Raw genomic sequence first — 47,776 nt, 5'->3', positions numbered from 1 at the left:
GCATTGGTGGCCATCCATTCCGTGTCTGTCACACGCCCGGTCTTGCGTCGCAGCAGCACATGCAGATGGGCGGCAATGGCAATTTTTTCGGTGGTGGACATGGCTTCTCCTTGCCAATCAGGCAATCCGCTCGGCATGCTGGGAAATGTCCATCCCATCGGATTCCGATGCCTCGCTGACGCGCAGGCTGAACAGCAGCGAGGTAATCCAGAGCACCACCGCCGTCATGAGCAGGCTGTAGCAAAGCACGGCACCGACCCCGATGGCCTGGGTGAGAACGCTGCCCTCCACGCCGGAAATTGTTTTGCTGGCAAACACCCCGGTCAGCAGGGAGCCGACAATGCCGCCCACACCGTGCACACCGAACACATCGAGCGAGTCGTCCGCATTGAGCAGGCGTTTAAGCCCGGTAGCGCCCCAGTAGCAGGCCACGCCGGCAATCAGCCCGATAGCGAGTGCAGCGCGCGGTGAAACAAACCCTGCGGCCGGCGTGATGGCCACCAGGCCAGCCACCAGTCCGGAGCACAAACCCAGCAAGGTTGGGCGTCTGCGCACCACCCATTCGGCGAACATCCAGGACAGCGCGCCTGCCGCTGCTGCGATGTGTGTCACCGCCATCGCCAGGCCCGCGCGGCCGTCGGAAGCCACGGCTGAGCCGGCATTGAAGCCATACCACCCCACCCACAACATGCCGGCGCCGGCCATCGTCAATCCGAGGTTGAAGGGCGTAAAGGCTTCACGCCCGTAGGCAGTGCGTGGGCCGAGCGCATAGGCACACACCAGCCCGGCCACACCGGCATTGATGTGCACCACCGAACCACCGGCAAAGTCGAGCGCGCCGAGCTGGGCCAGCCAGCCGCCCGGCTCCCAGACCCAATGCGCAATCGGCGCGTACACCGCCAGCGTCCACAAGCTGATGAAACACAGCATGGCGGAAAACCGCATGCGTTCAACAAAAGCACCGACCACCAGCGCGGCTGTGATGATGGCGAACGTCAACTGGAACATCGAATACACCGATTCGGGGATATTCGGGGCAATATGGCTGACCGCTACCTTCTGCGTGTCCTTGACGTAGTCCAGTCCGGCAAACCAGAGGCGTTCAGTCCCGCCTATGAAAGGAGCCATCGCGCCGCTACCGGGCGTGAAGGCCAGCGAATACCCGGCGGCGAACCAGAGCAGGCTGACCACAGCGCAGATCGCCACCACGCTGGCCATGGTGTTAAGCACGTTTTTTTTGCGCACCATGCCGCCATAAAACAGCGCAATGCCCGGAAGTGTCATCAGCAAGACCAACGCTGTCGCGGTCATGAGCCAGGCGGTGTCGGCACCACTGAGGGTGTCCGCAGCCACCATGCCAGGATGGGTCAGGGGCGCCGCGGGGGCAGGGGTGGCCACCGCCGCTGCTGCGGGTGCAGCGATGGCCGCGGGCGCCTCGGGTGGTGCGGTTGGCAACGCGGGAGTCAGCGCCGCTGCAGGCGCCGCACTGGCCGGCTCGGAGGCCGGTGTTGCAGGCGCTTGTGCCCCCGCCTGCGAGGCGGCCAACGCCAGCCAGAAACACAAACTCAACCCAGCAACGCGCCTGTGGTACATGGTGATTTCCCGTTTTTGTGCGAATGATTTCAACAACTGGTAACAACAGGCATAAGTCATGCCAGTGCCCGGGGGAGGGGAAATCCCGATGCACTATGGGGGTGCGCGGCCTATATTGGTTGACCTGCAGACGGGCCACGGCGCTCGCAGAGGGGCCGAGGAGACAAACACATTTACTAGAACAATATGCGCATCCTCCGGGATGTTTTTTGCAAAGCGCCGGGCTTGCCCGGTGCTTTTTTTTCGTTCCGCGTACCGGATCGGTGCATCTGCAAGGCGCACCTCGCCATGCAGGGCCGATGAGACAATCACGCGATGGAATTGATGATCGTGACGGTTGCCTCGCTGGTGGCGGGTTTTGTGGACTCCATCGTCGGCGGCGGCGGGCTGATTTTGGTGCCCGCCCTGTTTGCCGTTTTTCCGACCACCCATCCGGCCACGTTGTTTGGAGTGAACAAGGGCGCGTCGGTCTGGGGCACTGCGGTCGCCACCGTGCAATACGCTCGCCGCGTAGACATGCGCTGGTCGGCCCTGCTACCGGCCGCTGCGGCGGGCTTTGCCGCATCGCTCGCCGGCGCCTGGCTGGTGACCGTGGTGTCGCCGGATTTTTTACGCAAAGCCCTGCCTTTTGTGCTGCTGGCCGTGCTGCTTTACACACTGGTTAAAAAAGAACTGGGCCGCCACCACGCGCCGCGCTTCAGCGGCCATGCCGAGACCGCCGCAGCCTGCTGCATCGGCCTGGTGCTGGGTTTTTATGACGGATTTTTCGGCCCGGGCACCGGCAGCTTTTTTGTGTTCCTGTTTGTACGCTGGCTGGGCTATGACTTTTTGAATGCCTCGGCCTCGGCCAAGTTGCTCAACACGTCCACCAATCTGGCAGCCCTGCTGCTGTTCGCCTGGAAAGGTCACGTCTGGTGGCATTTCGCGCTGACGATGGCCCTGGCCAATGTGGTGGGCAGCGTGCTGGGCACCCACATGGCGCTCAAGCATGGTGCGGGTTTTGTGCGTGTGGTGTTTATCGGCGTGGTCAGCACCCTGATCATGAAAACCGGGTACGACGCTTTTCTGAAATAAAGGGTACAGCGGCCCCCTCGGGGCTGGTGCCTGCGGCTCCGGACCTGCCTGGGCAGGTTGGGACAGGCACCAGAAGCGAACCCTCTGGCGAGCGGCGGCCTGCAAGGTACAGGAAGCTACACGCAGTGAGCGACCGTGGGGGCAATCTAGTCGGGATACACGTCAAGCGCAGGCACGCCAGGCGCCAGCTTGCTCAGGGCCTCGGCAATCACCGCCGCCCTGGCCGCGCTGGCAGCGGCCGATGCTGCGCCGCGCCCACCCCCCGCGCTGCTTGCTGCCAGCAGGTCCGCCACTTCAGCAGCCGGTCGCGGCTTGCCAATCGGCGCGCCGGCAAGGCCTTTCTGCACAGCCGCCATATCAACTTCATTGGGGTACTGGCCCAGCAACACATAGTCAAAAACGCGCCGGGCAATGGGCGCCGCGTGGGCGGCGCCGAAGCCGGCGTTTTCCACCACCACGGCGAGTGCAATTTTAGGGTTGTCGGCTGGAGCAAACGCCATGTACAGCGCGTGGTCGCGCTGGTGTTCTTCAAGCTTGCGTGCATCGTATTTGTCTTTTTGGCCGACCGACCTGGCCTGGGCCGTGCCGGTTTTGCCGCCGCTCAGGTAACCCGCGCCCGTGAACACCCGCGCCGACGTGCCGTCCTGGGTCACGCTGACCAGCGCCCTCCGAACAACGGCAATGTTGTCGGGCTTGTAGCCCAGGTCTTCGCCGGCAGCCCGTGCAATCGGCTCGGTGACACGCGTCACCGGATCCTGGGTGGCAATCACCAACTGAGGCTTGTGCTTGACGCCATTGTTGGCCAGGGTGGCTGTGGCCTGGGCCAGCTGAAGCATGGTGAAACTGTTATAGCCCTGGCCGATGCCCAGCGAAATGGTTTCGCCGGCGTACCACTTTTTTTGCTCCGGCTTTTTGTAGTAGTTGCGCTTCCAGGCCTGGCTGGGCAACACACCGCTCACTTCGCCATGGATGTCGATGCCGGTCATCTGCCCGAAGCCCAGCGGCTTCATGAAATCATGCATGGCATCGACGCCCAGGTCATTGGCCAGCGAGTAGTAATACACGTTGCTGGACTTGACGATGCTCTGGTGCATGTCCACCGGGCCCAGCCCGGCGCCATGGCTGCGAAACTGGTGGCCGCCGAACATCCAGGAGCCGGTGTCGTTGGTGATGCTGCCGGGCTGGCGTTTACCGCTTTCCAGTGCAGCCATCGCCATGAACGGTTTGTAGGTAGAGCCCGGGGGGTAGGTGCCGCGCAAGGCCCGGTTCAGCATGGGCTTGTCGATCGACTCATTGAGCGCCTGCCAGCTTTCGCTGTCGATGCCGTCCACAAACAAATTGGGGTCAAAGGTGGGCTTGCTGACAAAGGCCAACACCTCGCCGGTTTGAGGGTCCAGCGCGACCAGGGCGCCACGCCTGTCGCCAAACATGTCTTCCACGAGTTTTTGCAGCCGGATGTCAATCGACAGCGTGACCGTGTGGCCAGGCGTGGCCGGGCTGCTGGCAAGCTTGCGCACGGCGCGCCCGCCGGCCGAGGTTTCCACCTGCTCGACGCCGGTGTTGCCGTGCAACTGCTGCTCGAAGCTCTGCTCCACGCCTAGTTTGCCGATGTAGTCGGTGCCGCGGTAGTTGCCCTCGTCGTCGCTTTCCTCTATCCGTTCCTTTTCGGCCCGGTTGATGCGCCCGATATAGCCCACCACGTGGCTGGCCAGTTCGCCGTAAGGGTAGCTGCGGAACAGGCGCGCCTTGATGTCAACACCGGGAAACCGGAAGCGCTGCGCGGCAAAACGCGCCACTTCCTCGTCGCTAAGCCGCGTGCGTATGGGCAGGGACTCGAAATTTCTGGATTCGTCGCGCAGCTTCTTGAAACGCCGCTTGTCGCGCGCAGAAATCTCCACCAGAAGGCCGAGCGCTTCAATGGTGGCTTCGAGGTCGGGGACTTTCGACGGCGTGATTTCCAGCGTGTAGGCGGAATAATTGGTCGCCAGCACGACGCCGTTGCGGTCCAGAATCAAGCCGCGGTTGGGCACGATGGGGACCACCGCCGTGCGGTTGCTTTCGGCCTGCGCGTTGAGGTCGTCGTGCCGCACCACCTGCAGATAAACCAGCCGGGCCGCAACCAGCGTGAATGCCAGCAAAATCACCAGCGCCATCACCAGCACCCGTGCGCGAAAACGCGAGAGGTCGGCTTCGATGTCCCGGAGTTCAGTCATGGCTGTGCGACTCGCCCACTCTTGAAAAGTGCCCGCGCCCAAAACCACGATGCAAACCGAGCGATGGCGAGATATCCATCCCCTTCAAGCAGGGGCCGCGGGTCCGGCTCCGCCGGCCCGCAGGCGCAGCGGCCCCCTCGGGGGGCAGGGAGCTACACGCAGTGAGCGACCGTGGGGGCCTCATAGTGGTCGATTCTCGTCCGGGTTAGGCGCGCGGCGTTGCGGCGCCAGCAACATCACGCTGACCACCGGCCACAGCATGGACTCGGCCAGCGGCGCCAGCAACAGCGTCCAGCCGGGAAAAATGCCACCGCTGCTCATGCGGATGACAATTTCCACGCCATGGGCTGCGGCAAACATCGGCAGGACCTGCAAGGCCTGCGAGGGTACGGTAAACCAGAGCAGTCGGCGGTGAATCATGGTGGCGAAAAAGCTCAGCGCCGTGTAAGCCAGTGCATGTTGCCCCAGCAGGGCCGACTGGTGCACGTCCATGCCCAAACCGAACATGAAGGCCAGACCGATGCCCACGCGCTGCGGCTGGTGCACGTTCCAGAACACCAGCACCAGGGCCAGAAAATCCGGCATCCACGGCACACGCCCCAGCGGCAACATGTCCAGCAGCAGGGCAATAATCAGGCTGGTCCAGATAAAAAACGGGTTGGCCGGCAGCAGCAGCTGCTGACCCGAGGGCATGATCACTTGCTGCCTCCTTTTTTGGCCGGCGCGGTCGGCGCGACCGATTCATCGGCCGGGCGCGGCGGAATCTGCCCCGAGACCGGCTTGATCACCATCACATGGAGCGCTGCGCCCACCAAGGCCTGCGGCGTGCAGTAAATCCGGGCAAAGGCCGATTCGGCGCGGCGCTCTATGCGTTCGATTTTGGCGACCGGCAGGCCCGGCGGATACACCCCGTCCACGCCGCTGGTCGTGAGCAGGTCACCCTGCTGGACGTCCGAATTGCTGCCCATGAAACGCAGCTCCAAGCCACCGCCAGACGCCGTAGGCTCGCCGTAGGCCACGCTGCGCGCGCCGGTGCGCGCGTTGAGCACGGGGATGGCCAGTTCGCGGTCTGTCACCAGCGTCACTTCACTGACGAATGGGTGTACCCGGGTGACCTGGCCGAGCACACCGGACTCGTCCACCACGGGCGACGCCAGTTCAACACCATGGGCCAGCCCCTTGTCGATGATGACCTTGCGGGTGTACGGATCGGGCGCGTCGTACAGCACCTCGGCCGCCATGCCGGTGATGGCTTTTTTCTCGCGCAGGTCCAGCAGCTTGCGCAGCCGCGTGTTCTCCAGCGCCAGCTGCTCGACCTGGCCGGCCCGCAGCGACTGCACGGCAAGTTTCTGGCGAGCGGCTTCTTCGCTGCTTTTGGCCTGGCTAAGCGCGGTGAAATAGCCGCCGCCATATTGCGCCGCACGCACCGGCTGCAGGGCCAGCCACTGCACCGGGTACAGCGCGGTGGCAAACGCGGCACGGATCGGCTGGGTGACCTTGAAGCGCATGTCGGCCACCATCAAAAACAGGGCCAGCGCACTGAAAAACATCAGTTTGGACAGGGCTGACGGCCCCTGCCTGAAGAAAGGGGGTGGCGTTCTGTCGAGCGTTCCTAAGGGCATGGTCTGCGGTCCATCATGCGCCTTCGCGGCAGCATCGGGGAGATGCTTCCTGGCTTATTCGGACGTGAAGATGGAGCCCAGCCGGTCCATGCGCTCCAGCGCGATGCCGCAGCCACGCACCACGCAGGTCAGCGGATCTTCGGCCACCAGCACCGGCAGGCCGGTTTCCTCGGCCAGCAGGCGGTCCAGGTCTCGCAGCAGCGCGCCGCCACCGGTCAGCATCATGCCCCGGTCAGCAATGTCGGCGCCCAGCTCGGGCGGCGTGTGCTCCAGCGCGGTTTTCACGGCGCTGACGATGTTGTTGAGCGGGTCGGTCAGGGCTTCCAGGATCTCGTTGCTCGAGATGGTGAAAGATCGCGGCACACCTTCAGACAGGTTGCGGCCCTTGACTTCCATCTCCTTGACCTCGGAGCCGGGAAAGGCCGAGCCGATTTTTTTCTTGATAGCTTCTGCCGTCGGCTCGCCGATCAACAGGCCGTAGTTGCGGCGAATGTAGCTGATGATGGCTTCGTCAAAACGGTCGCCGCCGACCCGCACGCTCCCTTTATAAACCATGCCGCCCAGCGAGATGACGCCGACCTCGGTGGTGCCGCCGCCAATATCCACCACCATGGAGCCGCTGGCCTCGGACACCGGCAGGCCAGCGCCGATGGCGGCGGCCATGGGTTCTTCAATCAGGTAGACATCGCTGGCGCCGGCGCCCAGCGCGCTTTCACGAATGGCGCGGCGTTCGACCTGGGTGGAGCCGCAGGGCACGCAGATGATGATGCGCGGGCTCGGCCTGAAGAAGCTGCGCGGATGCACCATCTTGATGAACTGCTTGAGCATCTGCTCGGTCACGGTGAAGTCGGCGATCACGCCGTCTTTCATCGGCCGGATGGCCTCGATGTTGCCGGGCACCTTGCCGAGCATGGCCTTGGCTTCGTGGCCGACGGCTTGAATCGTTTTTTTACCTTGCGGCCCGCCTTCGTGGCGAATAGCGACGACCGACGGTTCGTCCAGGACAATGCCGCGGTCGCGCACAAAAATCAGCGTATTGGCGGTACCCAGATCAATCGCCAGGTCGGTAGAGAAGTACCGGCGGTAAGTTTCAAACATGTTGGGGGGTCCGGTTCTGGTTTGGGCATGGAGCAAACTTCGTTGCCCTATCGCCTTTTATGATTGATCAATGGGAGCGCTGAAATGGAAGGACGAAGTGGTCTAGCACCTTGACAAATAACGCCTAAAGCGTCCATCCAACCGTGATTTCACACCAAAGGCGGGATAATAACGCATCCCCTGTGATTCACCGACCGGAACACGGCCCATTATTTCACCTTTACACCCGGTTTCAGCTGCAGTTTTACCCCATGGCATTGACCTCCCAAGACATTGAACGCGTCGCCAATCTGGCGAGGCTTGAATTACGCTCCGACGAAACAGACCGCGTTCTCGGGCAACTCAACGGTTTTTTTGCCCTGGTGGCGCAAATGGATGCGGTCAATACCGAGGGCGTGGAGCCGCTGGCCCACCCGGCCGCTGCGCTGGGCCAGGTGGCCCTGCGCCTGCGGGACGACATTGCCAGCGAGCCCAACCAGCGTGAAGCCAGCCAGGTCAGCGCCCCTTCGGTGGAGCGCGGCCTCTTCCTCGTTCCCCGTGTGATCGAGTGAGCCATGAACACAGCTGATTTGCACGACCTGAGCGTCGCCGAACTCGCCGCCAAACTCGCTACCCGCGAAGTCTCCAGCGTCGAGGTGACGCAGCACTTCCTGAACCGCATCCAGCAACACCAGGGACTGGGCGCCTTCCTGGCCACCGATGCGGATGTCTCCCTGGCGCAGGCGCGTGCCGCAGATGCACGCCTGGCCACCGGGGAGCGCACGGCTTTGCTGGGCGTGCCGCTGGCGCACAAGGATATTTTTGTCACGCGCGACTTCCCGACAACAGCCGGCTCGAAGATGCTTGAGAACTACCGCAGCCCGTTTGACGCAACCGTCGTGCGCCAGCTTGGCGTCGCGGCTGGCGGTGCCGGCATGGTGAGCCTGGGCAAGCTCAACTGCGACGAGTTCGCCATGGGGTCGGGCAACGACAACAGCGCCTACCAGCCCGCACACAACCCCTGGGACAACACACGCGTACCGGGCGGCTCCTCAGGTGGCTCGGCCGCGGCTGTGGCCGCGCGCCTGGTGCCCGCCGCCACCGGCACCGACACCGGCGGCTCCATCCGCCAGCCTGCGTCGCTGACCGGCATCACCGGCATCAAGCCGACCTACGGCCGCTGCTCGCGTTACGGCATGGTGGCGTTTGCCTCCAGCCTGGACCAGGCTGGCCCCATGGCGCGCAGCGCACTGGACTGCGCCCTGCTGCTGTCGAGCATGGCCGGCCCCGACCTGGACCGCGACTCGACCTCGCTGGACCTGCCTGCGCTCAACTACGCTACTGATTTAATAGCTGCCAGCGCAGGCGGCGCAAGGGCTGCACCCCTGAAAAGCTTGAAAGGTTTACGTATCGGCCTGCCCACCCAGTTTTTCGGCATCGGCTGCTCGGCCGACGTGCTCCAGGCCGTACGCGGCGCGCTGGCCGAGTTTGAAAAGCTGGGCGCGACCCTGGTGGACGTGAGCCTGCCGCTGACCGAGCTGTCGATCCCGGTCTATTACGTGATTGCCCCCGCCGAAGCCAGCAGCAACTTGAGCCGCTTTGACGGTGTGCGATATGGCCACCGTGCGGAGAACTACGGCGACCTGACCGACATGTACAAGAAGTCGCGCAGCGAAGGGTTCGGCGACGAAGTCACGCGCCGCATCATGATAGGCACCTATGTGCTGTCACACGGCTACTATGACGCGTATTACCTGAAGGCGCAAAAAATCCGTCGGCTGATTGCCGAGGATTTCCAGAAAGCCTTTGCGCAGTGCGACATCATCGCCGGCCCGGTGTCGCCCACGGTTGCCTGGAAAATCGGCGAGAACTCGAACGATCCTGTCGCCAGTTACCTGGCCGACATCTACACCCTGTCGTCCAGCCTGGCCGGCCTGCCCGGCATGAGTGTGCCGGCCGGTTTTGGCGCACACGGCATGCCCGTCGGGCTGCAGCTGATCGGCAACTACTTCAAGGAAGCGCAGCTGCTGGGCACGGCGCACCAGTTCCAGCTGGCGACCGACTGGCACATGCACCGGCCCCCGGGATTTTGAGGCGATTTCGACATGAGCCAACAACCCTCCCCCGTCAATTCCTTTGCAGAAATGCAAGTCGGCCGGCCTACCGGTCCGCTGGTGCAGGGCTACGAAGTCATCATCGGTTTCGAGACCCACACCCAGCTCACCACGCAGTCGAAAATTTTCAGCCGCGCACCCACGAGTTTTGGTGCCGAGCCGAACACGCAGGCTTCCGCGGTCGATTTCGCCCTGCCCGGCGCGCTGCCGGTGATGAACAAGGGCGCTGTGCAACGCGCCATCGAGTTCGGCCTGGCCGTGAACGCCCACATCGCCGAAAGCAGCGTGTTCGCGCGCAAGAACTATTTCTACCCCGACCTGCCAAAGGGTTATCAGATCAGTCAGTTTGAAATTCCGGTGGTGCAGGGCGGCTTGGTGGAGTTTTTCCTTGGTGACGAGAAAAAGTCGGTGCGTCTGGTACGCGCTCACCTCGAGGAAGACGCGGGCAAGTCGCTACACGAAGATTTCATTGGCCAGAGCGGCATCGACTTGAACCGCGCTGGCACGCCGTTGCTCGAAATCGTGACCGAGCCCGACATGCGCTCGTCTCTTGAAGCCGTGGCCTATGCCAAAGAATTGCACAAGATCGTCACCTGGATAGGCATCTGCGACGGCAACATGCAGGAAGGCAGCTTTCGCTGCGACGCCAACGTCTCGGTGCGCAAACCCGGCGCCGATCTGGGCACCCGCCGCGAGATCAAGAACCTGAACAGTTTCAAGTTCATGCAGCAGGCGATTGACTACGAAGTGCGCTGGCAGATCGGGCAGCTTGAGGACGGCCATGCGATCCAGCAGGCCACCGTGTTGTTCGACCCGGACACCGGCGAAACGCGTTCCATGCGTACCAAGGAAGACGCGGCGGACTACCGCTACTTTCCTGATCCGGACCTGCCGCCCTTAATGATTTCGCGCGAATGGGTGGAGCGCACACGTTCGGAGATGAGCGAGCTACCGCGCGTGATGGCCGCGCGTTTTGTCAAGGATTACGGGCTGCCCGAGTACGACGCCGGCCAGCTCACACAAGGCAAGGCCACTGCGGCGTATTTTGAAGCCGTGGCGGCGGCAAGCAAACAGCCCAAGCTGGCCAGCAACTGGGTGATGGGAGAGCTCTCGCGCCGCCTCAATGCGGAAGAAAAACTGATTGAAACCTCCGCCGTTCGCGAGGACCAGCTTTCGAGCCTGATCATTCGTATCGCCGACGGCACGGTCTCCAACAACGCAGCCCGGCAGGTTTTCGACGCGCTGTGGACAGGTGAAGGCAGCGAGGTGGACGCCATCATTGAAGCCAAAGGCCTCAAACAAATGAGTGACACCGGCGAGCTCGACAAGATCATTGACGACGTCCTGGCCGCCAACGCCAAGAATGTCGAAGAAGTGAAAGCCGGCAATGCCAAAGCCATGAACGCGCTGGTCGGCCAGGCCATGAAGGCCACCAAGGGCAAGGCCAACCCGGCGCAAGTCAATGAGCTGCTGAGGAAAAAAACTGGGTTGACTTGACGCTTGTTGCGTGCCTGACAAGCTATAAAAATCATAGCTGCTTGCGCCCACCACATAAGGGCCAGAGGCGGTTTTTACTTGGTAAAAATCACTTCCTCGCGGCTGCGGGCGGTGGCAGCACCTTGGTCGACACCGGGGCGGCCTGCGGCCAGAACGGCTTGAGCTTGGCCAGCTCTTCGTCGAAACGCATGTTCACGCGTTTTTTCTCGGCCTCCTGCTCGGCAATAACCCGCTTTTGCTCGGTCACGCTGTTTTCGTTTTCTTCAAGCCGGCGTTTCAGGGAGGCCGGCGCCCGGCGCGGGTCATTTTTATAAAAATCCAGGTCGGCTTTCACGGCCTTGTTCTGCTCCGCCAGCTCCGCCGAGCGTTTGGCCGAAGCCTTGATGCTCTCCTCGACCTGACTCAAGGCCTCCATGCGTTCCTTGCCATGCTCGGCGCGGGTCGGGTAACGCGCCAGCAAGGCGTCATCAAGCTTTTTCTCTTCGGCCTCCCGCGCCTTCCTCTCAATAGCGACTCTTTCCTTTTCTTCGGCGGCTGCGCGCTCATCTTTGGTCAGCGAAGGCGCAATCTCGCGCTTGACCAGACCGGAGCTCGACAACTGCTTTTGCGTGCGGTCCATGCATTCAGCGATCGGCCGGTCTGCGGTGATCCGGCGGCCTTTGCCGTCAACGCAGGTGTAGATCCCCGACGATGTCGGTTGCGCCGCGGCCAGACTGCACAGGCAGGCGGCCACCAGGGCCAGGAGTCCGCGCGGCAGGAGGGTCGTCGGCTGCAAGGCGGCCGCGCCGACAGCGCTGTACGTGTACCGATTCAAATGAAGATGCATGAACAATCAGGTCCTAGTCAACGCCGTAGCGCTGCCGGTAATCCAGCACGCGCTGGTAATGGGTCTGAAGCGTATCGCCGCCATTTGGTTCCACGCCTTGCGGGGAAGCCGTGTCCGCCTCTGCCAGATAGTGCAGCAAGTCGGTCAAACGGGCAATCGCGAAAACGTGCAGTCCGTACTCCCTGGTGACAAATTGCACGGCGCTGTAGGGCACGTCCTGCCCGTCCTCAGTGGCTTTCTCCTGGCGGTCCAGCGCGATGGACACCGCATGTGGTGTGGCACCCGCCGCCCGGATGATCGCAATCGACTCGCGCGTGGCGGTGCCGGCCGAAATCACGTCGTCGATGATCAGCACCCGGCCCCTGACCGGCGCACCAACCAGCGTGCCGCCCTCGCCGTGGTCCTTGGTTTCCTTGCGGTTGTAGGCAAAGGGCACGTTGCGGCCCAGCCGCGCCAGCTCCACGGCCACCGCTGCGGCCAATGGAATACCCTTGTAGGCTGGGCCGAAAATCATGTCGTACTGCAGGCCGCTGGTTTTCTCCTCCAGCAGCAGGCCGCGCGCATAAAATTGCGCCAGCCGGCCCAGCTTGGCGCCGTCGTCGAACAAACCCGCATTGAAAAAGTAGGGGCTCATGCGCCCGGCCTTGGTCTTGAACTCGCCAAAACGCAGCACGCCTGACGCGATGGCAAACTCGATGAATTCCTGTGCCAGGGCCAGGCCCTCAGCGCCCTGAGGGTTGTTGTACCCGCCTTGTGCTGGCGCGCCCATTGTTACGCTCATTGGAAGTCCCATGTTTAAGTTAACCAGCCTGAACCTCAACGGCATCCGTTCCGCAGCCACCAAAGGCATGCCGGCGTGGGTGGCCCAGACTCAACCTGATTGTATTTGCGTGCAGGAGCTCAAGGCCCAGGCGGCCGATGTGGCCGGGCGGTTCGAGGAAATCGCCGGGCTCAAGGGGCATTTCCACTTTGCCGAGAAAAAGGGCTATTCCGGCGTGGCCGTGTACAGCCGACATGAGCCGAGTGATGTCATCACCGGCTACGGCTCGCATGAATTCGACGGCGAGGGTCGTTACGTCGAGTTGCGATTTGACAGCCCCAGCCGCAAGCAGGCGCCCAAACTGTCGATCATCAGCAGTTACTTTCCGAGCGGCTCATCGGGCGAAGAACGCCAGGCCGCCAAGTTCCGCTTTCTGGCCGAGTTTTACCCCTATCTCGCCAAGCTGAAGGAAACGCGCGACTTCGTGCTCTGCGGCGATATCAACATCGCGCACCAGGAGATCGACCTGAAAAACTTCAAGGGCAACCGCAAGAACAGCGGCTTCCTGCCCGAAGAACGCGCCTGGATGACTGAACTGCTGCGCGACGCGGAAGTGGCCGAAGAAGCGCTTGAAGAACTGACCGACGGTTCAGGCCAGCCCACGGCGAAGGCCACACGCGGCGGCGGCATGGTTGATGTCTACCGCAAGCTGCAGCCCACCAGCACCGACGCCGCCTACACCTGGTGGAGCAACCGCGGCCAGGCCTATGCCAAAAACGTCGGCTGGCGGCTGGACTATCACCTGGCGACGCCGGCCGTGGCGGCGCTGGCGCGCACCGAACACATCTACAAGACCCAGCGTTTTTCCGACCACGCTCCGATGACGATCGAATACGACATCACGTTATGAGAGGGATTGGACACACCTCCCCGGGATGCGCTGTGTATGGATGAATACCCGAAAGCTGGCTGTCGCGGATCCCTGGAACCAGGCGGCCGTAAAGTGCCCGGCGAGTAGAAATCGCGGCTCCGTCATACGCGCTGATGGATCGCTCGCCAAAAAAGCTGTCGCTGACCTGCATTGAGACGGCGAGTTCCTGTCACCGCTTCGTCCGCACCGCTGGCGCAGCGTTGGCGCGCTTCAGGTAGCGGTAGTAGTCACTCTCGGTCGTGAGAATCACCGTGGAATTCTTGTTCTGTCCCTCCTTGTAGGCTTCCAGGGTTCGTGAGAAGGCGTAGAACTCGGGGTCTGCGCCGTACGCTGCACCGTACACCCGTGTCGCCTCGGCATCGGCCTTTCCGCGCACTTCCTGAACCCGTCGGTAGGCGGTGGAACGGATCTGACGCAACTCCTTCTCCATGGTCCCGAGGATTTCGGCGCTCTGACCTTCGCCCTCAGACCTGAACCGTGCCGCAATTCGCTTTCGCTCCGAGATCATGCGGGCGTAGACCTTCTCGCGAACGCTCTCGACATAGTCAAGGCGCTTGATGCGCACATCCACCAGTTCGATCCCGTACTGTGGTACGACCTCCCGCGCCTTTGCGAGGATGGTCCGTGTCAGCTCCTCGCGTCCGCGCACCACCTCCTTCTTCAGTTCCGCTTGCGCCTCGGCGGGCACTTCCGCCAGAAGCTCGTCCTTGGGAATCACCCACGATGCGCTGCGCACCAGTTCCACCAGTTCACTGCCCGACACCTGATCGCGCACGACGGAGTCGATGATATCGTTCAGGCGCGATCGCGCGCCGGCCTCGGTGGCGACGCTCTCCAGGAACTTCTTGGCATCGGCAATGCGCCAGCGGGCCGTCGTGTCGACCCAGATGAACTCGCGTCCTTTGGTGGGAATCTGGTTCGGGTCGCCGTCCCAGACCAGGATGCGCTTCTCGAACCGCCTCACCTCCTGCACAAACGGCAACTTGCCATGCAGCCCAGCCTCAGTGACTGGTGCCCCCACGGGCCGGCCGAACTGCACAATCACCGCTTGTTCGCCTTCTTCCAGCGTATAGAAGGTGCCCATGAGCGTCACGCCAAGCGCCACCGCCGCAACACCGCCACCGATCTTCAGTACGTTCTTCATCATGGTTGCACTCCCGTGTTGGCGCCTTGTGCATTGCCACCTGCCGCAGCGGCCGCAGGCACCTGTCCCGACTCCAGGCGCAGCAAAGGCAGCAGGGTCTTCTGGTCAGCGTCCACGATGTACAGGGCCTTGGCCACAGGCAGGATGTCCGCCATGGCCTCCAGGTAAAGACGCCTTCGCGTGACCTCCGGCGCCCGCTGGTACTCCGCGAGGATCGCGGTGAAGCGCGTCGCCTCGCCGTTGGCGCGATTGATCCGTTCGACGGCATACCCTTCGGCTTCGGTCACCGTGCGCGTCGCTTCGCCACGCGCCTTGGGTATCTCGCGATTGGCCTGCTCCTGCGCCTGATTGATCGTGCGCTCACGATCCTGTCGCGCTTCGTTCACTTCGTTGAAGGCAGGTTTGACACTGTCCGGCGGCGTTACGTCCTGCAGCTCCACGGTCACCAGCCGAACGCCGGTCTTGTAGGCGCTGAGAATCTTCTGCATCTCCGTCTTGACCTCGGCGGAGACGGCTACGCGGCCGACGGTCAGTACATCACTGCCCAGACGGTTGCCGACCACCCGCCGCATGACGGCCTCCGAGACATCGCGGATCGTTTGCTGCGACTCGCGAATCTGAAAGAGGTAGGCCACCGGGTCCTCGATGCGGTACTGGACAATCCATTGCACATCGATCACGTTCAGATCGCCCGTCAGCATCAGAGAGACGTTCTGAAAGGACTTTTTGTCGGAAGCGTACTGGGTTCGCTCACCAGCTACGTTGACGACCGTGGCAAATCCGAATTCTTCCTTGAGGACGCGCTCGGTAGGCACCCGTCGAACACTCTCGATGCCGTCAGGGAACTTGAAGTGAAGGCCCGGACCCACCGTGCGGTCCACCGCCCCAAAGCGCTGGACGACACCCGTCTCCTCAGGCTGCACCGTGAACCAGCTTGACCAGAGGAAGACAAACAGTAGCGCTGCCGCGACAGCCACAGCAATCGGGCGTTTGCCGAGGGTGGCGACGCGTTTGCGCAACTCCTCAACGTAATATTCGGGGTCCTTGGTGGGCATGCTTCGGGTCTTTCTCGCTGGTGCGTCCCGTTCATCGGCAAAGTCGCGCTTGATTCCACATCAGCCAGGAACACGCCTCACGGGTATCGAGCGAGGGTTCCTGCGAGGCGAATTCTCCGATGACAACTGTGGGCTACCCTGCGGATAGCCCTGAAGGAGACATGTTGCGCTGTAGTCAACGAGCTGTCTGTGCGCTGGCGCACCACGTACCACGCACCACGTACCAAGTAAAACGGCCTCGGCGGGGACCTGTTTTGGCCGCTGACTGACCGCGGAGCCATCAGCACGTAGCGGACGCACTGAGCCGGACCACTCACCTGATTCGCTCACACCCGAGGCTCAAGATGCTCGGCATCGTTGATGTTGTCATCCCTGCGATCCGACTGAACGCGGTCTCCGCGCAAAACACGATATGCGTCGAAGTCCAGCGCCACTCCAGGAAATTGCGGCAACCACGCTCGTCGGGCAGAGCAGACAGCGGCCTCCCGGTTCACCAAGCTCCGAACCGTGATGCTGGACGAGCTCAAGCGGGGTACCGCTCGCCTGAAACTGGCGACGCTGTCGATTGGCAGCGAAATCGGTGGATCGGGCAACGCGATAACGGTCACAGCTGCAGCGCTGGACAACTGGATCAGGGGAGGAGGCAGGCCGCAATGACCAGCGGTCATCTGCGGGCGATCTCTCTATCCACTGATGCCATGCCATATCCCCGGCGACGCTCAGGCGCCGAGGACCGTGGACCGTGGACTACGACTTCAAACTCTAGGAACCTGTCGGGCTGCCGCCCTCGGCCTTTGCGGGCGCGGTACGCAAGCTCAGCACCATGGTGAAGGTGAGGATACCCACCACCACACCCAGTGATGCCCACACCGGGATTTTGTAGAAATCGACCAAGCACATCTTGCCACCGATGAAAACCAGGATCACGGCCAAGCCATAGTTGAGCAGGTGGAACTTGTTGGCAACCGCTGCGAGTAAAAAGTACATCGCGCGCAGACCCAAAATCGCGAACACGTTACTGGTCAGCACAATGAAGGGGTCGCTGGTAATCGCGAAGATGGCCGGGATGGAGTCCACTGCAAAAATCACATCAGTCAGCGCTACCAGGCAAATCACCATGAAGAGCGGTGTGGCGATTTTTTTGCCGTTTTCAATGGTGAAGAATTTTTCTCCATCAAAGCCTTTGCTGACCGGCAATACACGTCGCAGCAGCTTGAGCGCCGGGTTGTCGTTCAGGTCGGGCTCTTTGCCAGCGGCCCACCACATTTTTATGCCGGTCAGTATCAAAAACGCGCCAAATACGTACAGCACCCAGTGAAACTCTTGCAGTAACCAGCCGCCCACCAAAATCATGATGGTGCGTAAAACAATGGCACCGATGATACCGATCATCAGCACCCGCTTCTGAAATTCTGGCGGCACAGCGAAGTAGGTGAAGATCAGCAAGAAGACAAAAATATTGTCGACCGCCAACGATTTTTCAATCAGATAGCCGGTTAAAAACTCCAGTGCTTTCTCGTTGGCGATGGCGGTGGAGCCCGTGCTGTCTTTGACGGCCCACCAAAACAGCGCGTTGAACAGGAAGCTGAGCCCGATCCAGATCAGCGACCAATCGAGCGCCTCCTTCACACGGATCACATGGGCGCCCTGCTTTTTAAGAACGACGAAATCGACAAAGAGCGAGACTAAAACGATAGCAATAAAGGTGGCCCAGAGCCAGAGCGGCGCGATGGTTTGCATGAGATATCAGAGGGTTGTTTTTTTGAAGTGGATTCGAGGCAGAAGTCAGTCGAAGATGTCATTCAGCCAGGATTTCTTGCGGCGGTCGTGATTCTCACCAGAGCTTTTATCGTAGCGGTCTTCGCGATAGTGGTCACCGCTACGCCGGTCGCCGTTGTAGCGCCCGCTTTGGGGCAGGTCGGCGTCGCGGCTGGCCGCATGAAAGGTTGGTGCGGCCAGCTCCAGCAACTTGTCGAGTTCACCGCGGTCCAGCCAGATACCTCGGCACTTTGGGCAAAAATCAATTTCAACACCTTGCCGATCCATCATCGACAGGGTGGTATCCGGGCAACAGGGACATTTCATGATGCGTTCCTTTTGCGCGTGGGAGGCTATTCAGAAGACCCACCGAAACCAAACAGGCTCAGCAGGCTTGTGAATAAATTGAAGACCGATACGAACAAACCGACGGTAGCCAGCACATAGTTGCTCTCGCCCCCGTTGACGATGCGGCTGGTTTCAAACAGGATCAAGCCCGATGACAGCAAGGCGACCATGGCCGACACCGCCAGACCCAGCGCCGGCATTTGAAAGAACATCGCGGCCAGGCCAGCCAGAATGGCGATGACCATACCCACAAACAAAAAGCCGCCCATAAAGCTGAAGTCTCGTTTGGTCGTCAGTACCCACGTTGACAGTGCCAAAAAGGTTGCGCCAGTCGCGGCGAGCGCCATCATGACGATTTGCCCACCGGCCGGCAGTGACAGTGTTTTGGCCAACATCGGGCCGAGGGTGTAGCCCATGAACCCGGTGAGCGCAAACACCACGGGTATCGCCCAGCCACTGTTTTGCAGCTTGTGCACGGCGTACAGCAGGCCAAAGTAACCCACCAGCGTGATGACGATGCCCGGGGCGGGCAAGCGCAACGCCAGGGCGGTCGCGGCCATGGCCGCACTGAACAGCAACGTGAGCGACAGCAAGGCGTAGGTGTTGCGAAGCACACGCGCCACAGCCCGGGAATCAGGTGGCGCCGCGTCCATTGGCTGACCAATGCGGGAGCCGGTGGTTTGACCTTGCGATAGAGCCCGGTCGGCAGTTTGTGTAGGGGTGTTCATGACAGTGTCCTGAGGGAAAGGTTGATCACGGGTTGGTAAGGCTTGAAGCTTAGGGTGCCAAGGACTACATTAAAAGCAGAAAATCAAGAACAAATACTTCTGTTAAACAGATGTATTGATCGACAATCAACCCATGAACACCACCACGCCTCTCAATTACCGCCACCTCTATTACTTCTGGGTGGTTGCCAAAGAAGGCGGGATGACGCGTGCCGCAAACCGCCTCGGCATGGCCGTACAGACCGTCAGCACTCAGGTGCGGGAACTCGAAATGGCGCTGGGCCACACCTTGCTCAAACCGGAAGGGCGCGGTTTGCGCCTGACCGAGGCGGGCGTCGTCGCCATGCACCAGGCCGACCAGATTTTTCAGCTGGGCGAGCAACTGCCCGCCGCCCTGCGTGACGCCATGAACGCCCCCAGCGTGCGGCTGGGTGTCGGCATTTCTGATGGCCTGCCCAAGCTGGTGGTGCGGCACCTGCTGGAGCCGGTACTGCTGGAGCCCAACCTTCGGCTGCTTTGCCATGATGGTGAATTCGAAGACCTGCTGGGCGAGCTGGCGCTGCACCGTATCGACATGGTGATTGCCGACCGCCCGGCGCCTTCCAACCCGGCCATGCGCCTGTACACCCACCCGATGGGCTCTTCCCCGATTGCGTGGTACGCCACACCCGAACTGCACCAGCGGGCGCAAGCGGGTTTCCCAAAGTCGCTCGGTACTGTGCCTGTACTGCTCCCAACGGGCCATACGGCGGTTCGCGCGCGCATCGACCATTGGCTGATGAAGCACGATCTCAAGCCGCGCATTACAGGCGAGTTTGAAGACAGCGCCCTGCTTAAAACATTCGGGGCCAGCGGCATGGGCGTGTTCCCCGCAGCCAGCCTGGTCAATGACGACTTGACCCATCGCTACGGCGTTCTCAAACTCGGCGACTGCACGGGGGTAGAAGAACACTTCTTCGCCATCACCAGCGAAAAGAAAATACAGCATCGACTGTTGGCGCGGGTTTTGAAGCGCTAGTGAAAACTAGCCGTTTCTGGGGCTAAAAGTTATTACGCCTCGGTGCTCAGGGCGCCTGCGCGCTGAGCCGCCGTGCCAGATGCACCTGGCGCAGGGTGATTTTGCGCACCTCGACGAATCCTTCCTGCTGCAGCCGCTTGTGCGGGCTGGTGACGTAGAAGGAGGCCTCGCCGATCACCGTCGACTACGCACTCACGCTTTGAGCGAGTTCGTCCTCCGCAATGTAGAGATCGACCTGGCGCCGGAGGTACGGCCGGCGGAAAGTCAGCGTGACACGCCACACCGCGCCGGCCACGGGCTGAAAGACCTTGATCTGTGGGGCCGGGTCTGGAGTCTGTAGGGGGCCCACTACAAAGGGAAAAGTTGCTTGTCCTGCAACCGTCCCGTGGCACGCTGTTTGCATGCTAACCCTTCGCGCAACCACCCCGTTTGCGCGGCAAGCGTTGCCTCTTCAGCCCCTCTACTCCAAGGAATATTGCATGATTTCCACACGACGTTCAATGTTGACCAGCGCATCTGTCGCCGCAGTTGCCGGCACCACGCTCGGCTTCCCGATGATTGCCAGCGCCCAGCAGAATTTCAGCTGGAAGATGACCAGCGCCTACGGCAAGGGTTCGCCGTTTTACATGGAAGGCCCGGGCAGCGCGACCGACCTGGCCAAACGCATCGACGTGATGTCGGGCGGACGCCTGAAGATCCAGGTGTTTGGTGCGGGCGAGCTGATTCCGGCCCTCGAAGGTTTCGACGCCGTGCGCGCCGGTACCGTCGAGATGAACCACGCCAACAGCTATTTCTGGACCGGCAAAACCTTTGCGGCCCAGTACTTCACCGCCGTGCCCTTCGGCCTGAACTTCCAGGGCATCAACGGCTGGCTCTACGACGGCGGTGGCCAGCAGCTGTGGAACGAGGTGTATGCGCCCTTCGGCATGGTCGCCATGCCCTGCGGCAACACCGGCGTGCAGATGACCGGCTGGTTCAAGAAAGAGATCAAATCGAGTGCTGACCTCAAGGGCCTGAAGATGCGCATCCCCGGCCTGGCCGGCCGTGTGTACGCGGCGCTGGGCGTCGATGTGAAGCTGCTGCCCGGCGGCGAGATTTTTCCGGCGCTAGAGCGCGGCGTGATCGACGCGGCCGAATTTGTCGGCCCCTTCCAGGACCGCAAGCTGGGTCTGCACAAGGCCGCCAAGTATTACTACACCACCGGCTGGCATGAAACGGCAACGGTGTCGGAGCTGCTGATCAACAAGGCGGCTTGGGACAAGCTGCCCAAGGACCTGCAGGCCGTGGTCGAGAACGCCTCGGCCGCCTGCAATGTCATCAGCGAAGCCTGGTGCCAGCGCAACAACGCCGAGGCCATGGACGACCTGGTGAAAAACCAGGGTGTGATCGCCAAGCCGCTGCCCGACGAGGTGCTCAAAAAGCTGCGCGAGGTCACCAACCAGGTGCTGGCCGAAGCAGTCGCCAAGGACGCGATGACCAAAAAGGTGCACGACTCCTACATGGCCTACAAGAAGAAGTACGACGCCTGGGCTGGCTACAGCGAAGGTCCGTACCACAGCAAGATCCTGACGGCCTGACCCGGTCATGACACGAAGAGAGACTGACGGCGCCCTCGGGGGCGTCGCCGGGCCGGCACGCGCCTTTGTGGCGCGCGTCGAGTACGCGGTGGACCTGATTGGCCGCACCGCCTCCTGGCTCACGCTGGCGATTGTGGTGCTCATGGCCATCGACGTGCTGCTGCGATACGCCTTCAGCATCGGCTCGGTCTGGGCGCAAGAGCTGGAATGGCACCTGCTGGCGCCACTGGTGCTGTTCGGCATGACCTACGCGCTGCTCAAGGGTGAACATGTGCGCGTGGATGTGCTCTACGCGCGCTACACGCCGCGCACGCAGGCTGCGGTAGACCTGCTGTCGGCGCTGCTGGCCGTCGCCATGGCGGGGCTGGTGATCCGTTACTCGATCCAGTTTGTGACCCAGTCCTATGTGATCAACGAGATTTCGTCTGACCCCGGGGGCTTGACGCACCGCTGGGTGCTCAAGGCGCTGATTCCCGTGGGCTTTGCGGTGTTTGGCCTGATGGCGGCGGCGCAGGGCGTGGGCGCTGCGCTGCGCCTGTTTGGCCCCCAGCCGCCCACCGCCCCGGAGGCCCGGCCATGAGCATGGATGAATGGCTGGCCATTGGCCTGCTGATCGGTTTTTTCCTGATGCTGATAGGCGGCATTCCGGTCGGCATTACGCTGGCCGCGAGTGGCTTCATCTTTGGCTTCATGGGTTTCGGCGAGTCGCTGTTCAACCTGCTGCCGGCGCGCATTTACGGCGTGGTTGCCAACTACCAGTGGCTGGCGATTCCACTGTTTGTCTTCATGGGTGTGATGCTGGAAAAATCGCGTCTGGCCGCAGACCTGCTCGACGTGATCGGTCATCTGGCGGGCGGACTGCGTGGCGGCATGGCGCTGGGCATCATCGGGGTCGGTGTGCTGATGGGTGCCACCACCGGCATCGTCGGTGCCACCGTCATCACCCTGGGCCTCTTGACGCTGCCGACACTGCTGCGGCGCGGGTATGACCCGGCGATTTCCTGCGGCGCGATTTGCGCCTCGGGCACGCTGGGGCAGATCATTCCGCCCAGCCTGGTGCTGATCCTGCTGTCGGACATCATGCAACTCTCGGTGGGCACGCTGTTCGCAGCAGCGGTGATGCCCGGCCTGATGCTGGCCGGGCTCTACGTGAGCTGGATCGTGGTCTACGGCATGATCCGGCCCGACTCGATGCCGCCGGTGCCGAAAGCTGAGCGCGACGCGGTGTCACGCTCGCAGTTGTGGCTGCGCGTGCTCAAGGTGGCGCTGCCGCCATTGGCGCTGGTGCTGTCGGTGCTGGGCTCCATCATCGGCGGTATTGCAGCGCCGACCGAGGCCGCCTCGATGGGTGCACTGGGTTCCATCCTGGTGGTGGCGCTGGCGCGCCGGCTGTCGCTGGCGGTGCTGCGCGACGTGATGCAGACCACCACGCGAATATCGGCCATGGTGCTGTTCATCCTGATCAGCTCGCAGGTGTTCAGCCTGGCGTTTCGCGGCCTGCACGGTGAACAACTGATCGAGGACCTGTTCGCCTTTTTGCCAGGCGGCATCAACACGGCGGTCTGGTTCCTGATGGGACTGATCTTCGTGCTCGGTTTTTTCATCGAGTGGATAGAAATCAGCTACATCGCCGTGCCGCTGTTTTTGCCAATCTTCGCGGCGGCTGGCGTGGACATGGTCTGGCTGGCGATGATGATCACCATCAACCTGCAGACCTCGTTTCTCACACCCCCCTTCGGCTGGGCGCTGTTCTTTCTGCGCGGTGTGGCGCCGCCGGGGGTGACGACGCGACACATCTACCTGGGTGTGCTGCCCTTTGTCGGGCTGCAGATCGTGGGCATCGTGCTGGTGTTCTTCTTTCCGGCGATTGCGACCTGGCTGCCCAAAGCCATTGGCTGGTAAAGGGCAGCAACCAGGCGAGGCGGCGAAGCTTGCACAGGGCGGCCTGCGCGGGTTACCCCGTACACACCGCTTCGAACCGCTCGAGTGAGCATGTCAAGCATGCGGGTCAACACCGCCGTGCTACCGGCGGCGTTTTGCCGAATCATGGGGAACATCGCGTCTTTGACCCCGCCGTAGTCTGCGCCGGGGACAAGCAGACAAGTTTTGCCATCGCTCAACCAGACCCCACTCGGCAGATTTCGACCGACCATGTCGCATAACGATGCCCCGAGCCGGTCCAGCACGCTGATGGCGGTGTGCGGGTCGTTGATGCCGGCAGACAGCGCCCGCACCGCGACTTCGACGAGTTGGCGGATGGTGTATTCCAGGTCCGCGGAACTGGCGCGCTCACCGCCCAAACCGGTGGCAGAGCGGATGGCCTCGCCGACGTCGTCGGCACCGTCGTTCAGCGATTTAACGAGGGCAATCGGCGCGCCGGGGAACACATGGTCGCCAGGCTTGACCAGCAGCCTGATCGATAGTTGGCGACAAGCCGCCCAATCGGCCAACACTGCTTGATCGAAATGCTGCAAATAGCCCCGTCGTGCATCCAGCTAGAGAAACTGAGGCAGCGGCAAGCCCTGACACCTCGTGGGCGAAAGACCCGTTTTATTCGTCAGCCGGACTTCACCCGTCAAACGGATCTTGCGTGCCCCTAACGCGCCTTGGCGCCAAACTGCCGCGCCAGATGCACCTGGTGCAGGGTGATCTTGCGCACCTCAGCCTGGCTGGTCTGGATGTGCGAGCGCAACAGCAAGGCCGCCTGCTCGCCGCGCTTGCGCTGGATCGCCTTGAGGATCTTGGCGTGTTCGTCATAGGTGGCGTCGATGCGCGGCTGCTTGGTGAAGTCGAGCCGGCGGATCACACGTATGCGTTCGGTCACGTCGCGGTGCACCCGCGCCATCTCGGCATTACCAGCCGCGGCCACCAGTGCGCAGTGAAAGGCTTCGTCCCACTGCGCCACCTGCACGGTGTCGCTACTGCGCTGGTCCGGGCTGACCATCCAGATCGCGGCCAGCGCCTCCAGCAGGCTGTTGTCGATCTTCAGCGCACCATCACACAGGCGATGCGCCGCCGTGGTTTCCAGCACCATACGCAAGTCATACAACTCTTCAAACTGGTTGAAGTCGAAGGGCAAAACGCGCCAGCCGCTGCGAAACAGAACCTCGACAAAACCCTCCTGCTGCAGCTTGAACAGCGCCTGGCGCACCGGCGTGCGCGACACACCCAGCCGCTCGCTGATTTCAGTTTCTGTAAAGCGGTCGCCGGGAACGAGCTTGAACTCGGACACGTCGCGCTTGAGCTGCTCATACACCTCGTCGGCGCGCGAACGGTGGACAGGCGTGCCGGCAAGGAGGACAGGATGGCTGGCGGCAGTGAGCATGGGGAAACTCTAGCAGTGTTGGGACTGTGCCGGGAGGGCCGCCAGCGCGGGCAGCAAGTCGCCGCTGGTGGCGGTCCAACCAACGATGGCACCCTGGGCCCGCATCATCTCGACCGCAGCGGCCTTGAACTGAGGAAAGTAGCTCTCGGTGCAGTCCTCCAGCAGCAGGCCCTCGTAGCCGCGGTCATTGGCTTCACGCATCGAGGTCTGCACGCAGACCTCGGTCGTCACACCCATGAAAATCAGGTGGGTGATGCCGGCCTGCTGTAGCCGCTCATGCAGGCCGGTGGCGTAGAAGGCGCCCTTGCCGGGTTTGTCGACGGCGATCTCGCCGGGCAGCGGCGCGAGTTCGGCAATGATCTGGTTGCCCGGCTCGCCAGCAATCAGTATGCGGCCCATCGCGCCCACGTCACCAATGCGCAGGGCCGGGTTGCCGCGCCTGCGCTTGGCAGGCGGGCAATCGGTCAGGTCTGCCCGGTGCGCCTCACGGGTATGCACCACCAGACCACAAAGGCCGCGCCAGACCTCCAGTACGGCCTTGCAGGCAGGAACAATCGCTTGCAACAGCGCGACGTCGTTGCCCAAGGTCTCGCCGAAGCCGCCCGGCTCGATGAAGTCGCGCTGCATGTCGATGATGACGAGCGCTGTGGACTTCAACTCAAAGTTGTAGGGGAAGGGTTGGGCGTGGTCTAGTTGCATGATTGTGTTGATGAGCGATTCATGCGGAGTGTCGCGCCGCGAGTTGTGGCGTGATCGCGGGTGCAAGCTTTTGAAATACTTCCAGCAAGCCTCCAGCGCGTAAGGCAACGACAGCTTCAACAGGCTCAATGCACTTCACTGCACACTCTCCAGCACGGGAGCGTGGTGCCCTCCCCCCATATGCGCCCCCAACACCTGCCGCTCAGCCCCGGCGGCGGTCTCGAAGACGATGCGGCCCTCGCTCATCACCACGATGCGATCGGCCAGCTCCAGCAACTCATCCAGATCCTCGCTGATCAGCAGCACGGCAGCGCCCTGATCGCGCACGCCGCGCAGCCGGGTGTGAATTTCCTTGACGGCCGCAAAATCCAGCCCGAACACCGGGTTGGCGGCGATCAGGACCTTGATCTCGCCAGCCAGCTCGCGCGCCAGCACTGCGCGCTGCACGTTGCCGCCGGACAGGCTGCGAATCGGCGCGTTTTCGCCCTGCGTCTTGATGCCGTAGCTGGCAATCCACTCGCGCGCGCGGCTGCGCCAGGTACCGAAACGCAGCCGTCCGCCCAGGCACAGCGGCGGTCGGTCGAAGTCGCGCAAGGCCATGTTCTCGGCCACAGACAGCTCGCCTACGCAGGCGTTGCGCAGCGGCTCCTCGGGCAGGCTGCGCACCTGCAGGCGATGATTTTCTTCGCGCCGGGCGGCATAGGGCTGGCCCTGCACCAGGACCGCACCGGCTGCGCGTTCGCGCTGACCGACCAGCGCCTCCACCAGCTCGCGCTGACCATTGCCAGAGACACCGGCGATGCCGAGGATCTCGCCCTTGGCGACCTGCAGGCTCAGCTCACGCACCGCGAGCGTGCCCCGGTCGCCCATCACCGAGAGCCGCTGCACCTGCAAAGGCGGGTTCAAACCATCATATGCTATGTTTTTAGTAGCATATTGTGTAGGAAGAAAAAGGGCTGGGGCCGTATTTTGCTCTGAATCTGCGGCCTCATTGCCGACTGCCGCAACTGCGGCTTCACCCATCATGGCCCGGGCCAGGGGCGCGGGGCCGGTGATCGCCACAGCGGTGCGATGCACTGCCTTGCCACGGCGCAACACAGTCACGTCGTCGGCATAGGCCATCACTTCACGGAACTTGTGCGTGATGATGAGCACGGTGCACAAGCCGCTGCGCGCGAACTCGCGCACATGGCCCAGCACCTCGTCGGCCTCTTGCGGGGTCAGCACCGACGTGGGTTCATCCAGAATCAGCAGGCGTGGCCGCAGGTAGAGCTGTTTGAGCAACTCCAGCTTTTGCTTCTCGCCCGCCGCCAGCTCCGAAGGTCGCGCGTCCAGGTCCAGGCTAAACGGCGTGTGGGCGAGAAAGGCCTTGAGTTCGGCGCGCTTGGCGCGCCAGTCGATCACCGCTGGTATCTGCCCACTGGCCAGCAGCAGGTTTTCAGCCACAGTCATGCCCGGTGCCAGCGTGAAGTGCTGGTAGACCATGCCGATGCCCAGAGAGCGCGCCACCATGGGGTTGTCAATCGCCTGCTCACGGCCGTCGATCAGGATGCTGCCTTCCGAGGGCCGTTGAAAGCCCGCCACACATTTGACCAGCGTGCTTTTGCCTGCGCCGTTTTCTCCGAGCAGCGCGTGCACCGTGCCGGGTGCCACCTTCAGGCTGACGCTGTCGAGCGCGGTGAAGCTGCCAAAACGCATGCTCATGCGGTAGGTGTCCAGCGCCAGGGCGCCGGTGACCGGCGGCAGACCGCCGATGGCTGCGGTTGTGCTGCTCATGGCGTTGCCAGTGCGTCAAGCACAGCCTGTGAGGTCGCATGCGCGCCGAACACCCCACCCTGCATGGTGATCATCTTCAATGCGGCGGCGTGGTTGCCGGTGTCTGTGGCGGCGGTGCAATCCGACAGCAGCAGGCATTCGAAACCCCGGTCGTTGGCGTCGCGCATGGTGGTGTGTACACACACGTCGGTGGTGATGCCGGTGAGGATCAGGTTGCTGATGCCGCGCGTTCGCAGCACCATCTCCAGATCGGTGGCATAGAACGAGCCTTTGCCGGGCTTGTCGATCACCACCTCGCCGGGCAGCGGCGCCAGCTCGGGAATGATCTCCCAGCCCGGCTCGCCACGCACCAGAATGCGGCCACACGGGCCGTCATCACCAATGCCGACGCCGCCGCTGCCGATCTGCTGCGAGCGCCAGCGCTTGTTGGCCGGCAGGTCACTGAGATCCGGCTGGTGGCCCTCCCGCGTGTGCATCACGGCGTACCCGGTCTGGCGCATCGCGGCCATCAGTTTTTTCAGGGGTGCTATCGGTGCGCGCGTCAGCGAGATGTCGTAACCCATCTTGTCCACATAACCGCCCACGCCGCAAAAATCGGTCTGCATGTCGATCACCAGCAGCGCGGTATTGGCCGGTCGCAGGTCGCCGTTGTAGGGCCAGGCGTAGGGGTTGGCTTGAATGAAGCGCGGCATGGTGGTTCGCTTTCAGGCGGCCTTCTTCATGGGCGGGGGCAGCGAATCAGGCACCAGCGGATGCGCTTCAGGCCCTTTGTAATGGCGTGTCGGTGCCTCAAAGCCGCAGGGGCTGCCATCGGTGACCGCCACTTGCCACGGCAGCCGGTAGGTGCCGGCCGCCATGTCGTGCATATACGTGTAAGGGCAGTCCTGGGCACCGCCTTTCACCGCTACATAGCCCCGGTGGTACAGCTGGTACATATTGTTTTCCACACCCCAGCCGATACGCGCTTCACGCACCAGGTCGGGCCGCACTTCGCAGGTGATGATTTCGTCGGGCCGCCCACTGCCCTCAACCAGCACCGTGCCATCGAAGTTGCAGAACATGCCCTCGCCCATGGAGTCAAAGCTGCCGTCGCTGCCACACATACACACGTTGGCCGTCACGGCCAGGTTGCAGAAGGCGTTGGCCTGGTTGGTGATCTTCCAGCTGTGACGAATCGGCGCGGTGTAACCCGCAGTGCGGATGATGACCTCCGCACCCTTGTAGGCGGCCTCGCGCGCCATTTCGGGAAACATGCCGTCGTGGCAGATGATGAGCGCAATTCGGCTGCCATTGGGGCCATCACACACCGGTATGTCCAGATTGCCGGGCTCCCAGGGCTCGACCGGCACCCACGGGTGCAGCTTGCGGTAGTACAGCTTGATGGCACCGGTGTCGTCAATGATCAGGCCGCTGTTGTACGGGTTGCCACCTGGGTTGGCCTCCATGATGGAGAAGCAGCCCCAGATTTTGTGCGCCACACACGCCTGCTTGAAGGCCGCGACCTCAGGTCCGTCGAGTGAACACATGATGGCCGGGTTGATGTCCATCGACAGGCCATGCAGCGAATACTCCGGAAACACCACCAGGTCCATGCTGGCCTGGTTGCGCCTGGCCTTGCCCACCATGTCGCAGATGCGCTGCGTTTGTGCCGCCAGCTGTGCGGGGGTTTCCACCACCGGCAGTTGCAGTTGCACCAGGCCCATGACCACGCCATGTGCCGATTTGTTGAGTCCGCCTAATCCTGTCACGTCTGGCTCCTGAAGTTTATTGCCGGGAAGAAAGCTCACCCGGGCTACCGCTGACGGCGCTGCCCGGTCGGCAGGTGATGACAAGAATCAACAAGGTGAGCACATAAGGAACGATGTTGAACAGGTGGTAGCCCCAGCCGAGGCCGATGGACTGCAGGGCCGGGCCAATCGCGCCGGCGCCACCAAACAGCAGCGCTGCGCCTATGCAGCGCAAGGGGCTCCAGCGCGCAAAGATGACCAGCGCTACCGCAATCAGCCCCTGCCCGCTGGAGATACCCTCGTTCCAGCTGCCGGGGTAGAACAGCGTCAGACAGGCGCCGCCCAGGCCGGCGATCATGCCGCCACCGGCCGTGGCGGCAATCCGGATGGCAGACACCGAATAGCCAAGCGCCCGCGTGGCGTTGGCCGAATCACCCGCCATGCGTACCAACAGGCCGGCGCGGGTGTTGGCAAAGGCCCACCACAACGCCAGCGCAATCGCCAGACCTATCGGCAGCAAGGCGTTGACCTGCAAGGCCGAACGCACCGCCGCCGAATCGCTCCAGTTGCCCAACGCAATAAATGGCAGCTGCGGTGCCTGCGGCTGAATCAGCGGCTTGCCCAGATAAAACGCCAGCCCCATGCCCAGCAGCATGAGTGCGATACCCGTGGCGACATCGTTGACTCGCGGCAGGGAGCAAAGCACGCCGTGCAACGTGGCCAGCAGCGCACCCGTGGCCGCTGCAGCCAGCACGCCTATCCACGGCGAGCCGCTGAGGTAGGACCCGCCAAACGCAGCCATGGCCGACAACACCAGCACACCTTCCAGACCCAGATTCACACGCCCGGACTTTTCAGTCAGGCATTCGCCCAGACTGACAAACAGAAAAGGCGCCCCCACCCGCAGCGCACCGCCCGCGATACCAGCCACAAAAATGAGCATTTGATCGGCTGTCATTGGGTGATCTCTTCGGTCTGTGACCGTGGGGGTGTGGCAACGGCAACGCGCGGCCCTGCAGAACGCAGCACCCGTGCCCACAGCGCTTTCCAGTCGGTGTCGCGCAGCGCTTCACTGGCCAGAATCAGTACAAAGGCAATACCCTGCAGCAGCAGCACCGAGGCGTCGGGTAGCCCAAGCCGGCGCTGCAACAGGCTGCCTGCTGCACCGAACCCACCGAACACGATGGCCACTGGAATCACGGCCACCGGCTGGTGCCGCGCAATAAAGGAAACCAGAATACCGGCGTAGCCATAACCTGCGATCAACGATGCGTTGGCGCTGTAATGCACGGCAGCCACTTCAACCGCACCAGCCAGCCCGGCACAGGCGCCACCCAGCGCACAGGCCAGCACAATCAGGCGTGACGCGGGCAACCCCACCAGCTGGGCAGCACGCGGGTTGCCGCCAACCACCCGCACCGCAAAGCCGGACGGCGTGATGCGCAGCCACAGGCCTGCCACCAGGCAAACGACCACCCCCAGCACCAGGCCCCAGTGCACATCGGAGCCCGCGATGCCGCCGATGCGCAGGCCCTCGGCCAGCGAAAACGTCGAGGGCTTGTTCAAACTGGCCGGGTCGCGCAGCGGCCCTTCCACCAGATGCTTGAACAAGCCAATAGCCACATAAGCCAGCAACAGGCTGCTGATGGTTTCGTTGATACCCCGGTACTGGCGCAGCCAGCCGGCCAGTGCAATCCACACCGCCCCGGCGAGCGCACCCGCCAGGCAGACCAGCAGCGTTCCGACGACGCTGGCGGGCAAGGGCACGGCGTGCGCCAGCGCTGCCGCAGCCAGACCGCCCAGCACCAGCGCACCTTCGGCCCCGATGACCACCAGCCCGGCGCGCGCCGGAATGGCCACACACAGGGCAGTCAGCATCAGCGGCGCAGCGCGCTGCAGTGTGTTCTGCCACGAGTACCAGTCGCCAAAAGCGCCCTTGAACAGCAGCAGCCAGACCTCCACCGGGTTCACGCCGGCCACCCACACAAACACGCCGAACAGCAGCAGGGCGGCAGCGATGGCGCCTATGGGCAGGAGGATGCTGGAAAGACTGTTACGCATGGTTGGCCTTGTCTGTCACAACGGGTTTGACCCGCCATGACAGCCACTTCAGATGGAACCCATCACCCCTTCCACCAGGTAATTCATTTTTTCCAGCTCGAGATCGGTCTGCTTGAAGGACTTGCCTGCCGCTGCAACCACGCCGCCCTTGTTGTCCTTGAGTGGGCCCTTGAAGATATCGAACTTGCCGGCCACCATTTGTGCCTTGACACCGTCTGCCTGCTTTTTTGCGGCGTCGGTGACCATGGGGCCATAGGCAGACATCTTGACGTAGCCCTCCTTCAAGCCGCCGCGGATGAAATTGGGGTGCGGCTTGCCGCTGCGCGCCGCTTCAAGGAACGTGGTGTAGGCAGTGAGCCAGTTCCACTCGGCCCCGGTCAGGTAGGCATTGGGCGCGAGCTTGGCCTGGCTGGCGTGATAACCGCAGACCATCTTGCCGCGTTTGGCCGCGGTCTCGACCACCACCTTGGGGCCGTCCACATGCATGGTGAATACATCCACGCCCTGGTCGGCCAGGCTGTTGGTGGCTTCGGCTTCCTTGACGGGCATGGACCAGTCGCCGGTGAAAATCACGCTGGTGGTGATGCCGGGTTTGACCGAACGCGCACCCAGGGTAAAGGCATTGATATTGCGCAGCACCTGAGGAATCGGCTTGGCGGCAACAAAGCCGATCTTGCCGCTTTTGCTCATATGACCGGCGATCACACCGTTGAGGTACTGGCATTCGTCGATGTAGCCAAAATAACTGGCGGTATTCTTCGGGTGTTTGCCCTCGGTCCACATGCCACCGCAATGGGCAAACCGGGCTTCCGGAAACTTCGCGGCAACAGCCAGCATGTGCGGATCAAAATAGCCGAACGAGGTCGGAAACACCAGCGACGCGCCGTCCTGCGCCACCATGCCGGTCATGCTTTTCTGCACCGCTGCAGTTTCGGGGACGTTTTCTTCTTCCACCACTTTCACACCGGGCATTTTCTTGAGCATGGCGGCGGCTTCGGCCTGCGCCTGGTTGTAGCCGTAGTCGTCACGCGGGCCAACATAGATCACCCCGACCGTGATGGGTTTTTGCGCAAAGGCGAAGGGGCTTGCGGCGACAGCGCCGAGGGCGGCAAGGGTCTTGATGGAATCGCGGCGGTTGACGTTGTGGGTGACCATGGGTCTCTCCGTAGGTGAAGTTGATGAAGTGCTGACGGAAACTGAAAACAAAGTCATTCATGCGAGCAGACTGACATGCGCAGCGACCACGCGCCAGCCTTCTGCCGTGCGCACCCAGGTCTGGCTTTGTCGGCCGGTCGTGCTGCTGCCTTCGCGCAGGAATTCGCAGTCGGCCGTGGCAGAGTCATGGCCATAAGTCGTGATCGCGGTCTTCAGCAGGGTGCGCGCCAGCCCTTGTGCAGGCCGGGACGCGCGAAACGCCTGTATCGCATCGAAGCCATACAGGTTTTCGCCGACGCCGTAGCGGCGTGTGTGAGGACTTTTCCAGAACAACTCGTCAAGCACAGGGACGTCGTTGGTGATCAGTGCCTGTTCATAACGGTCGAAAACCGCAGTGACTTCGGCCAGCACATCGGGCAGATTGATGTCCATTACAAGGGCGTCTTTCTCAGGTGGGCCACACCGGCCATTTGCAGGACCCCGGCTGCACGCAGGCAGAGGTCTTCGCGCCAGGGCGGCGCGATCAGCTGTACACCGATCGGCATGCCTCCTGTGCCCTCGGGCCATATCGGCGCCACAGCCACCGGGCAGCCGGCAAAGGAGATCGGTTGTGTCAGCAGACCCACTGTGGGCCGGCAGGGCATTTGGGTGCCGTTGATGTCCAGCCACTCGGTGCCGATCTCCGGCGCACTGACCGGCGTGGCTGGCGCCAGCAGCAAATCCCAATCCTTGAACAGGGCATTGACCTTATCCCTGTAAATGCGGCGAAAGCGCTGTGCCTGTACATACCAGGCGCCGGGCTGCAGGGCACCGGCAATAAAGCGGTCCACCGACAGCGGTTCGAACTCGGCCACGCGGGTACGCAGGTCATTGAGATGCAGGGTGCCACCTTCACTGGCGCCGACAATGAACGCTGCGGCACGCGCTAGCGCCGCGTCAGGCCACTCGACCGTATCACTCGCACCGAGTGCGGCCGCCGCACTGGCGACTGCGGCGCGCGCTGCGGGCGTCGCATGATCGCTGAAATAGCCCCCCAGCACGCCGATACGCAGACCGAGCATGCCCGCACCGAGGCCCGGGCTCACTGCTTGTATTTGCAACGCGTGGCAGCCCGGGTCCAGCGCGTCGGGGCCCTGCATGGCGTCGTAGGCCAGCGCCAGCGTCTCGACGCTGTCTGCGAGCGGACCAAGGTGGTCCAGGCTGTGAACAAATGGGTAGGTGCCACGGCGCGACAGGCGACCAAAGGTGGGCTTGAGGCCCCATACACCGCACAGCGATGCGGGCACGCGGATGGACCCGTTGGTGTCGGAGCCGAGTGCCAACGGGACCTGCCCCGCAGCTACCGCTGTGCCCGATCCGCCCGACGAACCGCCGGCAATCCGCGTGAGGTCGTGCGGGTTGCGGCAGGGGCCGTAATGCGTGTTTTCGGTGGTGAAGCCGTAGGCGTACTCGTCCATGTTGAGCGAACCCACCAGCACGGCGCCGGCGGCCTGAAGGCGCTGGACCAGAAAGGCATCCTCGCTGGCTGGCGCGTTGCTGCGGTTGATGGTGGAGCCCGCCAGCGTTACTTCACCGGCAATGTCGAACAGGTTTTTTACTGCATAGGGCAGTCCGGCCAACGGTCCCAAGGCCTCTCCCCGTGCGCGCTTTGCGTCCACTGCGGCGGCTTCGGCATGTGCACGAGAGAAACTTCGTCCAGTGAATGCATTGACCCGGGCATTGGTCGCCTCGATGTGGTCGATGGTCGTCTGCAAGGCTTCTACTGCGCTGATCTCGCCGATGGCGATGGCACGGACTGCGGCGAGACCGTTCAGTGCTTCAGTTTTCATAGCTGCTCTCGCACGGAAGATGCGGTCGGGAAGGGTAGAGGGCAATAGATTTCGGCAGGCTCGTCAGCCACGGTGAGCGGAACAGCGGCAAGCTGCGCCGCCATCCCGGCGGTACGCGCCAGATGCACTGCCACGCGCTGCTGCTGGGCCTCGTCCAGCGACAGGCCGAGCGCTACGGCCGAGGCTTTGACGTACATGAGAACTTCTTCATCGGTCATCGGGGTGCTCCTCAGCGCCTGACTTCGCGCTGGAAGATTTCGAGGCTGCGTTTTTTGGTCGCGATGAAGCTGGCCTCGGACAACGTCTCTACGGTACGTGGACGAACGTCGTTGTAGTCCAGGATTTCTGCGATTCGCGTGGGTCGCTTGGTAAGCAGCAGCACCTGGTCGGCCAGGTACACCGCCTCCTCCAGATCGTGCGAGACCAGCAGCATGGTGGTGCCGGTCTGCATGAACACTTCCTGAAGTTTTTCGCGGATGAACAGCGTCATCTCGAAATCGAGGGCTGAAAAAGGCTCGTCGAGGAACAGCACCTCGGGGTTGTTCGCCAGCGCCCGCATGATGGAGGCGGTCTGCTGCTGGCCGCCCGAGAGTTCGTAGGGGTAACGCTTGAGGTCGAACTTCACATCGAAGGATGCAACCAGCTCGGCCATGCGCCTGTCCACCTCGGCCTTGGACCGGCCTTCGAGCTTGAGCGGGTAGGCGATGTTGTCGATGGTGCGCATCCACGGAAACATCGCTTCGCGGTAGTTCTGGAAGACGTAGCCGATCTTGGTGTCTTTCAGCGATTTGCCGTCGAACAGGATTTCGCCTGCGTCGATAGGCACCAGTCCGGAGATCATGTTGATCAGCGTGGACTTGCCACAGCCATTGGGGCCAAACACCGACACAATTTTGTGCTTGGGTATGTCAAGGTTGAAGTCCTCATACAGCGGCCAACCGGCGAAATACTTGGTCAGGCCGCGTATGGTGATATGGGTACCTGCCGGGCCGGGCTTGAAGTCGCGCACGGGCACATCGACGAAGACCGGGGCGTTGATTACAGCGGACATGTCGAACTCCAGTGGGTTCCATGGATCAATAAGGCAGTAAGCAACATTGAGGACTCTTCTCTTTTCAAGCAGGGGCCGCGGGACCGGCTGTACCGGGCCTCTGGCGAGCGGCGGCCTGCAAGGTGCAGGAAGCCACGCGAAGCGACGAGCGTGGGAGCCATCTACCTGCCACTCCAGTGAACAATCCGCCGCTCAAGCACCAGGAAAAATATGTTGAGCGCGTAGCCCAATGCGCCGGCGGCGAGGATGGACGCATACATGTCCTTCACATTCATCACCTGCTGGGAGTTGATGATGCGGTTGCCCAGGCCAGTGTCTGCGCCGATGAACATCTCGGCAACGATCACGATCACCAGCGCCATCGACACCGCTGAACGCAGGCCGACAAAACTAGGCTGCAGGCTTTCCCAGATCAGCACGTCCTTGAACACCTGCCAGCGCGATGCGCCCATGACTTTGGCGGCCATCACGCGTTGCTTGCGTGCATTCATCACGCCATAGGCACTGTTGAAGATCACGATCAGCAAGGCCCCAAAAGCGGCAATCGCCACCTTGTTGATGTCCGACACGCCGAAGATCATCAGGAACAGCGGGATCAGTGCCGACGAGGGTGTGGAGCGGAAGAAGTCGATGAGGAATTCCACGCTGCGGTAGGCCTTCTCGGAGCTTCCCAACAGCACACCGAGCGGCATGCCGACGGCTGCGGCGATCAAAAAGGCCTGAACCGTGCGCCACACGGTGACCGCAAAATCCTTGAGCAGCGGGCCACCCGCCAGGCCGTTAACCAGTGCGCCCAGCGCATCGAGCGGTGGCGGCAGCAGGATGGCCTTGATGAAGCCCAGGCGCACCACCAGGTCCCAGACGATGAACAGCACCACCGGGCCGATGAAGGGCAGGGCCCTCTCCAGCACCGGCGTGCGCTGCACAACCGCCGCCGCTGGTGCGGTGGCCGGCGGCGCCCAGGGCGTTGCAGACGCCACCGGCGCCGCCGTCACGGAAGAGGTGCCGTCCATCACGTTCAACCTTTGTAGAGCATCGAGTCCACCATGAGGCGAGAGCTGAAGATGCCTTTTTCGTGGAACAAGTCAAAGAACTTCTGGAAATGCGCGACGTCCGCCGGCTTGAATTCGTTGTACATGGTGTAAGCCGCCAACGGCACTTCGCTGGTCAGTGCGCCTTCGATGGGGGTGTATCCCTTCAGGTACTGGCGCGCCTCAGCCGACTTGCTTCGTACGTAGGCCACGCCCTTGCCGTAGGCAGCCACGAACTTCTTGGCCGCGTCGGGGTTCTTCTTGATGAAGCTGCTGGTGAGCGATGCAGAGCCCCCGAACCATGGCGCCTTGGGGTTGCCCAAAATGTAGTGCGCGATCACGCCGGCCTCAAGCGTGCGGGTGGTGCCGTTGAGACGGCCAATTGTTCCCGTCGGCTCCAGCGTGTAAGCGCCATCAATTTGTCCGCCAGCGATCGCCGCCACATGCTGCCCGATGGGCAGCTCGACCACGGTAGCGCCTGTGGCACCTCCGCGCTCCAGCACGGTCTTGGCGAGGGTGACGTTTTGAATGCCGGGGCCGGAGGCGATACGTTTGCCCTTGAGGTCGGCAATGGTCTTGGCCGGGCTGGCGATCGGCACGATCACTTCGTCGAGCACGTTGTCCACATTGCTCGGGTTGGCGCAGAAAATCTTGAAAGTGCCTGGCTGCGCGAGTTCGCCGATGGCAATGTTGGCCGACCCCGTGCCATTGGCGCTGCCGTCGCAGCGGTCAGCCAGCATGGCCTCCATGATCTGCTGGGCACCTGCGAACTTGAGCACCTCCACATCCAGGCCAGCCTCCTTGAAGTAGCCGAGCTCAACCGCTGCATAAAAAGGCAGGCCGGCCGCGATGGGCCAGTAGCCGACGCGGATCTTCGGTCCCGATTGCGCGCGAACGATGGCGGGCATGCCCATCACGCCAAGCATCGCTGCGCTGGTGACCAGGACTTTCCTGCGGGTTGCGGTGGCGGGAAGGTGGGTGCTGAGGTTCTTCATGAAAGCTCCTTGGATGAAAGTGGTTGGGTAAACAGTTGAGTGAAGGCGTCAGGCCGCCAGGGGCTTGAGCGACTGGGTGTAGGCACGCCAGCCGCCAAGATGCGAAATATCCAGGGCACCGTTCTGCAGGGCCTGGGCCTCACAGACAAAACCCTGCACGTTGCTGCCGTCGTCGAGCTGCAGCGTGCCTATGCCCAGCGGCGCTGGAATCATCGCCACAAAGGAGCCGTAGTCGGCCAGCGGCATGTTCCAGACTTCCAGCGCAATGCGCTCGCCCTGGTTGTCTGCCACGCGCAGCAAGCCAGGTTTGGGTGGGGTGGTGCCAGGCAGCGCATACAGCCGGTAATGCGGCGCGGTGGCGGCGCTGCCAGCCAGCGTGGCACCACGCTCGGTCAATTGACTATTGAGCGGCATGCCCGACAGGTGGGCACCAACCACGGCCACGCGCACCATCGCCGGGCGTCGCAGGCCGGCCACCGGATGCATCTCAGGCAGCGGCGCGCCGGTTGCACCCTGCGTGAGCCCACTGAGGTGGTGGTAACGCTGGCCCAGTTCGGCCAGCTGCCAGTCGCTGCCTGCGGGCCCGATCAGGGTGATGCCAAAAGGCAGGCCGTCGGGCCGGATCGAACTCGGCACCGAAAGCGCCGCGTAGTCGAGCAGATTCACGAAGTTGGTATACGCGCCGAGGTTGCGATTCAGGGCCACCGGGTCCTGCTGCATCTGTGCGATCGTGTAGTGCGTGGGCGCGGTTGGCACCAGCAGACAATCAATCTGCGCCCACATGGCATCGGCCTGCTGGCCCAGCAGTTTGATGCGGGTCTGCACCTCGTAAAGATCAGCTGCGCTGTAGTTGCGGCCGGCGGCAATGATGCTGCGCACGGGTTCAACCACCTGCGCTTCATGCGCATCAAAAAAGCCTCGAATGGCGGTGTAACGCTCGGCCACCAGGGCACTTTCATACAGCAGCGCCGCCACATCGGCCAGCGGACTGAAATCAATCGGCACGGCGGTACCACCCATGGCCTGCACGCGGGTGATCGCCTCCTTGAAGGCCAGTTCGGCGGCTGCATCGCCATGAAACAGCAGCGCCGACGGCACGCCAAAACGGAAGCTGGCGGGATAGGGCTGGCTGGCCATCACCGGCTTGCGCGACCAGGCATCCAGCGGGTCATGGCCCATGGCCGCCTCCAGCACCTGCACCGCCGTGGCCACCGTGCGCGCAAAGATGGACACGCAATCCACACTCTGGGCCGCCGGCACCACGCCGCGTGCGCTGATCAGCCCGCGCGAAGGTTTGAGGCCGACGATGTTGTTCAGGCCGGCCGGCACACGACCGGAGCCGGCGGTGTCAGTACCCAGCGCAAAGTCCACCTGGCCAGTGGCCACCACGTAGGCTGAGCCGGAACTGGAGCCACCCGAGACATACAGGGGATTGATCGCGTTGGGCACCGGGCCGAAGGGCGAACGCGTGCCGTTCAGGCCGCAGGCAAACTGGTCGAGGTTGGTTTTGCCAAGCAGCTGCGCACCAGCATCGAGCAGTTTTTGCACAACGGCAGCGTGAGCCGTGGGCGTGTAGGCAAAAGCCGGGCAGGCAGCGGTGGTCGGCCAGCCAGCCACGTCAATATTGTCCTTGACGGCAAAAGCCAGTCCCGCCAGCGCGCTCGACGACCCGGCGGCGGCAGTGTTCCGCAGCGGCTGGGCCGGCCGGTGAATCCAGGCCGCGCTGGCAAGCGCAGCGTCGTGGGCACCGGGATAGGGAGTCAGTTGAGCTTGAACCAATTTAAAGCATCCATACTTGTGTACAAGATGATTTGCAAGGTGCGTGCCAGGTGGCGGAGACGGAGCAGCGTGTGAATTCGCCGTTAGCTTGAATGCGTCATTCGCTACTAAATTAATAGCTATTGGAGCTTTCTGGACAAGGGCTGCTGCCTGATTTGATCACCAATCAGCCTGCTCGCTCTCCTGGCTGCTCCTTCATTAGAGGTTGAGGCTGGCCGGGGGTTGCCCGGCGGCAACTCACTTTCTTTTTGAGTCGCCAAAAGGAAAGTAAGCAAAGAAAAAGGCAACCCGATGGTCTGGGTCCCCCTGCGCTGCACAGCGGGGCAACCTGCGGTGCTCGCCAAAGCGGGGTCTCGCGCGAACTCGGCTTCGCCTCAGACAATCGCGAGCCCTGATCCGCTTTCGGCTGCGCTCCTCGGCCCAGTCCGACGGGTGGGGCAACGGAATCAGAGCCGGGATCGGGGATGGATTCCGGCCTTCGCCAGAATGACAGAAGGTGTGTGCGCAAAGCGCACACACCGGTGAAGACACGACCGTCATGTTTGCACGCGAGGGCAGCACACGCGGCCAAATGAGGCTCCCTTCTCTCGCCCAGAGGGGCCGGGGGGTTGGGAGTGGGGAGTTGCGCCCACTGTCTAATGCAGACCGCAGGCGCAGCGTGCCGCAACAACAAGGCCAACAAACAAAACCTATCCCTCCACCACACTCCGCGCAACGACCGGCGGTGTCTCAGGAAGATGAAACGCCAGCTTGCGATCCCGCAGTGCGACATCACCCGCAGTCACGCGGTCAAAACGGCGCAGGTGTTCGGTCCACGACTCGTCGGTGATCTGCTCGATGTAGCGGCCAGGGTCGGAGATGTCGCGCAGCAGCTCCCAGGCCAGCGCGCCCTGGCGCAGTCGGCTGCGCCGGCTCTCCTGCATGAGAGCGCGAAACTCCGGGGCCTTGGCCGGATCGATCTGGTATTCGATGGTGATACGTACATGCCCTGTCAGGGGCGGTACAGCGGCGCTGGGCACCTTGAACTCGCGCGAGGGGGTCATGTCTTCCTCGATGCTGCGGTCCTTGAAGAACCACTGCGTGGCGAAGTTCGCCAGCGCGCCGGTCAGAGCCGCCACCAGCATGGCAGCCGGCACGCTGCTCACAGTGGCCACCTGGCCCCAGACTGCCGCGCCGGCGGCGCTGGCGCCCATGATGGCCATCTGGAACATCGACATGCCCCGCGCCCGCACCCAGTCGGGCAGTGCCACCTGCGCGGACACGCTCAGGGTGTTGGCGGTGGTGAGCCAAGCCGCGCCAGCCAGCGCCATGGCGGGTGCCGCGACATACACATGGGGCGCCACGGCCACCAGGGCGGTAGCGGCCGACTGCAGCAGCACGCCGCCCAGCACCAGTGCATCGCGCGACAGGCGCTGGCGCAGCCGTGGCAGCACAAACACAACCGCTATCGCGCCAACCCCCATGGACGCGAGCAGCAGCGTGAAGGTGCCAGCCCCGCCGCCCAACCCGCGTGCCACCAGCGGCAGCAGGGCCAACAAGGCGGTGGAGTGAAAGAAAAACAGCGCCACGCGCAGCAGCACCGCGCGCAGGCGCGCCGACTGCCGCACAAACTGCACGCCCACCCGCATGGCGCTGACGAGGCGCTCGCGGCCCAGCGGGCTGGGCACGTGTTCGCGGCGCCAGCGCATGATCACAAAACCCGAGATCAGCGACAGCACCGCGTTCAGCACAAACACATACGCAGTGCCGGCGCTGGCAATCAGCGCGCCAGCCACCAGCGGGCCGATGATGCGTGAGGCGTTCATGGCGACGCCGTTGAGCGCGAGGGCAGCGGGCAATTGATGCCTGGGCACCAGCTCCGGCACGATGGCGGCAAACACCGGCCAGCGCATCGCCAGCCCCACGCCGTTGGCAAAGGTCAGCGCCAGCAACAGCGGCGCGGTCATGGTTCCCCAGACAATCGTCACGCACAGCAGCATCGCCACCGCGGCGACCCAGAATTGGGTGATGATGAAGTAACGCCTGCGGTCCAGGATGTCGGCCAGCGCACCGCTGGGCAGGCCGAGCAAAAACACCGGAAGGGTGGACGCAGACTGGACCAGGGCCACCCAGATCGGCGAGGTGGTAAGCGACGTCATCAGCCAGGCCGCTGCGACGTCGTTCATCCACATGCAGATGTTGGCGGTCAGCCAGGTGCCCCAGAGCATGCGGAAAACCGGCGAACTCAGAGGCGCCCACGCTGACTGGGGGTCAGTTTCTGTTGGAGGGGGCGCAAGCGAGGCGCCGCCAGAACCGGGTTCAGGCATGGCCTATTGTCCCCAAAGTCCCAGTCCGCCGCCCATGCCGGCAACAGGCCCTCATCCGCCTTTGAGCGCCCAGATACGGCCTATTTGCGCTGACAGCTCCATCGGGTCAAACGGCTTGTGGATCACGTCGATCGCGCCGAGTGCCATGTATTGCGCGATTTCCGTGGTTTGCACTTTGGCCGTCATGAAAATCACCGGCGTCTGCGCCGTGGCCGGCAACCCGCGCAAGGCCTTGAGCGTGCTGGGCCCGTCAATGCCGGGCATCATCACATCAAGCAGCAGCAGATCTGCGGCTGCGCCTGGCGCGGCGGCGAGCGCCTCACTGCCGGAAGCGCAGGCAGTCACCGTGAAGCCGCCGACGGCCTCCAGCGCCATTTGGGCGACCATGCGGATATCGGGTTCGTCTTCCACATACAGGATGCGGGCAAGTGGTTTGGGCATTCAGGTGTTCCTTGTCAGTAACGTCTCTTGGTGGGCCATGCCGCCAAGAATAGGGCAAGTATGCAATTGAAACGATGCAGCGGCAACCTGATCAGTCCACCGGGAAGCTGGCCTGCAGCGCGGCGACGGCCCGCGCGATATCCGGGCGCTGCGCCGGAGTCAGCGACGCAACCGGCCCGTTCGCTTCGGCCGCCCCGGCCAGCACAATCTCCAGCAATTTGGCAGCCTGACCAAGCTCGCGAAAACCCAGGGTGCCGGCCGTACCCGCCAGGCTGTGCGCCAGGCGCTCCAGATCGGCCAGCGGCGGTGCCCCGGCGCCGCCCGCTTCTGCCGCCGCCCAGAGCACCTGAATTTGCGCGGCTTTTTCCGGCAGGCTTCGCCGGTAATCGACCCGTTGCTGGTCAAGAAATTTCTGGAACTCCTCTTGCGGAGTGCTCACGGCTCGGGCTCCTTGGGTGGCGTTGGGGGTTCAAACAGGGCCGCCACCATGTCGGACTGCGTGACGATGCCGACCAGTCGCCCGTCGTCGCCAATGATGGGAATATGGTGATGGCCTTTTCCGCCAAACAGCGGCACCAGGTCCACCAGGTAGCGCTGCATGCCGGCCACCCGCACTTGGCGCGTCATGATCTGCCCGACCACCGCCGGCTCGCCGGAGGCGCCGATCGCACCCAGCAACTTGCGCAGCTTGGCATCCATGCCGTCATAACTCTCAAGCTCGGCCGCGCGCATGAAGTCTGCCAGCGTGACGATGCCGACAACGCGAAAGCCGGCATCCACCACCGGCAGCGCCTTGATGCGGCGCTTCCGCAACAAGGTCCAGGCCTGAGCCAGCGGCGTACTGTGGGTCACCGTCACCAGATCACGCGACATGATGTCTGCGCAGCGTACGCCAGCCAGCTTGCGTTGGTAGGCCTGCCATTTCATCTGTTCCAGCAGAGCCTGCAAATCGTCACGGCTGACGTCGAGCACTTGGTTATAACGCGCCAGTACCGCATCCAGATCGGCTTCAGCGTCGCGTACCTGGGGTGGCTTTTCCTTATCGGCTGGCCGCTGCGCATGCGGATAGGGCCGATACGTGGCATTGTTGTAGGCGATGCCAGCCATGGCCAGCAGTGCGGCGTTGAGCAACACGGGAAATACGGCAAACCAAGGATCGGTGATGCCGCCCAGCACCATCATCAGCGCGGCCGCCCCACCCGGCGGATGCAGGCAGCGCAGCGCAAGCATCAGGCCAATGGCCGCACCCACCGCCACCGCGGCCGCAAGCTCGGGCGGCCCGAGCCAGCGCGCGCAGGCTATGCCGACCAGCGCCGACAACGTGTTGCCACCGACCACCGACCAGGGCTGGGCCAGCGGACTGGAAGGCACGCCGAACACCAGCACGGCGCTGGCCCCCATGGGTGCCACCAGCCAGGGCAAACTGGCCATCGCCGCGCCGCCAGCCAGGTGGCAGATCACGCCCGTCAGCAGAATGCCCACAAAAGAGCCGGACACAATGCGCCAGCGCTCGCGGGCATTGATGCGGGTGCGGGCGGGGCGAAGCGACTGCAGCCATAACAGGACAGCTTGAAGCAGCTTGGCGCCCGGGCCGGGACCGGCGTTTGGTGAAGGAGGGCTCATGGGGGATCGCACAGCTTACCGCAGCCCGGATCAGGCAAAACACCCGGAGGCGTGCTTGAACCGGACTTCAGCCTTTGCGCGCCCGCTCGAACAGCGGCATGACCCGGGGCAGGTTGCGTTCCATATCGGCAATCCGGGTGGCACCGGCCGGATGGGTGCTCAGCCACTGCGGCGGCGCACCCTTGTTGGCCGCCGCCATTTTCTGCCACAGCGTGATGCCAGCGCGTGGATCGAAACCGGCGCGTGCGCCCAGCTCCATGCCCACAAGATCAGCCTCGGACTCGTCTTCACGACCGAAACGCAAATTCAGCAATTGCACGCCATACCCGGCTACGGTCTGGCCCAGATCGCCCAGCCCAAACAGCTGCGACAACAGACTGGCACCGATGTTGGTGGCGGCCGATTTGCCCATGCGCTCACGCGCGTGTTCACGCAAGGCATGGGCCATTTCGTGGCCCATGATCATCGCCACCTCGTCGTCGGTCAGCTGCAACTGCTCAAGAATGCCGGTATAAAAAGCAATTTTTCCGCCGGGCATGCAAAACGCATTGATCTGCCTGCTGCCGATCAGGTTGACCTCCCACTGCCAAGCCTTGGCCCTCGGGTTCCAGGCTTCCGCATGCGGAATGATGCGCTGGGCAATGCGGCGCAGACGCTGCAATTGGGCATTGCCCGGCGGCGCCAACGCATTCTGCGCCGCCGCCTCCTGAATCATCTTGGCGTACTGCTGCCTCGAGGCCTGTTCGATCTCCTCGGCCGGGACCAACTGGGTGAAGCCGGAATTACGGCCCACCTGCACCCCCTCGTTCTGGGCCCACGACGGGCTGCTGCCCAGCAACAGGGCCGCCGACAGGGCGGCAAGGTTCAGCGTGGAAGCAAGTCTCATGGCATCTCCAGATTAGGTCACAGCGTATTATTCCCGCATGAGCGACACCGTATCCGAGAACCTGCAGGCCGCGCGTCAGCCATCGCCGCTTTTGTCCGTCGCTCTTGTGCCCGAGGCCGCTGCGCCCAAGCCTGGTTGGGGCGAGACGCTGCGTGTTTACCTCGAGGCGCCCTCGCTGCGCATGCTGCTGCTGGGCTTTTCCGCTGGCCTGCCCTTGCTGCTGGTCTTCGGCACGTTGAGTTTCTGGCTGCGCGAGGCAGGCATTGACCGCACCACCATCGGCTATCTGAGCTGGGTCGGGCTGGCCTACGGTTTCAAATGGGTCTGGGCGCCGCTGGTGGATCGCCTGCCGATTCCGGTGCTGACACGGCTGCTTGGGCGGCGACGGAGCTGGCTGCTGCTGTCGCAGGTCGTCATCATGGCCTCGCTGGTCAGCATGGCCCTGACCGATCCGCGTGCCGCCTTGCTGCCCGTGGTCTGGTGCGCGCTGGCGGTGGCGTTTGCGTCAGCCACGCAGGACATCGCGCTGGACGCCTTTCGCATCGAGTCGGCCGATGCGCAGCGCCAGGCGGCGCTGGCCGCGTCCTACCAGACCGGCTACCGCATCGCAATGATCTGGGCCGGCGCTGGCGTGCTCTGGATTGCAGCGCGCGCCGAGGTGGCAGGCGGCGGCGCCTACCAGCATGGCGCCTGGCAAACCGCTTACCTCGTGATGGCCGCGTCCATGCTGCTGGGCATGGTCACGGTGCTGTGTTCACCCGAACCGGCTCCGCGCGAGATACCGCCGGCACGCAACGCCGCCGAATGGCTCAAAAGCGCGCTGGTCGATCCGTTTGCCGACTTCCTGCGCCGCTACGGCAAACACGCGCTGCTGATCCTGGCGCTGATCGCGGTGTACCGCATCAGCGATGTGGTGATGGGCATCATGGCCAACCCGTTTTATGTAGACATGGGTTACACCAAGGACGAGGTGGCCACCGTCACCAAGATCTACGGCGTGGTCATGACGCTGGTCGGCGCCTTTGTGGGCGGCGCGCTGGCCATGCGTTTTGGCGTGATGAAGGTGCTGATGCTGGGCGCCGTGCTGAGTGCCGCCACCAATTTGCTGTTTGCCTGGCTGGGCTCGCGCGGGCACGATGTGACAGCGCTGATCTTCGTGATCTCGGCCGACAACCTGTCCAGCGGCATCGCCTCGGCTGCCTTCATCGCCTACCTCTCCAGCCTGACCAACATCAATTATTCGGCCACGCAGTACGCGCTGTTCAGCTCCATGATGCTGCTGCTGCCGAAGTTCCTGGCCGGTTATTCCGGCAGTTATGTGGACAGTTTTGGCTACACCCACTTCTTCACGGCGACCGCATTGCTGGGCCTGCCGGTGCTGTTGCTGGTCTGGCTGGCTTCACGCATGAAATCGCCCTCCAGCCCCTGATTTACGGGCGCTATCAGCTATCGTAACGATAGCAAACCACAGACATCAACCCGGTCGCAACTGCGGTTTACCTAACTTTACAGCCGCTTCAACGCGACTTGTTGCGGCGGGCGCAGCATGAATCGTCTGTCATTGACCGAGAACCCCATGAGCGATCACCGCAGCAGCACCCCCCCATCCGCCGATGCCCCCAGCCCCTTCACCGGCGCCGACGTGCTGGCGCCTGACAGCGCCGCAGCCAATGGCTACACTGGCCCTGATCCCTCCCCACGTCCAGCGAGCCAGACCATGACGCAGCAACTCTTGATGATTGAGGACGACACCCGCCTGGCGACCATGGTGGGCGAATACCTGCGCCAGTCGGGGTATGGCTTCACCCATGCCGTCGACGGCGCCCGGGGGTTGGAGGCGCTGGAGGCCTGCAAGCCTGACCTGGTGATTCTCGATTTGATGCTGCCCGACATGGACGGTCTGGAAGTGTGCCGGCGCATCAAGAACACCGGTGGCGACACCGCCCGCACCGCAGTGCTGATGTTGACCGCCAAGGGCGACCCGATGGACCGCATCGTCGGCCTCGAAGTCGGTGCCGACGACTACCTGCCCAAACCTTTCGAGCCGCGTGAGCTGCTGGCGCGTATCCGCGCTGTCCTGCGCCGCGGAACTGACGCGAGCGCGGGCGCCGGGACGCAGAAGACCATGCGCTTCGGCTCACTCGAGATTGACCGGGACGCCCGCACCGTGCAGGTCAGCGGCAAGACCTGCGACCTGACCTCTTACCAGTTCGACCTTATGGTCGCCCTGGCTGAACGTGCCGGCCGCGTGCTCAGCCGCGACCAGATCATGGAGGCCGTGCGCGGCCGCGAACTCGAAGCCTTTGACCGCTCCATCGACGTGCATATGGGCCGCATCCGCGGCGCCATCGAAGTCGACGCCAAGGATCCCAAGCGCATCCTGACGGTGCGCGGCGTGGGTTATGTTTTTGCCAAGCAGCAGGATTGAGCGCAGCTGTTTATGTGGAGACGATTTACCTCGCACTTGTATGTGCGCATCTGGCTCGCCGTAGTGGCGTCTGTGGTGATGCTGGCCTTTCTGGTGGGCGCGGCCTGGCGGCTGAGCGCGGATCTACCGCAACTGCCCATACGGGAAGTGCTGGTGCATAACAGCGCGGGCGAGGTCATCGGGACTGCGCAAACCAAGCCGGACCGCAAGCGTGGCGACGACATGGAGTTTGACCTTGTCACCAAGGACGGCCAAGCCCTGAGTTTGTTCCTGCCCCGACCCCAACGCCCCCCCGGCAGCGTGTGGAGCCGACCGCCGTTTGGTTTTGGCTGGATGCTTGGTGTGGTGGCGCTGGCCGTTGCCCTGGGCGCGTACCCGATCATCCGCCGGTTGACGCAGCGGCTCGAAAGCCTGCAGCGCGGTGTCGAGCGATGGGGCAGCGGCGACCTGTCGGCCCGCGTCGCGGTTCAGGGCAGCGACGAGGTCGCCTTCCTGGCGGAACGCTTCAACCATGCCGCCGAGCGGATTGAAACGTTGATGGAAACTCAAAAGTCCCTGCTGGTGTCGCACAAGTCGCTGCTGGCCAACGCCTCGCACGAGTTGCGCTCGCCGCTGACGCGCATACGCATGGGCCTGGAACTCATGGCTCACCAAGCCCCCACGCTTGTCGCTGCGCGTACCTCCGGCGTTGCGCTGCCCCTTGCACCTGGAGAAAGGGCTGATCTTTCTCGGGGCGGCCCTTCGCTGCATTCGCCGCCGCCGGAACCTTCGTCTGAGATCAGGAATGAACTGTTTCGCAGCATCAACGAGCTCGACCAACTGATCGACGAGATCCTGCTGGCCAGCCGGCTGGACGCGCGCCAGGCGGACGTCGAGCCGTTTGAAACCCTGGACCTGACCGGCCTGGCCGCGGAGGAATGCGCGCGCGTGCAGGCCGAGCTGGGTACTGCCGGCCAGACCCACAGCCTCACGGTGCAGGGTTCGGCGCGGCTATTGCGGCGGCTGATTCGCAACCTGCTGGAAAACGCCAGACGTTACGGCACCGGCGAGATCAGCCTGGAGCTGTCCCAGTCGGGCATGGGCACCAGGGAACACGCGGTGATCCGCGTCAACGACCGTGGGCCAGGCGTGCCGCCAGACCAGCGTGAACGCATTTTCGAGCCCTTTTACCGCCTGCCGGGCGCCAGCGAACGCGAAGGCGGCGTCGGTCTGGGCCTGGCACTGGTCAAATCCATCACCGAGCGCCACGGCGGCACGGTGCGCTGCGAAGACAGGCCGGGGGGCGGGGCTTCTTTTGTGGTGGAACTGCCGGTGCTGGCCACCACCTAG

The 47,776-nt window shown here is 63.0% G+C and carries 48 protein-coding genes; 14 read left to right on the top strand and 34 right to left on the bottom strand.

All coding sequences use genetic code 11. The features are described from left to right. Window positions 1-117 precede the first annotated feature (117 nt). Window positions 118-1,356, bottom strand: coding sequence for an ammonium transporter (locus ACESMT_RS07695; protein WP_372825982.1), 1,239 nt, complete (start codon window positions 1,354-1,356; stop codon window positions 118-120). Window positions 1,357-1,908: 552 nt separating this feature from the next. On the opposite strand from ACESMT_RS07695, the gene ACESMT_RS07690 reads away from it, so the two are divergent. Beyond that, a complete protein-coding gene (locus tag ACESMT_RS07690) occupies window positions 1,909-2,667 on the top strand; it encodes a TSUP family transporter (RefSeq protein WP_372825976.1) in 759 nt (252 codons plus the stop codon). Window positions 2,668-2,813: 146 nt separating this feature from the next. Here the strand turns inward: ACESMT_RS07690 and mrdA are convergent, their stop codons facing one another. The 4 genes from mrdA to ACESMT_RS07670 form a co-directional block, all read right to left on the bottom strand. Next, the gene (gene mrdA, locus ACESMT_RS07685) at window positions 2,814-4,880 is read right to left on the bottom strand and encodes a penicillin-binding protein 2 (RefSeq protein WP_372825975.1); all 2,067 of its coding nucleotides are present in this window, start codon (window positions 4,878-4,880) and stop codon (window positions 2,814-2,816) included. A gap of 180 nt (window positions 4,881-5,060) precedes the next feature. Further along, window positions 5,061-5,579 carry a rod shape-determining protein MreD gene (gene mreD / locus ACESMT_RS07680; protein ID WP_372825974.1) on the bottom strand — a complete coding sequence of 173 codons (519 nt, stop codon included), beginning with the start codon at window positions 5,577-5,579 and terminating at the stop codon, window positions 5,061-5,063. Further along, window positions 5,576-6,502 carry a rod shape-determining protein MreC gene (mreC, locus tag ACESMT_RS07675; RefSeq protein WP_372825973.1) on the bottom strand — a complete coding sequence of 309 codons (927 nt, stop codon included), beginning with the start codon at window positions 6,500-6,502 and terminating at the stop codon, window positions 5,576-5,578. The genes mreD and mreC overlap by 4 nt, the downstream gene beginning before the upstream one ends. Window positions 6,503-6,556: 54 nt before the next feature. Next, window positions 6,557-7,600: a rod shape-determining protein gene (locus tag ACESMT_RS07670; RefSeq protein ID WP_372825972.1), complete on the bottom strand. Its 1,044-nt coding sequence runs from the start codon at window positions 7,598-7,600 to the stop codon at window positions 6,557-6,559. 251 nt (window positions 7,601-7,851) lie between these two features. Here ACESMT_RS07670 and gatC point away from each other — a divergent pair, with 251 nt between their 5' ends. Genes gatC through gatB form a run of 3 tightly spaced genes read left to right on the top strand, consistent with a single transcriptional unit; the run spans window position 7,852 to window position 11,190 of the window. Continuing rightward, window positions 7,852-8,151, top strand: coding sequence for an Asp-tRNA(Asn)/Glu-tRNA(Gln) amidotransferase subunit GatC (gene gatC / locus ACESMT_RS07665; RefSeq protein WP_372825971.1), 300 nt, complete (start codon window positions 7,852-7,854; stop codon window positions 8,149-8,151). A 3-nt stretch (window positions 8,152-8,154) separates the two neighbouring features. Then, complete coding sequence (gene gatA / locus ACESMT_RS07660; protein WP_372825970.1) at window positions 8,155-9,672, top strand: Asp-tRNA(Asn)/Glu-tRNA(Gln) amidotransferase subunit GatA; 1,518 nt, start codon at window positions 8,155-8,157, stop codon at window positions 9,670-9,672. Between the two features lie 51 nt (window positions 9,673-9,723). Further along, entirely contained in the window at window positions 9,724-11,190 is a 1,467-nt protein-coding gene (gatB, locus tag ACESMT_RS07655) for an Asp-tRNA(Asn)/Glu-tRNA(Gln) amidotransferase subunit GatB (protein ID WP_372825981.1), read from the top strand. Between the two features lie 88 nt (window positions 11,191-11,278). On the opposite strand, the gene ACESMT_RS07650 is transcribed toward gatB, so the two are convergent. Both ACESMT_RS07650 and pyrE read right to left on the bottom strand, forming a co-directional pair. Beyond that, the gene (locus ACESMT_RS07650; RefSeq protein ID WP_372825969.1) at window positions 11,279-12,016 is read right to left on the bottom strand and encodes a DUF4124 domain-containing protein; all 738 of its coding nucleotides are present in this window, start codon (window positions 12,014-12,016) and stop codon (window positions 11,279-11,281) included. A 13-nt stretch (window positions 12,017-12,029) separates the two neighbouring features. Then, window positions 12,030-12,785 (bottom strand): orotate phosphoribosyltransferase, encoded by a 756-nt coding sequence (gene pyrE / locus ACESMT_RS07645; protein ID WP_372825980.1) that lies wholly within the window; start codon window positions 12,783-12,785, stop codon window positions 12,030-12,032. A gap of 22 nt (window positions 12,786-12,807) precedes the next feature. On the opposite strand from pyrE, the gene ACESMT_RS07640 reads away from it, so the two are divergent. After that, complete coding sequence (locus ACESMT_RS07640; RefSeq protein WP_372825968.1) at window positions 12,808-13,686, top strand: exodeoxyribonuclease III; 879 nt, start codon at window positions 12,808-12,810, stop codon at window positions 13,684-13,686. A gap of 190 nt (window positions 13,687-13,876) precedes the next feature. On the opposite strand, the gene hflC is transcribed toward ACESMT_RS07640, so the two are convergent. Then, a complete protein-coding gene (gene hflC, locus ACESMT_RS07635) occupies window positions 13,877-14,854 on the bottom strand; it encodes a protease modulator HflC (RefSeq protein WP_372825967.1) in 978 nt (325 codons plus the stop codon). Continuing rightward, the gene (gene hflK, locus ACESMT_RS07630; RefSeq protein ID WP_372825966.1) at window positions 14,851-15,906 is read right to left on the bottom strand and encodes an FtsH protease activity modulator HflK; all 1,056 of its coding nucleotides are present in this window, start codon (window positions 15,904-15,906) and stop codon (window positions 14,851-14,853) included. Before hflK ends, hflC begins: the two co-directional genes overlap by 4 nt. A gap of 510 nt (window positions 15,907-16,416) precedes the next feature. On the opposite strand from hflK, the gene ACESMT_RS07625 reads away from it, so the two are divergent. Next, window positions 16,417-16,563: a hypothetical protein gene (locus ACESMT_RS07625; RefSeq protein WP_372825965.1), complete on the top strand. Its 147-nt coding sequence runs from the start codon at window positions 16,417-16,419 to the stop codon at window positions 16,561-16,563. 105 nt (window positions 16,564-16,668) lie between these two features. Here ACESMT_RS07625 and ACESMT_RS07620 read toward each other — a convergent pair whose 3' ends face one another. The 3 genes from ACESMT_RS07620 to ACESMT_RS07610 are packed head-to-tail and all read right to left on the bottom strand — an operon-like array spanning window position 16,669 to window position 18,740. After that, window positions 16,669-17,646, bottom strand: a complete 978-nt coding sequence (locus ACESMT_RS07620; protein ID WP_372825964.1) for a TerC family protein — start codon at window positions 17,644-17,646, stop codon at window positions 16,669-16,671. 45 nt (window positions 17,647-17,691) lie between these two features. Then, window positions 17,692-17,991 (bottom strand): zf-TFIIB domain-containing protein, encoded by a 300-nt coding sequence (locus ACESMT_RS07615; RefSeq protein ID WP_372825963.1) that lies wholly within the window; start codon window positions 17,989-17,991, stop codon window positions 17,692-17,694. Window positions 17,992-18,017: 26 nt separating this feature from the next. Then, on the bottom strand, window positions 18,018-18,740 hold the full coding sequence (locus ACESMT_RS07610; RefSeq protein WP_372825962.1) for a Bax inhibitor-1/YccA family protein: 723 nt from the start codon (window positions 18,738-18,740) through the stop codon (window positions 18,018-18,020). Window positions 18,741-18,873: 133 nt separating this feature from the next. Between ACESMT_RS07610 and ACESMT_RS07605 the strand changes: the two genes are divergently transcribed. After that, window positions 18,874-19,758, top strand: a complete 885-nt coding sequence (locus ACESMT_RS07605) for a LysR family transcriptional regulator (RefSeq protein WP_372825961.1) — start codon at window positions 18,874-18,876, stop codon at window positions 19,756-19,758. Window positions 19,759-19,804: 46 nt separating this feature from the next. Here ACESMT_RS07605 and ACESMT_RS07600 read toward each other — a convergent pair whose 3' ends face one another. Next, the gene (locus ACESMT_RS07600) at window positions 19,805-19,936 is read right to left on the bottom strand and encodes a hypothetical protein (protein WP_372825960.1); all 132 of its coding nucleotides are present in this window, start codon (window positions 19,934-19,936) and stop codon (window positions 19,805-19,807) included. A gap of 21 nt (window positions 19,937-19,957) precedes the next feature. Between ACESMT_RS07600 and ACESMT_RS07595 the strand changes: the two genes are divergently transcribed. The 4 genes from ACESMT_RS07595 (at window position 19,958) to ACESMT_RS07580 (ending at window position 23,237) form a co-directional block, all read left to right on the top strand. After that, entirely contained in the window at window positions 19,958-20,098 is a 141-nt protein-coding gene (locus ACESMT_RS07595) for a hypothetical protein (protein WP_372825959.1), read from the top strand. Between the two features lie 139 nt (window positions 20,099-20,237). After that, a complete protein-coding gene (locus ACESMT_RS07590; RefSeq protein ID WP_372825958.1) occupies window positions 20,238-21,335 on the top strand; it encodes a TRAP transporter substrate-binding protein in 1,098 nt (365 codons plus the stop codon). Window positions 21,336-21,342: 7 nt separating this feature from the next. Next, window positions 21,343-21,915, top strand: a complete 573-nt coding sequence (locus ACESMT_RS07585) for a TRAP transporter small permease subunit (RefSeq protein WP_372825957.1) — start codon at window positions 21,343-21,345, stop codon at window positions 21,913-21,915. Then, window positions 21,912-23,237, top strand: a complete 1,326-nt coding sequence (locus ACESMT_RS07580) for a TRAP transporter large permease subunit (protein WP_372825956.1) — start codon at window positions 21,912-21,914, stop codon at window positions 23,235-23,237. The genes ACESMT_RS07585 and ACESMT_RS07580 overlap by 4 nt, the downstream gene beginning before the upstream one ends. On the opposite strand, the gene ACESMT_RS07575 is transcribed toward ACESMT_RS07580, so the two are convergent. The 21 genes from ACESMT_RS07575 to ACESMT_RS07475 form a co-directional block, all read right to left on the bottom strand. Next, window positions 23,132-23,809, bottom strand: a complete 678-nt coding sequence (locus ACESMT_RS07575) for a DUF2254 family protein (RefSeq protein ID WP_372825955.1) — start codon at window positions 23,807-23,809, stop codon at window positions 23,132-23,134. The two genes, ACESMT_RS07580 and ACESMT_RS07575, sit on opposite strands and share 106 nt — an antisense overlap. Before the next feature lie 122 nt (window positions 23,810-23,931). Further along, window positions 23,932-24,660 (bottom strand): GntR family transcriptional regulator, encoded by a 729-nt coding sequence (locus ACESMT_RS07570; RefSeq protein WP_372825954.1) that lies wholly within the window; start codon window positions 24,658-24,660, stop codon window positions 23,932-23,934. A gap of 9 nt (window positions 24,661-24,669) precedes the next feature. After that, window positions 24,670-25,359 carry a cysteine hydrolase family protein gene (locus ACESMT_RS07565; protein WP_372825953.1) on the bottom strand — a complete coding sequence of 230 codons (690 nt, stop codon included), beginning with the start codon at window positions 25,357-25,359 and terminating at the stop codon, window positions 24,670-24,672. A gap of 135 nt (window positions 25,360-25,494) precedes the next feature. After that, entirely contained in the window at window positions 25,495-27,135 is a 1,641-nt protein-coding gene (locus ACESMT_RS07560; RefSeq protein WP_372825952.1) for an ABC transporter ATP-binding protein, read from the bottom strand. Further along, on the bottom strand, window positions 27,132-27,827 hold the full coding sequence (locus ACESMT_RS07555) for a cysteine hydrolase family protein (RefSeq protein ID WP_372825951.1): 696 nt from the start codon (window positions 27,825-27,827) through the stop codon (window positions 27,132-27,134). Before ACESMT_RS07555 ends, ACESMT_RS07560 begins: the two co-directional genes overlap by 4 nt. A gap of 12 nt (window positions 27,828-27,839) precedes the next feature. Then, a complete protein-coding gene (locus ACESMT_RS07550; RefSeq protein WP_372825950.1) occupies window positions 27,840-28,883 on the bottom strand; it encodes a formamidase in 1,044 nt (347 codons plus the stop codon). A gap of 16 nt (window positions 28,884-28,899) precedes the next feature. Next, the gene (locus ACESMT_RS07545) at window positions 28,900-29,820 is read right to left on the bottom strand and encodes an ABC transporter permease (RefSeq protein WP_372825949.1); all 921 of its coding nucleotides are present in this window, start codon (window positions 29,818-29,820) and stop codon (window positions 28,900-28,902) included. Then, on the bottom strand, window positions 29,817-30,923 hold the full coding sequence (locus ACESMT_RS07540) for an ABC transporter permease (RefSeq protein WP_372825948.1): 1,107 nt from the start codon (window positions 30,921-30,923) through the stop codon (window positions 29,817-29,819). Before ACESMT_RS07540 ends, ACESMT_RS07545 begins: the two co-directional genes overlap by 4 nt. Before the next feature lie 48 nt (window positions 30,924-30,971). Continuing rightward, complete coding sequence (locus ACESMT_RS07535; RefSeq protein WP_372825947.1) at window positions 30,972-32,078, bottom strand: BMP family ABC transporter substrate-binding protein; 1,107 nt, start codon at window positions 32,076-32,078, stop codon at window positions 30,972-30,974. A gap of 57 nt (window positions 32,079-32,135) precedes the next feature. Then, a complete protein-coding gene (gene hpxZ, locus ACESMT_RS07530) occupies window positions 32,136-32,510 on the bottom strand; it encodes an oxalurate catabolism protein HpxZ (protein WP_372825946.1) in 375 nt (124 codons plus the stop codon). Then, window positions 32,510-33,907, bottom strand: a complete 1,398-nt coding sequence (locus ACESMT_RS07525; RefSeq protein ID WP_372825945.1) for an AtzE family amidohydrolase — start codon at window positions 33,905-33,907, stop codon at window positions 32,510-32,512. The genes hpxZ and ACESMT_RS07525 overlap by 1 nt, the downstream gene beginning before the upstream one ends. Next, window positions 33,904-34,125 (bottom strand): DUF4089 domain-containing protein, encoded by a 222-nt coding sequence (locus ACESMT_RS07520; RefSeq protein ID WP_372825944.1) that lies wholly within the window; start codon window positions 34,123-34,125, stop codon window positions 33,904-33,906. The genes ACESMT_RS07525 and ACESMT_RS07520 overlap by 4 nt, the downstream gene beginning before the upstream one ends. 11 nt (window positions 34,126-34,136) lie before the next feature. Further along, window positions 34,137-34,958, bottom strand: a complete 822-nt coding sequence (locus ACESMT_RS07515) for an ABC transporter ATP-binding protein (protein ID WP_372825943.1) — start codon at window positions 34,956-34,958, stop codon at window positions 34,137-34,139. 161 nt (window positions 34,959-35,119) lie between these two features. Next, on the bottom strand, window positions 35,120-35,971 hold the full coding sequence (locus ACESMT_RS07510; protein WP_372825942.1) for an ABC transporter permease: 852 nt from the start codon (window positions 35,969-35,971) through the stop codon (window positions 35,120-35,122). 5 nt (window positions 35,972-35,976) lie between these two features. Then, complete coding sequence (locus tag ACESMT_RS07505) at window positions 35,977-36,984, bottom strand: ABC transporter substrate-binding protein (RefSeq protein ID WP_372825941.1); 1,008 nt, start codon at window positions 36,982-36,984, stop codon at window positions 35,977-35,979. 48 nt (window positions 36,985-37,032) lie between these two features. Further along, window positions 37,033-38,763, bottom strand: coding sequence for an allophanate hydrolase (gene atzF, locus ACESMT_RS07500; protein WP_372825940.1), 1,731 nt, complete (start codon window positions 38,761-38,763; stop codon window positions 37,033-37,035). 689 nt (window positions 38,764-39,452) lie between these two features. Then, entirely contained in the window at window positions 39,453-41,069 is a 1,617-nt protein-coding gene (locus ACESMT_RS07495) for an MFS transporter (protein WP_372825939.1), read from the bottom strand. A gap of 51 nt (window positions 41,070-41,120) precedes the next feature. Further along, on the bottom strand, window positions 41,121-41,510 hold the full coding sequence (locus tag ACESMT_RS07490) for a response regulator (protein WP_372825938.1): 390 nt from the start codon (window positions 41,508-41,510) through the stop codon (window positions 41,121-41,123). Between the two features lie 91 nt (window positions 41,511-41,601). Then, window positions 41,602-41,949 carry an Hpt domain-containing protein gene (locus ACESMT_RS07485; RefSeq protein WP_372825937.1) on the bottom strand — a complete coding sequence of 116 codons (348 nt, stop codon included), beginning with the start codon at window positions 41,947-41,949 and terminating at the stop codon, window positions 41,602-41,604. Beyond that, on the bottom strand, window positions 41,946-43,133 hold the full coding sequence (locus ACESMT_RS07480) for an HPP family protein (RefSeq protein ID WP_372825936.1): 1,188 nt from the start codon (window positions 43,131-43,133) through the stop codon (window positions 41,946-41,948). Before ACESMT_RS07480 ends, ACESMT_RS07485 begins: the two co-directional genes overlap by 4 nt. Before the next feature lie 67 nt (window positions 43,134-43,200). Then, complete coding sequence (locus ACESMT_RS07475) at window positions 43,201-44,019, bottom strand: M48 family metallopeptidase (protein WP_372825935.1); 819 nt, start codon at window positions 44,017-44,019, stop codon at window positions 43,201-43,203. Window positions 44,020-44,056: 37 nt separating this feature from the next. Between ACESMT_RS07475 and ACESMT_RS07470 the strand changes: the two genes are divergently transcribed. The 3 genes from ACESMT_RS07470 to ACESMT_RS07460 all read left to right on the top strand — a co-directional run bounded on the left by ACESMT_RS07470 (window position 44,057) and on the right by ACESMT_RS07460 (window position 47,776). Next, entirely contained in the window at window positions 44,057-45,448 is a 1,392-nt protein-coding gene (locus tag ACESMT_RS07470; RefSeq protein WP_372825934.1) for an AmpG family muropeptide MFS transporter, read from the top strand. Window positions 45,449-45,736: 288 nt separating this feature from the next. Then, the gene (locus ACESMT_RS07465) at window positions 45,737-46,447 is read left to right on the top strand and encodes a response regulator (RefSeq protein WP_372825978.1); all 711 of its coding nucleotides are present in this window, start codon (window positions 45,737-45,739) and stop codon (window positions 46,445-46,447) included. A gap of 12 nt (window positions 46,448-46,459) precedes the next feature. Next, window positions 46,460-47,776 (top strand): ATP-binding protein, encoded by a 1,317-nt coding sequence (locus tag ACESMT_RS07460; RefSeq protein ID WP_372825933.1) that lies wholly within the window; start codon window positions 46,460-46,462, stop codon window positions 47,774-47,776.

The organism is Polaromonas sp., assembly GCF_041689105.1.
GTDB lineage: Bacteria > Pseudomonadota > Gammaproteobacteria > Burkholderiales > Burkholderiaceae_C > Polaromonas.
This window is presented reverse-complemented; position numbering and strand designations above follow the sequence as displayed.

Bases quoted from the DNA above. Each gene is read 5' to 3' on its own strand.
- ACESMT_RS07695 (WP_372825982.1), bottom strand. From the start codon at position 1,356: ATGGTGGCTGCGGACACCCTCAGTGGTGCCGACACCGCCTGGCTCATG.
- ACESMT_RS07690 (WP_372825976.1), top strand. From the start codon at position 1,909: ATGGAATTGATGATCGTGACGGTTGCCTCGCTGGTGGCGGGTTTTGTG.
- mrdA (WP_372825975.1), bottom strand. From the start codon at position 4,880: ATGACTGAACTCCGGGACATCGAAGCCGACCTCTCGCGTTTTCGCGCA.
- mreC (WP_372825973.1), bottom strand. From the start codon at position 6,502: ATGCCCTTAGGAACGCTCGACAGAACGCCACCCCCTTTCTTCAGGCAG.
- ACESMT_RS07670 (WP_372825972.1), bottom strand. From the start codon at position 7,600: ATGTTTGAAACTTACCGCCGGTACTTCTCTACCGACCTGGCGATTGAT.
- gatC (WP_372825971.1), top strand. From the start codon at position 7,852: ATGGCATTGACCTCCCAAGACATTGAACGCGTCGCCAATCTGGCGAGG.
- gatA (WP_372825970.1), top strand. From the start codon at position 8,155: ATGAACACAGCTGATTTGCACGACCTGAGCGTCGCCGAACTCGCCGCC.
- gatB (WP_372825981.1), top strand. From the start codon at position 9,724: ATGCAAGTCGGCCGGCCTACCGGTCCGCTGGTGCAGGGCTACGAAGTC.
- ACESMT_RS07650 (WP_372825969.1), bottom strand. From the start codon at position 12,016: ATGCATCTTCATTTGAATCGGTACACGTACAGCGCTGTCGGCGCGGCC.
- pyrE (WP_372825980.1), bottom strand. From the start codon at position 12,785: ATGGGCGCGCCAGCACAAGGCGGGTACAACAACCCTCAGGGCGCTGAG.
- ACESMT_RS07640 (WP_372825968.1), top strand. From the start codon at position 12,808: ATGTTTAAGTTAACCAGCCTGAACCTCAACGGCATCCGTTCCGCAGCC.
- hflC (WP_372825967.1), bottom strand. From the start codon at position 14,854: ATGATGAAGAACGTACTGAAGATCGGTGGCGGTGTTGCGGCGGTGGCG.
- hflK (WP_372825966.1), bottom strand. From the start codon at position 15,906: ATGCCCACCAAGGACCCCGAATATTACGTTGAGGAGTTGCGCAAACGC.
- ACESMT_RS07625 (WP_372825965.1), top strand. From the start codon at position 16,417: ATGCTGGACGAGCTCAAGCGGGGTACCGCTCGCCTGAAACTGGCGACG.
- ACESMT_RS07620 (WP_372825964.1), bottom strand. From the start codon at position 17,646: ATGCAAACCATCGCGCCGCTCTGGCTCTGGGCCACCTTTATTGCTATC.
- ACESMT_RS07615 (WP_372825963.1), bottom strand. From the start codon at position 17,991: ATGAAATGTCCCTGTTGCCCGGATACCACCCTGTCGATGATGGATCGG.
- ACESMT_RS07610 (WP_372825962.1), bottom strand. From the start codon at position 18,740: ATGAACACCCCTACACAAACTGCCGACCGGGCTCTATCGCAAGGTCAA.
- ACESMT_RS07605 (WP_372825961.1), top strand. From the start codon at position 18,874: ATGAACACCACCACGCCTCTCAATTACCGCCACCTCTATTACTTCTGG.
- ACESMT_RS07590 (WP_372825958.1), top strand. From the start codon at position 20,238: ATGATTTCCACACGACGTTCAATGTTGACCAGCGCATCTGTCGCCGCA.
- ACESMT_RS07585 (WP_372825957.1), top strand. From the start codon at position 21,343: ATGACACGAAGAGAGACTGACGGCGCCCTCGGGGGCGTCGCCGGGCCG.
- ACESMT_RS07580 (WP_372825956.1), top strand. From the start codon at position 21,912: ATGAGCATGGATGAATGGCTGGCCATTGGCCTGCTGATCGGTTTTTTC.
- ACESMT_RS07570 (WP_372825954.1), bottom strand. From the start codon at position 24,660: ATGCTCACTGCCGCCAGCCATCCTGTCCTCCTTGCCGGCACGCCTGTC.
- ACESMT_RS07565 (WP_372825953.1), bottom strand. From the start codon at position 25,359: ATGCAACTAGACCACGCCCAACCCTTCCCCTACAACTTTGAGTTGAAG.
- ACESMT_RS07560 (WP_372825952.1), bottom strand. From the start codon at position 27,135: ATGAGCAGCACAACCGCAGCCATCGGCGGTCTGCCGCCGGTCACCGGC.
- ACESMT_RS07555 (WP_372825951.1), bottom strand. From the start codon at position 27,827: ATGCCGCGCTTCATTCAAGCCAACCCCTACGCCTGGCCCTACAACGGC.
- ACESMT_RS07545 (WP_372825949.1), bottom strand. From the start codon at position 29,820: ATGACAGCCGATCAAATGCTCATTTTTGTGGCTGGTATCGCGGGCGGT.
- ACESMT_RS07540 (WP_372825948.1), bottom strand. From the start codon at position 30,923: ATGCGTAACAGTCTTTCCAGCATCCTCCTGCCCATAGGCGCCATCGCT.
- ACESMT_RS07535 (WP_372825947.1), bottom strand. From the start codon at position 32,078: ATGGTCACCCACAACGTCAACCGCCGCGATTCCATCAAGACCCTTGCC.
- hpxZ (WP_372825946.1), bottom strand. From the start codon at position 32,510: ATGGACATCAATCTGCCCGATGTGCTGGCCGAAGTCACTGCGGTTTTC.
- ACESMT_RS07525 (WP_372825945.1), bottom strand. From the start codon at position 33,907: ATGAAAACTGAAGCACTGAACGGTCTCGCCGCAGTCCGTGCCATCGCC.
- ACESMT_RS07520 (WP_372825944.1), bottom strand. From the start codon at position 34,125: ATGACCGATGAAGAAGTTCTCATGTACGTCAAAGCCTCGGCCGTAGCG.
- ACESMT_RS07515 (WP_372825943.1), bottom strand. From the start codon at position 34,958: ATGTCCGCTGTAATCAACGCCCCGGTCTTCGTCGATGTGCCCGTGCGC.
- ACESMT_RS07510 (WP_372825942.1), bottom strand. From the start codon at position 35,971: ATGGACGGCACCTCTTCCGTGACGGCGGCGCCGGTGGCGTCTGCAACG.
- ACESMT_RS07505 (WP_372825941.1), bottom strand. From the start codon at position 36,984: ATGAAGAACCTCAGCACCCACCTTCCCGCCACCGCAACCCGCAGGAAA.
- ACESMT_RS07495 (WP_372825939.1), bottom strand. From the start codon at position 41,069: ATGCCTGAACCCGGTTCTGGCGGCGCCTCGCTTGCGCCCCCTCCAACA.
- ACESMT_RS07490 (WP_372825938.1), bottom strand. From the start codon at position 41,510: ATGCCCAAACCACTTGCCCGCATCCTGTATGTGGAAGACGAACCCGAT.
- ACESMT_RS07480 (WP_372825936.1), bottom strand. From the start codon at position 43,133: ATGAGCCCTCCTTCACCAAACGCCGGTCCCGGCCCGGGCGCCAAGCTG.
- ACESMT_RS07475 (WP_372825935.1), bottom strand. From the start codon at position 44,019: ATGAGACTTGCTTCCACGCTGAACCTTGCCGCCCTGTCGGCGGCCCTG.
- ACESMT_RS07470 (WP_372825934.1), top strand. From the start codon at position 44,057: ATGAGCGACACCGTATCCGAGAACCTGCAGGCCGCGCGTCAGCCATCG.
- ACESMT_RS07465 (WP_372825978.1), top strand. From the start codon at position 45,737: ATGACGCAGCAACTCTTGATGATTGAGGACGACACCCGCCTGGCGACC.
- ACESMT_RS07460 (WP_372825933.1), top strand. From the start codon at position 46,460: ATGTGGAGACGATTTACCTCGCACTTGTATGTGCGCATCTGGCTCGCC.